49 protein-coding genes and 1 pseudogene (2 of these 50 cut by a window edge) are annotated in these 57,671 nt (G+C 43.1%); 23 read left to right on the top strand and 27 right to left on the bottom strand.

The window, feature by feature from the left end; all coding sequences use genetic code 11:
* The 4 genes in view from GTH32_RS09470 to GTH32_RS09455 are tightly spaced (at most 18 nt apart) and all read left to right on the top strand, a layout consistent with a single transcriptional unit that may run on beyond the window.
* Positions 1–737: the 3' portion of a glycosyltransferase gene (locus GTH32_RS09470; protein WP_163085076.1), read on the top strand. Its footprint begins 598 nt before the window's first position; the window shows 737 of its 1,335 coding nt (coding positions 599–1,335); the start codon falls outside the window, past its left edge; its stop codon occupies positions 735–737.
* On the top strand, positions 734–1,828 hold the full coding sequence (locus GTH32_RS09465; RefSeq protein WP_163085074.1) for a hypothetical protein: 1,095 nt from the start codon (positions 734–736) through the stop codon (positions 1,826–1,828). The genes GTH32_RS09470 and GTH32_RS09465 overlap by 4 nt, the downstream gene beginning before the upstream one ends.
* On the top strand, positions 1,818–2,456 hold the full coding sequence (locus GTH32_RS09460) for an acetyltransferase (protein WP_163085072.1): 639 nt from the start codon (positions 1,818–1,820) through the stop codon (positions 2,454–2,456). Before GTH32_RS09465 ends, GTH32_RS09460 begins: the two co-directional genes overlap by 11 nt.
* 18 nt (positions 2,457–2,474) lie before the next feature.
* Positions 2,475–3,947: an oligosaccharide flippase family protein gene (locus GTH32_RS09455; protein WP_163085070.1), complete on the top strand. Its 1,473-nt coding sequence runs from the start codon at positions 2,475–2,477 to the stop codon at positions 3,945–3,947.
* Positions 3,948–4,096: 149 nt separating this feature from the next.
* On the opposite strand, the gene GTH32_RS09450 is transcribed toward GTH32_RS09455, so the two are convergent.
* Entirely contained in the window at positions 4,097–5,014 is a 918-nt protein-coding gene (locus tag GTH32_RS09450) for a WavQ (RefSeq protein WP_163085068.1), read from the bottom strand.
* Positions 5,015–5,030: 16 nt separating this feature from the next.
* Positions 5,031–6,155 (bottom strand): DegT/DnrJ/EryC1/StrS family aminotransferase, encoded by a 1,125-nt coding sequence (locus GTH32_RS09445; RefSeq protein ID WP_163085066.1) that lies wholly within the window; start codon positions 6,153–6,155, stop codon positions 5,031–5,033.
* Between the two features lie 519 nt (positions 6,156–6,674).
* On the opposite strand from GTH32_RS09445, the gene GTH32_RS09440 reads away from it, so the two are divergent.
* From GTH32_RS09440 to GTH32_RS09425, 4 genes are all read left to right on the top strand, one after another.
* Positions 6,675–7,553, top strand: a complete 879-nt coding sequence (locus tag GTH32_RS09440) for a glycosyltransferase family 2 protein (protein WP_163085064.1) — start codon at positions 6,675–6,677, stop codon at positions 7,551–7,553.
* Positions 7,554–8,477 (top strand): polysaccharide pyruvyl transferase family protein, encoded by a 924-nt coding sequence (locus tag GTH32_RS09435; RefSeq protein ID WP_163085062.1) that lies wholly within the window; start codon positions 7,554–7,556, stop codon positions 8,475–8,477.
* Between the two features lie 58 nt (positions 8,478–8,535).
* Positions 8,536–9,852: an O-antigen ligase family protein gene (locus tag GTH32_RS09430; RefSeq protein WP_163085060.1), complete on the top strand. Its 1,317-nt coding sequence runs from the start codon at positions 8,536–8,538 to the stop codon at positions 9,850–9,852.
* An 81-nt stretch (positions 9,853–9,933) separates the two neighbouring features.
* Positions 9,934–11,001 carry a right-handed parallel beta-helix repeat-containing protein gene (locus tag GTH32_RS09425; protein WP_163085058.1) on the top strand — a complete coding sequence of 356 codons (1,068 nt, stop codon included), beginning with the start codon at positions 9,934–9,936 and terminating at the stop codon, positions 10,999–11,001.
* On the opposite strand, the gene xrtA is transcribed toward GTH32_RS09425, so the two are convergent.
* The 3 genes from xrtA to GTH32_RS09410 are packed head-to-tail and all read right to left on the bottom strand — an operon-like array spanning position 10,988 to position 14,715.
* The gene (gene xrtA, locus GTH32_RS09420; protein ID WP_163085057.1) at positions 10,988–12,427 is read right to left on the bottom strand and encodes an exosortase A; all 1,440 of its coding nucleotides are present in this window, start codon (positions 12,425–12,427) and stop codon (positions 10,988–10,990) included. The genes GTH32_RS09425 and xrtA overlap by 14 nt on opposite strands.
* A gap of 23 nt (positions 12,428–12,450) precedes the next feature.
* A complete protein-coding gene (locus tag GTH32_RS09415; RefSeq protein WP_163085055.1) occupies positions 12,451–13,299 on the bottom strand; it encodes an XrtA system polysaccharide deacetylase in 849 nt (282 codons plus the stop codon).
* Positions 13,300–13,302: 3 nt separating this feature from the next.
* A complete protein-coding gene (locus GTH32_RS09410; protein WP_163085053.1) occupies positions 13,303–14,715 on the bottom strand; it encodes a TIGR03013 family XrtA/PEP-CTERM system glycosyltransferase in 1,413 nt (470 codons plus the stop codon).
* 160 nt (positions 14,716–14,875) lie between these two features.
* On the opposite strand from GTH32_RS09410, the gene GTH32_RS09405 reads away from it, so the two are divergent.
* The 4 genes from GTH32_RS09405 to GTH32_RS09390 are packed head-to-tail and all read left to right on the top strand — an operon-like array spanning position 14,876 to position 19,726.
* Positions 14,876–15,508: an XrtA/PEP-CTERM system exopolysaccharide export protein gene (locus tag GTH32_RS09405; protein WP_163085051.1), complete on the top strand. Its 633-nt coding sequence runs from the start codon at positions 14,876–14,878 to the stop codon at positions 15,506–15,508.
* Between the two features lie 30 nt (positions 15,509–15,538).
* The gene (locus tag GTH32_RS09400; RefSeq protein WP_163085049.1) at positions 15,539–17,107 is read left to right on the top strand and encodes an XrtA system polysaccharide chain length determinant; all 1,569 of its coding nucleotides are present in this window, start codon (positions 15,539–15,541) and stop codon (positions 17,105–17,107) included.
* Positions 17,107–18,048: an XrtA-associated tyrosine autokinase gene (locus tag GTH32_RS09395; RefSeq protein WP_163085047.1), complete on the top strand. Its 942-nt coding sequence runs from the start codon at positions 17,107–17,109 to the stop codon at positions 18,046–18,048. Before GTH32_RS09400 ends, GTH32_RS09395 begins: the two co-directional genes overlap by 1 nt.
* Entirely contained in the window at positions 18,029–19,726 is a 1,698-nt protein-coding gene (locus GTH32_RS09390; RefSeq protein ID WP_203565435.1) for a porin family protein, read from the top strand. Before GTH32_RS09395 ends, GTH32_RS09390 begins: the two co-directional genes overlap by 20 nt.
* 192 nt (positions 19,727–19,918) lie before the next feature.
* Here the strand turns inward: GTH32_RS09390 and GTH32_RS09385 are convergent, their stop codons facing one another.
* Positions 19,919–21,043 (bottom strand): XrtA/PEP-CTERM system-associated ATPase, encoded by a 1,125-nt coding sequence (locus tag GTH32_RS09385; protein ID WP_163085045.1) that lies wholly within the window; start codon positions 21,041–21,043, stop codon positions 19,919–19,921.
* Positions 21,044–21,135: 92 nt separating this feature from the next.
* The gene (gene hldE, locus GTH32_RS09380) at positions 21,136–22,566 is read right to left on the bottom strand and encodes a bifunctional D-glycero-beta-D-manno-heptose-7-phosphate kinase/D-glycero-beta-D-manno-heptose 1-phosphate adenylyltransferase HldE (protein ID WP_163085043.1); all 1,431 of its coding nucleotides are present in this window, start codon (positions 22,564–22,566) and stop codon (positions 21,136–21,138) included.
* 30 nt (positions 22,567–22,596) lie between these two features.
* On the opposite strand from hldE, the gene GTH32_RS09375 reads away from it, so the two are divergent.
* Positions 22,597–22,947: a GIY-YIG nuclease family protein gene (locus GTH32_RS09375; RefSeq protein ID WP_163085041.1), complete on the top strand. Its 351-nt coding sequence runs from the start codon at positions 22,597–22,599 to the stop codon at positions 22,945–22,947.
* A gap of 160 nt (positions 22,948–23,107) precedes the next feature.
* On the opposite strand, the gene GTH32_RS09370 is transcribed toward GTH32_RS09375, so the two are convergent.
* Positions 23,108–24,013, bottom strand: a complete 906-nt coding sequence (locus tag GTH32_RS09370; protein ID WP_163085039.1) for a DUF350 domain-containing protein — start codon at positions 24,011–24,013, stop codon at positions 23,108–23,110.
* 115 nt (positions 24,014–24,128) lie between these two features.
* Here GTH32_RS09370 and glnE point away from each other — a divergent pair, with 115 nt between their 5' ends.
* Complete coding sequence (gene glnE, locus GTH32_RS09365; protein WP_163085156.1) at positions 24,129–27,017, top strand: bifunctional [glutamate--ammonia ligase]-adenylyl-L-tyrosine phosphorylase/[glutamate--ammonia-ligase] adenylyltransferase; 2,889 nt, start codon at positions 24,129–24,131, stop codon at positions 27,015–27,017.
* Positions 27,018–27,068: 51 nt separating this feature from the next.
* On the opposite strand, the gene GTH32_RS09360 is transcribed toward glnE, so the two are convergent.
* From GTH32_RS09360 to GTH32_RS09345, 4 genes are all read right to left on the bottom strand, one after another.
* Positions 27,069–27,686, bottom strand: a complete 618-nt coding sequence (locus GTH32_RS09360; protein WP_163085037.1) for a TcpQ domain-containing protein — start codon at positions 27,684–27,686, stop codon at positions 27,069–27,071.
* Positions 27,687–27,855: 169 nt separating this feature from the next.
* Positions 27,856–28,782, bottom strand: a complete 927-nt coding sequence (gene lpxL, locus GTH32_RS09355; protein WP_163085035.1) for an LpxL/LpxP family Kdo(2)-lipid IV(A) lauroyl/palmitoleoyl acyltransferase — start codon at positions 28,780–28,782, stop codon at positions 27,856–27,858.
* Between the two features lie 140 nt (positions 28,783–28,922).
* The gene (locus GTH32_RS09350; protein ID WP_163085033.1) at positions 28,923–29,180 is read right to left on the bottom strand and encodes a DUF3081 domain-containing protein; all 258 of its coding nucleotides are present in this window, start codon (positions 29,178–29,180) and stop codon (positions 28,923–28,925) included.
* 77 nt (positions 29,181–29,257) lie between these two features.
* Positions 29,258–29,809, bottom strand: a complete 552-nt coding sequence (locus GTH32_RS09345) for an outer membrane beta-barrel protein (protein WP_163085031.1) — start codon at positions 29,807–29,809, stop codon at positions 29,258–29,260.
* A gap of 355 nt (positions 29,810–30,164) precedes the next feature.
* On the opposite strand from GTH32_RS09345, the gene GTH32_RS09340 reads away from it, so the two are divergent.
* The gene (locus GTH32_RS09340; protein ID WP_163085029.1) at positions 30,165–32,414 is read left to right on the top strand and encodes an acyl-CoA dehydrogenase; all 2,250 of its coding nucleotides are present in this window, start codon (positions 30,165–30,167) and stop codon (positions 32,412–32,414) included.
* Positions 32,415–32,482: 68 nt separating this feature from the next.
* Here the strand turns inward: GTH32_RS09340 and GTH32_RS09335 are convergent, their stop codons facing one another.
* On the bottom strand, positions 32,483–35,005 hold the full coding sequence (locus tag GTH32_RS09335) for a TonB-dependent receptor domain-containing protein (RefSeq protein ID WP_163085027.1): 2,523 nt from the start codon (positions 35,003–35,005) through the stop codon (positions 32,483–32,485).
* A gap of 381 nt (positions 35,006–35,386) precedes the next feature.
* Here GTH32_RS09335 and GTH32_RS09330 point away from each other — a divergent pair, with 381 nt between their 5' ends.
* A complete protein-coding gene (locus GTH32_RS09330) occupies positions 35,387–37,411 on the top strand; it encodes a putative bifunctional diguanylate cyclase/phosphodiesterase (RefSeq protein WP_343033419.1) in 2,025 nt (674 codons plus the stop codon).
* Between the two features lie 8 nt (positions 37,412–37,419).
* Positions 37,420–37,998 carry a thymidine kinase gene (locus tag GTH32_RS09325; protein WP_163085025.1) on the top strand — a complete coding sequence of 193 codons (579 nt, stop codon included), beginning with the start codon at positions 37,420–37,422 and terminating at the stop codon, positions 37,996–37,998.
* A gap of 83 nt (positions 37,999–38,081) precedes the next feature.
* On the opposite strand, the gene GTH32_RS09320 is transcribed toward GTH32_RS09325, so the two are convergent.
* From GTH32_RS09320 to GTH32_RS09310, 3 genes are all read right to left on the bottom strand, one after another.
* Positions 38,082–39,107: a LacI family DNA-binding transcriptional regulator gene (locus tag GTH32_RS09320; RefSeq protein WP_163085023.1), complete on the bottom strand. Its 1,026-nt coding sequence runs from the start codon at positions 39,105–39,107 to the stop codon at positions 38,082–38,084.
* 175 nt (positions 39,108–39,282) lie between these two features.
* Positions 39,283–39,912, bottom strand: coding sequence for a uracil phosphoribosyltransferase (gene upp, locus GTH32_RS09315; protein WP_163085021.1), 630 nt, complete (start codon positions 39,910–39,912; stop codon positions 39,283–39,285).
* A 59-nt stretch (positions 39,913–39,971) separates the two neighbouring features.
* Entirely contained in the window at positions 39,972–40,208 is a 237-nt protein-coding gene (locus GTH32_RS09310; protein ID WP_163085020.1) for a helix-turn-helix domain-containing protein, read from the bottom strand.
* Between the two features lie 486 nt (positions 40,209–40,694).
* On the opposite strand from GTH32_RS09310, the gene GTH32_RS09305 reads away from it, so the two are divergent.
* Positions 40,695–41,156: a hypothetical protein gene (locus GTH32_RS09305; protein ID WP_246223204.1), complete on the top strand. Its 462-nt coding sequence runs from the start codon at positions 40,695–40,697 to the stop codon at positions 41,154–41,156.
* Here GTH32_RS09305 and GTH32_RS09300 read toward each other — a convergent pair.
* The 6 genes from GTH32_RS09300 to GTH32_RS09275 all read right to left on the bottom strand — a co-directional run bounded on the left by GTH32_RS09300 (position 41,146) and on the right by GTH32_RS09275 (position 46,499).
* Complete coding sequence (locus tag GTH32_RS09300; RefSeq protein ID WP_163085019.1) at positions 41,146–41,646, bottom strand: WbuC family cupin fold metalloprotein; 501 nt, start codon at positions 41,644–41,646, stop codon at positions 41,146–41,148. The genes GTH32_RS09305 and GTH32_RS09300 overlap by 11 nt on opposite strands.
* A gap of 159 nt (positions 41,647–41,805) precedes the next feature.
* The gene (locus tag GTH32_RS09295) at positions 41,806–42,339 is read right to left on the bottom strand and encodes a DUF2780 domain-containing protein (RefSeq protein WP_163085017.1); all 534 of its coding nucleotides are present in this window, start codon (positions 42,337–42,339) and stop codon (positions 41,806–41,808) included.
* Positions 42,340–42,523: 184 nt separating this feature from the next.
* A complete protein-coding gene (locus tag GTH32_RS09290; RefSeq protein WP_163085015.1) occupies positions 42,524–43,306 on the bottom strand; it encodes a transglutaminase-like domain-containing protein in 783 nt (260 codons plus the stop codon).
* Positions 43,306–44,532 carry a hypothetical protein gene (locus tag GTH32_RS09285; RefSeq protein ID WP_163085014.1) on the bottom strand — a complete coding sequence of 409 codons (1,227 nt, stop codon included), beginning with the start codon at positions 44,530–44,532 and terminating at the stop codon, positions 43,306–43,308. The genes GTH32_RS09290 and GTH32_RS09285 overlap by 1 nt, the downstream gene beginning before the upstream one ends.
* Before the next feature lie 161 nt (positions 44,533–44,693).
* Complete coding sequence (gene ylqF / locus GTH32_RS09280) at positions 44,694–45,692, bottom strand: ribosome biogenesis GTPase YlqF (protein WP_163085012.1); 999 nt, start codon at positions 45,690–45,692, stop codon at positions 44,694–44,696.
* Between the two features lie 72 nt (positions 45,693–45,764).
* Positions 45,765–46,499, bottom strand: a complete 735-nt coding sequence (locus GTH32_RS09275) for a TrmH family RNA methyltransferase (protein WP_163085010.1) — start codon at positions 46,497–46,499, stop codon at positions 45,765–45,767.
* Positions 46,500–46,762: 263 nt separating this feature from the next.
* Between GTH32_RS09275 and GTH32_RS09270 the strand changes: the two genes are divergently transcribed.
* Complete coding sequence (locus tag GTH32_RS09270) at positions 46,763–47,419, top strand: crotonase/enoyl-CoA hydratase family protein (RefSeq protein WP_163085008.1); 657 nt, start codon at positions 46,763–46,765, stop codon at positions 47,417–47,419.
* Positions 47,420–47,624: 205 nt separating this feature from the next.
* Positions 47,625–48,311 (top strand): META domain-containing protein, encoded by a 687-nt coding sequence (locus tag GTH32_RS09265; protein ID WP_163085006.1) that lies wholly within the window; start codon positions 47,625–47,627, stop codon positions 48,309–48,311.
* Between the two features lie 24 nt (positions 48,312–48,335).
* Here GTH32_RS09265 and rlmF read toward each other — a convergent pair whose 3' ends face one another.
* The 3 genes from rlmF to GTH32_RS09250 form a co-directional block, all read right to left on the bottom strand.
* Positions 48,336–49,247, bottom strand: coding sequence for a 23S rRNA (adenine(1618)-N(6))-methyltransferase RlmF (gene rlmF / locus GTH32_RS09260; RefSeq protein ID WP_163085004.1), 912 nt, complete (start codon positions 49,245–49,247; stop codon positions 48,336–48,338).
* 512 nt (positions 49,248–49,759) lie between these two features.
* Positions 49,760–50,227 carry a DUF3718 domain-containing protein gene (locus GTH32_RS09255; RefSeq protein ID WP_163085002.1) on the bottom strand — a complete coding sequence of 156 codons (468 nt, stop codon included), beginning with the start codon at positions 50,225–50,227 and terminating at the stop codon, positions 49,760–49,762.
* Positions 50,228–50,579: 352 nt separating this feature from the next.
* Positions 50,580–51,692: a hypothetical protein gene (locus GTH32_RS09250; protein ID WP_163085000.1), complete on the bottom strand. Its 1,113-nt coding sequence runs from the start codon at positions 51,690–51,692 to the stop codon at positions 50,580–50,582.
* Between the two features lie 171 nt (positions 51,693–51,863).
* Between GTH32_RS09250 and GTH32_RS09245 the strand changes: the two genes are divergently transcribed.
* Complete coding sequence (locus GTH32_RS09245; protein ID WP_425482366.1) at positions 51,864–53,510, top strand: isovaleryl-CoA dehydrogenase; 1,647 nt, start codon at positions 51,864–51,866, stop codon at positions 53,508–53,510.
* Between the two features lie 20 nt (positions 53,511–53,530).
* Here the strand turns inward: GTH32_RS09245 and gloA are convergent, their stop codons facing one another.
* Together gloA and GTH32_RS09235 are read right to left on the bottom strand one after the other, a co-directional pair.
* Complete coding sequence (gloA, locus tag GTH32_RS09240) at positions 53,531–54,079, bottom strand: lactoylglutathione lyase (RefSeq protein WP_163084998.1); 549 nt, start codon at positions 54,077–54,079, stop codon at positions 53,531–53,533.
* Positions 54,080–54,193: 114 nt separating this feature from the next.
* Complete coding sequence (locus GTH32_RS09235) at positions 54,194–54,778, bottom strand: YehS family protein (protein WP_163084996.1); 585 nt, start codon at positions 54,776–54,778, stop codon at positions 54,194–54,196.
* Positions 54,779–55,001: 223 nt separating this feature from the next.
* Between GTH32_RS09235 and GTH32_RS09230 the strand changes: the two genes are divergently transcribed.
* Both GTH32_RS09230 and GTH32_RS09225 read left to right on the top strand, forming a co-directional pair.
* Complete coding sequence (locus GTH32_RS09230; protein WP_163084994.1) at positions 55,002–56,975, top strand: class I adenylate cyclase; 1,974 nt, start codon at positions 55,002–55,004, stop codon at positions 56,973–56,975.
* A 312-nt stretch (positions 56,976–57,287) separates the two neighbouring features.
* Positions 57,288–57,671, top strand: a pseudogene (locus tag GTH32_RS09225) (cupin domain-containing protein); its annotated part runs 117 nt beyond the window's last position; the annotation flags it as partial.

Genomic DNA, 57,671 nt, shown 5'->3' with positions numbered 1-57,671 from the left:
TTAAACCTGTCCCCTTAAGCTCAAACTGGTGGGTCGACCATCGTAATTTTAAGCCGGCCATGGGGTGTAAAAAAGACATTGATATCATAGTTATTTCTAGCTGGACTTACTTCAAACGTCACTATCGTATTTTTGATGCGCTTCGACAATTAAAGCAAAGCCACCCCCATTTAAAAGTTGCGCTCGTTGGTTATAACGTTGAGATGACGCTGGATGATATCAAGGCATTAGCCAGCTATTATAACGTGGATGATTTACTAGAATATCACGAAAAAATTCCCCCAACCGAAGTGGGCGCACTATTAAAGCGGTCAAAAATTAACTTGCTATGGTCTCGTTTTGAAGGTTTAAATAGAAGTATTATCGAAGGGATGTTTAGTGACGTACCTTGTATTATACGTAAAGGCTTTAACTACGGAATGAAGTATCCCTATATAAATGATAAAACTGGGATATGGAGCGAAGAAAAAGCGCTAGCTAGCAATATTAAATCGATGCTCGAAAATTACCAAAAATACGCGCCCCGTGACTATGTCATGCAGCATCACACTTGTTTTATTGCCACGCAAATACTAACAGATACGATAAATGCGTTCTGTACTAATGAAAGTGAGTCGGTAGACAAATTGGCGGTTAAAGTAAACTTGCTTGATTGTATGACATATTTTGATGCTTCGCAGAGTGATAATTTTAAAAGTGATATTGAGAATACACGCTGTATGAGATTACCAACATGAGAACAGTTGCATTTGGCCCAATGGTACATCTTCCTTCCACCGATTGGGTTGGAAGAGATGTGGCCCAATTTTTAAGGTACTCATACGATGATATAGACGTAAAACTTTTCGACAATTTTGAAGCCATCCCCGATGTCGAGGTCATTTTTATTATCAAATTAATGCCCCCGCTAAACTGGCTGCTAAATGCTCAAAAAAGAGGGATTAAAGTACTCTATTTTCCTATTGACTACTTCCATCACCCAGCACTGTTTGCGAAAGAAAGGGTTAAACTAGCGCAGTTCGATTGTATATTACTGCACAATGAACGCTTGAGAATTCATTTACCTAACGATGTGAAAAATGTTGCATGTGTAGATCATTACCTTAAATATCGTTTACCTGAAGCGGTAAGCTTTCAAGACGAAGGTTTTATTTTATGGATAGGTCATATTGAATACCTCCCACCACTTTTCAAAGCGTTATCAAAGCACGAGTTACCCCATCCATTAAAAGTGCTGACGGATTTAGAAAATCTGCCGGCCAAAGTGGACTTTCTAAGAAAAAAACTGCAAGAAGCAGGAATTGGCTATTCACTTCAAGAAAGTGAGCATGAAGTGGTATTAAATGGAGTAGAGCTCGAGCAATGGAGCGCAAATAAACAAGAAGAATATATGCTGTCATGCAAAGCCGCATTTGATACCAAAAATGATGGCTTTGCACATAATCTAAAGCCACCAACTAAAGCCCAAAAGTATGTTTTCAATGGCATACCTTTCGCTATAAGCGAACATTCCTATGGATATGAGTATTTTCTAAATAAAGGCCTCAAGTTGGCAACGTTAGAAAACCACGAGCGATGGTTATCAAAAGAATACTTCGATGAAATTAAAGCCTTTAAGAATGAATATGCGCATACGCAAACGCTGGAATTTGTAAGTAACCAATATCTCTGCGCAGCAGAAAGTACCCTCAATAAGTCATCCCGACAACAATTAAATCACTACTCAAGGCTCTACCTGTTAGTCAAAGAATGTCTCAATAATGCCTTTTATATCGTACATAGAGTATCAGAGAAGATAAAAAACAGGGTAATGGGACGTGAACAATAACAAGAAAAAATTAGCAATTATTGGCGCGGGTGGCCATGGTAGTGTTGCCTACGACTGCGCAAAAATTTCCCTCGAATATGAAAGCGTGTTTTTTTTAGATTCAAATTACCCGCGAAAAAAAAATCACAAAGGTTTACCTATTGTTGATACGTTTGAAAATTTCATAAGTGCCTCTCCACCGGGAATTGATTACTTCGTGGCAATTGGCGACAACCAAGCAAGAAAGAAGTTGTGTGAAACAATTATCGCCCTAAAATACCCGCTAGCTACATTAATCCACCCACAGGCTGTGGTCAGCGATGATGTACAAATTGGAGCGGGCGCGCTAATCATGCCCGGCTCTGTTATAAATACAGGGACAACATTGGGCACAGGTGTAATTGTTAATACCTGCGCTAGCGTTGATCACGATAACGAAATTAGTGATTTCGTGCACCTTGCTCCTGGCACCAGACTCGCTGGAGGTGTGGTAGTTGGCGAGTGCAGCATGGTAGGTATTGGCGCGATTGTTGTACAGAATATTTGTATTGGTAGTAGCGTAATTGTGGGTGCAGGCGCAACTGTTATCCATGACGTGGAAGCATCAGCTAAAGTTGTTGGAACGCCGGCGAAAAAAATAAAAAGTTAGACAATTAAGGAGCGGTAGTTGTCATTAGGTAAGAAAACCATTAACGGGTCATTGCTTCTATTATTTGGAAAAGTAATCCAAAAGTCGCTGGGCATAATAAGTATGTTGGTGTTAGCCCGTTTTCTAACCCCCGAAGATTTCGGTATAGTTGCAATGGCAACAATTACTGCATTTTTTTTCGATGTTATTGGCGAAACAGGAACACCGCAATATATAGCGCAAAAAGAAACGATAACCTCTGAAGACGTCAACACTGCTTGGACGCTAAATCTTATCTTTAAAGCTGCTTGTTTTATTTTATTTATCTTCGCTATCCCCCTTATTTCTGCTTACTCCGAGAATGAATTGATAGAGCCTGTTCTTTATTGTATTTCTCTCGTAATTCCGTTAGGAGCGTTAATTAGTCCCGGTCTTATTGTCCAAAGCCGAAACTTAAATTATAAACCCATAACCAAACTTTCAATAATAGAGAAACTCGTCAGTATCTGTGTCACCATTCCTTTGGCTATATTGTTAGAAAGCTACTGGGCAATGGTCATTGGTATGATTGCCTCATATACCCTTAAACTTCTCATCTCATATCTTGTCGCCCCATGGCCAGTACGCTTATGTTTTCAAAATATTAAAGCTCAATGGAAATTTTCTAAATGGGTATTAGGCCAGGGTATTATCGGTTTTTCGCGCTCAGAAGCAGATTCTTTCCTAACAACGAGACTATTTGGTATTGATATTCTCGGTGGGTTTAATTTGATGAAAAATATATCAACTTTACCCGCAAATGAAATAATAAGGCCAATCGTTAACCCTTTGCTGCCAGCTTTTTCCAGGCTTAAAAACGAGCCCGAAAGGCTCGCTTATCAATTTACAAACTGCCTAGTTATAATCATGCTTATGTCATCGATAATAGTGGGCTATATTTATTTTTTTCATGACACCTTGATCCGTCTAGCATTCGATGAAAAATGGTGGGAGTTTTCGCCTCTATTGGGTACGCTTTCTCTGATCATTGTGACTTTCTCAATATCTGAAGTCATTGTTAGGCTACTTTTATCAAAGGGCCTGACAAAGGTGAGTTTTGTATTCAGTACAATTACGCTGGCTGTACTTTTACTGGCATTATTGGGTGTTGAATATTCCTCTATTGTTGATTTTGCAAAAGCACGGGTTGCTATTGCTTATTTAAGCTGTCTGGTACTGCTTGGATACGCATACTACCTACTTAAAAAATCCGGGTTGTTTTTTGTTATATCCTCTACAATAATTTCTCTGTGTGCATTCTTTGCAGGTAAAATAACACGCGAGCTTATTGACGCGGTTTCATTAAATATTGTCTTAGAATTTTTCGGCTCGGGAATACTGTACGTTGTTATCTATTTAGCGCTGTTACTTCTCGTACTCGTAACATTGTGGAAGATTCCTTCGGTTCAACAAAGAGCCTTGTATTTTATCTCACTTTTCAAACAGTTAGTAAAAAAAGAGCATATGCCTTAGCGAGATAGCATAGCTAGCGCTTGATGGGTTCTCTCGCTTATCTCTAAAAGTGTTATGGAAGGTAATTCGCGGCTGACATCTCTTTTCAATAAAAGCCTATTGCTAACCGACAAGAGCGAATAGCTTTTCATAAAACGACTCTACTCACATTATTTAAAGAATATCTCCATCTCATCTAAAAACATCCTGGTGTTATTAAAGGATTGTTGATCCTCTTGCCTCAATTTCTCTTTCAAATTGGATACTGTACGCTTAGCCCATGCTAGTTCTTCTTCATTAAAACCAAAAGCGATACCATAATGTTGCTCTTCACGAGGGTACCACGCCAACTTTGATACACTTTCAGCGGGAACCACGATAGACTCACAACCGCAAAGTGCAGCAAACGTTGAATATGCCGTGTAATCATCATAAGAAATAAAGCGTTCGCTTCGCCTAAAAATTTTTGATATTTCATCGTGGGATAATCCATCGACTTGTATTGAATCAGCTGGATGTATTTTCTTTTTAAACCCGCCCTTTCTTATCAAATGGCAAGTGCCCCTTTTTTTCGGTAAATTTTCGTCGTTATATTTATCCAGTGGGTAATATACAATACGCAATTCATGTTTAGACATCGTTGAATAGCAGTATTCAAATGGCTTTATATTTGATGCATAGCGAAAGTATAATTCGCCTCTGCCGAAGTGAAATGCATTTAGGATGTGGCCCGGTTGATGCAAAAACCACCGAACCACATTCTTTGCTCTTAGTGGATTTCCAAAAGCCATTTCTGAGTAAACCACGATTGAATCGTCATCGATAGAAGAACGGTAATCAACAGGGGTGTCCCAACCGCTGTTACATTTAAGCTTAACCAGCCTTCGTTTTACCATGTTACTTAGAAGACTTTTACAACTAACCATAAACGCTTTTAAACTATAGAACTCGAACCGCTCGAATTTTCTTGGCGTTAAAAAAGCCTGATGCGTATCTGTTTGGTTAATAAGATGGCATAGCCGGTGAAGGACCACAGCTCCCCCACTATTTTCGTCAAAATCTGGGGCATAAATGTATATTTTTTTCAATTATTGAGCCTCTAAATCAATTGACAATTTTCACAACTTCACCAGCGATAGACGAAACAGCATCAACACCCAACGAACCGTAAAAAGGTAAACAGAGCACTTCTTTAGCCGCTTGCTCTGCCACTGGTAAGTTAGATGACTCAGCGCTTTTTAAATTCTTATAACAAGGGTAGCTACTGATCAGCGGGTAGAAATATTTCCTACTAAAAATGTTAAGTGTTTTTAGTTGTTCGTATACATAGTCGCGATTTATTTCGTTGTCTTTTGCTTTAATTCTAATGCAAAAATACTGTTCGCTATTTACTACATCTTCGCCAGGGTCGATGACGACAATATTTTCATTAAGTTTAAATATTTCTTTGTAGACGGCTCTTAACTGTGCTCTTTTCGCTCTTTCTTCTTCCACAAGAGGTAAAACTGTTCGTCCCAAGGACGCCTGCACTTCACTCATTTTCCCATTGATACCAGGTAAAATAACTTCTTCTTCATTCTTGATACCGAAGTTTTTTAAATACTCTATCCGTTGCTTTAAGTTGTCGTCATTATAAACTAGCGCGCCCCCCTCACCGGTATGAAATAGCTTGGTAGGATGAAAGCTAAACATTGATATATCACCGAATGAGGCGATAGGATGGCCCCCTATCTGGGTGCCAAAAGCATGGGCTGCATCATAGATGACTCTAAGGCCATGACGATCAGCAATTTGCTGAATTTCTCTAACATGGCAAGGGACCCCATAGACATGAACCCCTAATATTGCAGACGTCTTTGACGTAATTAACGACTCAATTTTCAACGGATCTATTGTTAACCTATGCTCGTCTAAATCACAAAATACTGGAGTAATATTATTCCACTGGAGAGCGTGGGTTGTGGCTGGGAAAGAGAATGGTGTAGTTATCACTTCACCCTGCAATCGCAAGCTTTGTATAGCGGTAAGTAGCGCGATAGTTCCATTATTAAATAGTGAAATATTCGGGGCCCCCATATGTGCTTGTAACTCTTTTTCAAGAAGCTGGTGCTGCTTGCCTCCATTTGATAACCATTGACTCTCCCACACATCTTCAAGGTTTCCAACGTAATCCTTTAACCTTGGAAATAGCGGCCTAGTTACTTGTATGGGTTCATTGAATTTCTTCATAATGTCGGCTCTTTGTAGTTCCTAAACAGTCAAATAGATTGATAGTGGTAACTTCACCAATAAAATTGGATATATAGCACCTCACCTTTATTTTCTTAAACAATAACATTCGATTTACGTTTAATATAGTGCCGGCCTATTAAACGTATCCAATGAGATATAAAAAGGTGTTATAAGTGCACGCCATACTTCGACTTTGAGTAACGCAGTCATCGGAAATACCTATACGCACGTTAAGATAGGCTATAATTTAAAAATTGAACAATAATTTTGATGTAGTGTCTTAATTTTTTAAGTTAAGAAAAGCGCCGCTATTGGACGGTCCAATAAAATATTCCGCTGACTCCAGGCAATACACTGCTTACGTTTCGTGCCAACCTGAGTAAAACATCGATTTAATCGTTTCTAGAAATTATTTGCCTAAACAGCAACGCCAATTTTGCTTGACCGCTATATCTCAGACTAAGTAGACTGATTCATTGCGATACCGCATCACAGTGAAGAAGTGAATTTTAAATTATGGAGTCAGTAAGCGTAATTATACCTTGCTTTAATAGTCAAGCTACCATTGGCGATGCTATCCAGTCGGTGATTAATCAGACTTTTCCAGTTCATGAAATTATAGTCGTTGATGACGGCTCAACCGACAATTCCGCTAATTTTGTCTCAGAACGCTTCCCTATGGTTACGCTTATTAAACAGGCCAATATGGGCGTTTCAAAAGCACGAAACGTAGGAATACAAAGAGCTACAGGAATGTGGGTTGCTTTTCTTGATGCTGATGACGTTTGGTTACCCGAAAAACTGAGCCATCAATTCGAAAAGCTTGAAGGCTGTAAGTGGTCTCATACCAACTCCTTTTATTTTGGATACAACCAGTCGGGTGATACGAAAAGAAGTGATTTGTCTTCGTTAAAAGGGGGCAATGTCTTTGACGCCTTATTGACAGAGAATTTTTTAGGAACCTCAACAATATTAGTCCAGCGTGATGTACTTTTAAAAAGCGGCGGATTTGATGAGAGTATGCGGGCGCTAGAAGATTGGAAGTTATGGTTGGATATTGCAGCTGACTTCCCCATCTCGTATATATCCGCCCCCCTCGTAAAGTACCGAGTAACACCAGGGTCAGCATCAAGAAATGCGCGAGAAGTTTATCCTTACCATCGTCAACTAATTAGTTATGCGATCACAAAGATCAAGGGAGGGTATTTACGCCAATCTACGCTAAAAAGGAAAGCGTTAAGTAAATCTAATCTAATTTGTTCTTATATTGCCGAAGATGGAGAAGATTATAACTACGCCATAACCTGCGCTTTGAGAAGCCTTTACTTACAACCACTAAAAATAAGTTTATATAAGCGTCTAATATCGCTTTTATTATTCAAGGTAACAAAATAAATGACTGTTTATTATTTTAAGGATAGCAGAGGTAATGTGGGTGACGATTTAAATGCACTTATTCTACGCCACTTCTTTGATTTCGATAAGTGTAGCAACGCCTCTTATACCCTTGTGGGAATAGGAACCTTAATAAATAACCATCTCCCCTTGAGCAAAGAGTTTATTTTTTTTACTACTGGATATGGGTACCAAAAACCCCCAAAATTCAGCGATACATCTGTTAGCGCTATTGGCCTAAGAGGCCCTATGACTCTGGCTAAACTACGCCCCTTTTTAAAAGAAAACGAGAAAAATATTCCGCTGCTTGATGGGGCATATTTAACGCCGGATTTAATACCTAAAAATACTACGCCTGAGCCTAACAGAGTAGGCTTAATTCCTCACGTGGATAGTATGCAAATCGGTAGGTGGGAAGAAATAGCAAAGCGAGGTCAGTTTTACTTAATTGATCCTCGATGGGAGCCGTCAAAGTTTATCGACGCATTAACATCCTGTACCGCTGTTATAACAGAAGCCATGCACGGTGCTATTTTAGCCGATGCATATCGCGTTCCTTGGACAGGTTTCGCGGCGCACAGCCATATCAATACTGATAAGTGGCATGATTGGTCGGAGAGTTTATCAATACCCCTGCAGATAAATAGCGTCTCCCCTGTATTTAAAGGTGATGAAGGACAGCCATTTACGACAAGGATTAAGAATATCATCAAACGTACCGCTCAGAAAACAAGACTATATAATAACAATTGGACGTTACCACCGGTTGCACGTTCAACTAATAAAGATATGGAAAGAACACTTGCTGAACTTAAACAAATTGCTGCGAGAGAGAAATATCAACTATCAGACTATGCTATAGTTCAGGAAAAATTGGCGCACCTTAGGGCTCGCATCGACGAGTTTAATGCGAACAAGGGCTAACTAACACCGGTCGGTAGCGTTTTGATTAAGGTTATCTAGGTAGTAGGTACAAACAGCAATGTTAACCATAGCAACATTTTTTCTTACGCAATTGTATTGTTTATTTCGGGGAATTTTTCACACCCCTGCGCTTCTCTTTGTTGGCTATATTGTAATCTATTTTATGTACCACGAACAGCGATGGTGGTCGAGTTCAATACCATCTATCGGTTATTCATTTTTTTTCTCGTTGGTGATATTAATTTGCGCACTAATTCCTAAGAATCGAACACCTACATCTATTTTTCAGCTAACGCCATTAAAGTGGTTTCTCGCTGTCCTTGCTTACTTTGCAGTAGTGCAATTTTGGGCGGTTTTACCAGGCGCTCATAGCTATGCTTTAGAAAATTTTATAAAAGTTAGTGTAGTCTTTTTAGCGGCATTTAAGCTATGTAAATCCCCCAGTGATCTCGATAAATACCTACTCGCATTTACGGCTGGCTGTGCCTACATCGGCTTCTATGTAATGGAAACAGGTCGAAATGGTATGGGTAGGGTGGAAGGCGTAGGAACAGTTGACTCGCCAGATGTAAATGATATGGCAGCCGTACTCGCAGTTGGCGCTATCTTTTGCCTGCATTACTTTTGGCACGCAAAAAACAATAAACAAAGGCTACTAATATTAGTGGCTGGCGGGCTAATCGTAAATGCGCTTGTGTTGATGAATAGCCGCGGTTCATTCCTTGGAGTATTAACAGGGAGCAGCGCCTATCTCTTAGGGGTCATGGCACCTAAAGTTTCGATGAAATATAAAAAAGCCAAGGTGTTTGGCTTGATTCTATTTGGCTTAATAGGGCTAGTTAGCGTATTAGATGAACAAGCCATTAACCGCTTTTTATCGATAAAGTCAACCACAACCCTCACTGAAGAGCAAGAATCAGGCTCTACTCGTGTCTTTTTTTGGTTGGCTGCGGCTGATATGGCCCAAGACTACCCCCTAGGAGCAGGCACCTACTCATTTAACTTACTTTCGCCTCAATATATTCCAGAGTCAGTCGCCACGGGTAGAACGCGGAACAGGGCCGTACACTCTATTTGGTTTCAGACACTTGCCGAAGTTGGTTACATCGGATTTTTCTTTTTTATCATGATGCTTTTTTCTGGGTATCTACTAACTCGAGAGATAAAAAAACAGGCACTAGACGAACAAAATATCGATATGTATTTTATTGGTAATGCAGTTCAAGCAGCATGCATAGGTTACCTTACCGCAGCTACGTTCCTAGATAGATTTAGGGCAGTAGCGTTATATATGCTACTCATTTTTATATGTTGTGCCTACAATGTATATGTAATTCAAAAAGGTAATGAAGAGGTTACCAAAGAACCTGCTTAATTTCGTTATAGTACTGTCAGTAGTCGTGCACGTGACATTAACCCGACATCACAATTGGGATGTCCCATTTTGGCTTGGTTTATGGATAACTTAACGCATACTATTAGAGTGTTGATGATACTGCTTTGTGGGGGCATTAGTTTTTTCTGTGAAGGCTCAGTCACCACTTACCGAGTTAACTCTGTCCCCGAGCTTAAACAGGCTGTTAATCAAGTTAACCGCCTTTCAAGCGCGCTACCGGTGGAGATTATCTTGGCCGACGGCGTCTATGAAAATGCTACTAATATTCGTATCATGCACCCTAATACAAGCTTACGCTCGCACTCAAACGACCCGCTAAAAGTGATTCTGGTGGGCACTGGCATGCGTAAGCGAGCCAGCGTGGAGGTTATTTTTGATATAAGTGCGAGTAATGTCACTGTATCAGGTATGACGTTAAAAAGTGTGGCGAACCATTTAATTCAAGTAAGAGCTGAACGCGACGCCGACTTTTTCACTCTAACCAATTGTATTTTGCAAGATAGCTATCAACAGCTGCTAAAAGTATCCGGTGGAAACCAACATTTTGCCGACTTTGGGATCGTTAAGAACAATCGATTCGAGTATACCGCAGGGGTTGGTCCTAATTACTATATTGGCGGTATTGACGCCCACCACTCTAGAGGCTGGACGGTAACAGACAATACCTTTTCCAACATCGCCAGTCCCGCTGAGCGCGTTGCAGAACACGCTATTCACTTTTGGCACAATTCAGGTAACGTGAGTATCAGGGACAATACCATTATCAACTCTGACCGAGGCATTGGGCTTGGTATGGGTAAAAATGGTGATGTGGTTAGTGAAAACGAGGTCATTAACAACCGTATCGTGCACACTAATAAGAAGCACCTTTTTGCTGATGTGGGTATCTCACTTGAAAACGTTTCAGATACGCTTGTGGTAGATAATGTTATTTACATGACCACCTCTTACCCTAACGCCATAGAATATCGGTTCCCAAGGACGCAAAGGAACATTATCATGAATAACGTTAGTAACCGCGCAATAGTGTCTCGCGATAACGGAGAAGCGCTGTTAAATAATAATAAACAAGCTGCTACCGGTGACCGACTCTGGTTGCAGTTTGAGCACTTCCTCAATCAGTTTTGATTACGCCAGCGTCAAATAACTTTGTTAAAGATGGCTTTAAGTCAGGCTCACGGGTTGCTACAATCCAAATTCTTCCCGTGCTCGTTTCGCCTGCCATTTTAAGGCCTATTTGATAGAGCTTTGCTTTCGCCTTGCTAGTAAATAGCTTTCCATTTATAACGTACCAATGCGTGACTAACACTTTTTCATCATGGGGCGTTGTCAGGTATAAAGTAGGCAAACTGATCTCGTTCACTGTCACGCTACCAAACGTTTCAACTGAGAATTGCCCTTTATTGAAGAGGCGATTTGAATCACTTATCAACTCGTTGCCGTTTTCACTAAACCAAGCGGTGTATATGCTTGTCTCACAATTACTACCTAGTAGCGAAAACTGCGTCTCTTGATCAGGGTTAAGCATGTTAGGCGACCAAATAAAAGAAGGGCAGCTCGCGTCTTTTATCGAATCTACATGTAAACTCGGTGGCGCCATCAATTGAGATGACTGCGTAAGTAAACTGCTCCATAAAAAACCTAATAGGAGCCCTACCGACATGATTATGCTAGGGGAATACTTCTTCACCACAGGTAAATGAACCTGGCTGGGGTCTACAGGACTTGTGTTTTTCTCTCTAAACAACTCTCCTGTGCCCAACAGCAAAATAAGTACAAAGGCAAAGAAAAACCAACCATATATAAGATGGTCTGCACCCGCCGCGTATTCCATGTCGGTGAAATAGGCGATAGTAATAATACCGTACACACGAACAATATTTGCAGCTATAGGCAGCACCATAGAGAACAAGAAAAACACGCTACGCTTATAGCCATTTTGAAAATTTAGATAAGCATACGCACTTCCCACCACTATACTGGCAATAAAAAAGCTCACTCCTGAACAAGCTTCTGCTACTAAAAAGCGGCCTTGGGGAATTTCAATATAAAGGCCGGTTCTGTAGTTAGGGATATTGGTTAGCTTTAATAAAAACACCGAGCCGTCTGCAGTGATTTGCTGCAGATAGGGAATGAGTTGCTCACCCACTGGGATGCAAAATAGTATAAAACATAGGGGAAACAGCAAGCGCTTGGCGATGCGATGCCCAACCAGCCCCCATATTATTACCGGTAACATCGCGAAGGTAGCAACATGTAAAAATAACCTAATATCGCCTGCTAGCCCTATTATGTATAAAAGTATTAGACCAAAAAGCACAACGGCAGGGGCGAGAGAGGGTGTAATAGTTAAATTACGTAGCGTTGCTCGGTTTACCCAGATGAAATAAAAGGATACCGGGATAATTAAAAAACCGTGGTTGAATATTTCGTTATTCCACCAAATATCTACCGCTGTACTTAATCCTTTAAAGGTAAAAATAATCCATAAGATGACCAGCGCTGCAAACTGCGCCAAGATTGTCCGATAACCTAATAATAGCGGCGTGTTCATTTACTTCGTCCTTTTCCTCTGACTTAGTCAGAGGTTTGAATATCGTATGTTTGAGCCATTGTGGTCCAACGATAATCTTTAAGTAGCTGTACTACTTTACCTTCCATGCGAGAGAGATTTATATAATGTCTAAACTTCGACCGCCAGGGTGCTGCTTTAATAGCAGGTTGTGCGGGGTCTATTTCCCATGGGTGAAAATAAAAATTGTATGGATGGGGCTCTTCATTCATAAAACGCTGAATACGCTTTTTCGACAACCTATATGGATAAAGCCTAAAGTACCCTCCCCCGCCAATACCTGTATTGGCGTTATTCTTTCTTATGGTAGGAATAGGTATTTCAATAATGCCTTCGGGCCGCTCGTATTTAAATCGGGGCCACTGTGGAACGCCATAGAGGTCATGTTCAATGGGATAGGTACTAGAGGAATAAATAAACCCTTGCTCTTTCAGAACCTCATATACCCAGGTGTTGGTATCGTTAACTGAAAAACTGGGCGCGCGATACCCAATCACTTTTACGCCACCAACGTCTTCTAAAATTGCTTTACTCTCAGCTATATCGTCGTATAACTGCGAGCGTGACATGGTGGTAACTCGCTGATGAGCTAAACCATGGCTCGCTAATTCATGCCCTTCGCTAACCAACCGCTTAATTACATCTGGACACCGTTTCGCCACCCACCCTAACGTGAAGAATGTAGACTTAACGCCGTTTTCGGCAAATAAGTCGAGCAGCCGATGGGTATTATCGCCCACCCGAAGACTGATGCTATCCCAGTCTTTTTTGTCAATTACACTCTCAAACGCTGATACTTGGAAATAGTCTTCAACATCAACGGTCATCGCGTTAAGGCGATTGTCTAATTTCATTGGTTATCGACCTTTTCCAAAAAGTACAATTTCAACGGTACGAATTAAAATAACAATATCCAGCAATAAGCTTTGATGTTTAACGTAATACAGGTCGAATTTAAGTTTTTCCATCGAATCTTCTACGCTAGCGCCATACGGGTAATTCAATTGCGCCCAGCCCGCTAACCCTGGCTTAACATTGTGGCGCTGATTGTAGTATGGCACTTCTCTGACAAGCTGCTCAACAAATTGCGGACGCTCCGGGCGCGGCCCGATAAACGCCATCTCGCCTTTAAATATATTTAACAGTTGGGGAAGTTCATCGATACGATACTTTCGTATGAAATGCCCAATACGTGTAACTCTATCATCATTTTTACTGGCCCACTTGGCGCCATCTTTTTCTGCATCAGGCCGCATACTTCGAAATTTAATGATGTTAAATAACTGGCCGTTTAACCCTACTCGCTCTTGTTTATAGAAAACCGATGTACCAGTGCGAAATCCGTCATCGATAAAAATAATAAGCGCAGTAATTAACATGACTGGCCAAACAATAAGAAAAATAGCCGAGGCTAGTATAATATTAAGCGAATAATCTAACGCATCTCTTAAATAATTTTGGCTTTGAAAGCCGTTAGAATAAATTACCCAACTTGGATACATTAGGTTCACTACAATTTGCCCTGTTTCTCTCTCCATAAAATCGAGAAGTTCGGTTACTTCTATGCCGCGTAATCGACAATCAAATAAAACCTCAACAGGTAACGTACCCCTACGTTGATCACACGCAATAACTATTTCTTCAATGTCGTTTTCAATAATAAAATTCAAAAATGAATCATCCACTTTTACGTGGATGACTTTTTCTCGCCTTATGCCATCTTCTCTATTATCACCCGGAATGGGGATAAAACCCATTAACTCAAAGCCAATTCTATCTACATCACGGCGCATGCGCTTTTCAATAATTGCCGCCCTTTCTCCAGCCCCTAGCACTACAATTCTAACTTTTCCTAGCCCGAGTAAGCCCAGACGGTTGGTAAAATAGCGAAATACCACGAGGGTGACGATAATAGCCCCTACTGCGGCGGGCAAAAAATAGGAGTCCATCAATAAGTTATCGAAAAATGCTCGGCTCACTAATTCGACGAGAAAATAGCTTAAACCGGCACTTACAAAAATTCGACGTATAATGCCCCTAAAGGTTTCTCTTAACTTAGCTTCATAGAGGCCTACAGACAATGAACAAATTAGAATACTCACAGTTAGCATGGCAACGTTGACAACGAGTTTCTCCATCGAAACCTGCGCTGAAAGCCCCACTTGCGTTAAAATAAAATGGGAAATGTAACCCATGTAAGCTATTAGCAATGTCTCCGTAATTACTAATATATTGGAGCGTTTGCTTTGGTTACGCTTATTAATTGCCACCCGTTATCCCCTAATACTGCAATGTGAATTCCGTTATATTTCTTATCATAATAGGAATTATTCTAATAGACTAGAATTGTTGTTGGTATTATAGTGCTATTTGCCGTAGGGTAAATCAATAAAGCATTAACTAACTACATACGAATAGGTTCAATTCTTTATGATCCGATTGAAAAGGCCGGTTCATCTCCTTATTAGTATGGCTGCCATACTTTTAGCAGGATGCAACACTACATCTTCATTGCCACAGGCAACCACCCGTCCATCTTTAACAACAGATGTCGACCGTTACCAGTACCTCATAGGCCCTGGTGATTCACTGACGATATTTGTATGGCGAAATCCTGAAATTTCAGGGCAGTTTATCGTCCGTCCAGATGGTAAAGTAACCACTTCACTCGTTGAAGACATTGACGTAGCAGGTAAAACGCCGACAGATTTAGCACGAGAAATAGAAGAAAAGTTATCCACCTATATTAACAGCCCTAGAGTGACAGTAAGCGTTAATAATTTCTCAGGTCCGTTAAGTGAGCAAGTGCGTGTTATAGGCGAAGCAACAAACCCTAGCGCGGTGAATTACACCGAACATATGACATTGCTTGACTTGATGATTGCGGTGGGTGGTCTTACTGAATTTGCGGATGGAAATAACGCCAAGCTAGTTCGCGTAATAGATGGCAAACAAACAACCTTTGAGATTAATATTGATGATTTAATCCGTGACGGTGACATATCAGAGAATGTAGATATGCTACCTGGTGATATTGTTATCATCCCAGAAGCCTGGTTCTAGTCTTACGCGGTTTATGGAAAGAAAATAATAATGCAGGATTTACAACAGACGCTGACCCAGATACTCGACTATGTGAAGGGTATCTGGATAAAAAAGCGTTACGTCATGATTTTCTCTTGGCTTATTTGCCCTCTTGGCTTTTTATATGTAACAACCTTGCCAGATCAATATGCATCTAAAGCACAGGTGTTTGTTGATACGCGCTCAGTGTTGCAACCACTGCTTCGCGGCCTAGCTATTCAAACAAATCCCGATCAAGAAATTCAGATGATGGCAAAAACGTTACTAAGTCGTAGTAACGTTGAAATTATTGCAAGGGAAAGTGACTTAGATTTAAGTGCCCAAACGGAAGCCGAGTTTGATGCTATCGTTAGTGGTTTAGTTAGTGATATCCAAATGCAATCCACTGGCAGGGATAATATTTACAATATTTCCTATCAAAATTCAGATGCCGTTGTTGCACAAAAGGTAGTGAAAGAAACCCTCGACTTATTTGTTGAGGGGGCGCTTGGCAATAACCGCAGAGATACCGATACCGCTGGGAAATTCCTAAACGAACAAATAGCAGAGTATGAGGCCCGTCTTGAAGAAGCTGAACAGCGCGTAGCCAACTTTAAACGACAATACAATGACATTCTCCCTCTTTCCGGTACCTATTATGGCCAACTTCAAGGCTTACAAGGTGAGCTTGAGGATACCCAGCTTCAAATTAAGCAAACGCAGCAACAAATAGACTCACTTAGAGCGCAGATGGCCGGCAGTAAGTCTGCTGACAGCTTTGGCGTTACAAATGCTGACGAGCCTGTTCTTCGCACTCGTTACGACGACCGAATTCGAGGGCTGGAAGAACAATTAGATACCCTAAAACTTCGTTTTACAGATAAGCACCCTGATGTTATTGAAACGCAAGCTCTACTTGAAAAATTAGAAACCGCGAGACAACAAGAAATTGATGCTTTTTTGAATGCAAGTGATGGCGATGACAGTCAACCGCTCGGTGAGTTAAACAGAGCTATTAGGCTTGAAATGAGCCGCTATCAAAGCAATTTGGCAGCATTACATGTGAAAGAAGCCGACGTTAAAAGAAAGATTGCCCGGCTTGAGTCAAAGGTAGATTTAATTCCGCAAATTGAGGCAGAGAGCACTGCGTTAAATCGGGATTATGCAATTACTAAAAGTAAATATGAAGAACTACTGGCGCGAAAAGAGTCTGCGGACTTGTCGCGACGGGCTGAAGTTTCATCCGAAGAGCTACAATTTAGAATTATTGAGCCGCCACTCGTGCCCAAACGCCCTTCTGGGCCAAATCGATTGATACTATACACAGCGGTGCTTATTATTGGGTTTGGTGCAGGAATTGGCGTAGCATTTTTAGTTAGCCAACTGGCACCTATTTTGACCCGGCCGAAACAGTTATTGCAGCTGTCTGATTATCCTATTTGGGGTACTGTAACTCACTTAGAACTTGATGTTATAAAACGTAAAAACCGTATACGTCTATTGATATTTTTACTGTCTTCAGGGGCAATTATTGCTATGTATGCGGTACTTGTGGCAGCCGAAGTTATGAATATTGACCTCTTAGGAGGCTTGCTGTAATGAAAAACACGATAGAAAAAGCCCTCGAAAAACAAAGAGAGCAAAAACAAGCAAAGAAACTAAAACAAGACAAGGTTGAAGCCGCGAGCAAGGGGGACAATGAGGTCGATAGTACTATTGCCACCGGTACAGAAAATAACGCTGAACAAGCGGTAGAAACAGCCCCCACGGTTGATACAACCAATAATGGTAGGCATGAGGCTAAACCGTTTCATATAGACCTCGAACGATTAGCCGCTAATGGCCATATATCTCTTGCTGGCGATCGTAAGCAGATTAACGAAGAGTACAGAGAGATAAAACGTAAGTTGCTCGCTAATGCACTAGGTCCTTTGTCGAAAACGTTAAAAAACCCTAATATTATTATGGTGACAAGCAGTCGCCCGTCAGAAGGCAAAACTTTTACTGCAACCAATTTGGCGTTAAGTATTGCCTCTGAACAAGACAAAACAGTACTTTTAGTGGATGCTGATGTGCTCAAGCCAAATGTGCTTAGAACCTTTGGTTTAAAGCCTCGTAAAGGTTTAATGGAATACTTAACCGGAGACGTCGAAGACATCTCCGACGTTCTTTATCACACAAACGTTGATAAACTAAAAATTATTCCTGCTGGGCGCTCACACCATCTCTCCACAGAGATGTTAGCAAGTCACAAAATGCACGAAACCGTGGATGAGTTTGCGAACCGTTATCCCGATCGTATTGTTATATTCGATACGCCGCCATTAATTGGCATAAACGAAAGTGCAATACTCGCTAATTTTGCGGGCCAAGCCGTGGTGGTGGTTGAAGAGGGAAAAGCCAAAATGTCCGATATTAAGTTGGCTGTTGAGCGCTTAAACCCAGAAATGGCCATCGGCTTTGTCGTTAACAAATCGGTGCATACAGACACCGATCATAGTGGTTATTATGGATATTACTATGCCGAGCGTTCCGATTAAGGCCTGTTCAGCAACATTACGCAGCAAAGAGACTGTTCCGAATAGCTCGGCGACGCCCCCTGTCGCCTACCTCGCGCTTGCAGTTGGGTTAACGATAGCACCGAGTATTTACGCCCAATCTGATTTAGACATAACCGCCAATGCTGACGCCAGCGCTATTTTTCAAGATATTAAAATAGCCACAGAAGGGACTCGTTCTCTCACTACGTTTAGTGTAACTCCCACCGTTAACGCGGCCTACTCGTCTAATACTTTTAATGGCTTGTGGTCTAGTTCACTTACTCATTTAGAGCGGGAAAATGAAATTAATGCCGAAGAAGATACTTTTGCAGAGTATCGGTATGCTGCGAATTGGCAACCGCTAGATCAGTACCTCATTATTCAGGCTAATGGGGCACTTAACTATCAAAACTATTCTGCCGCAAACTTTTTAGTTTCAGACTTTGTAAGTAACTCAGACGGACTTACAAAAACCCGCTCCAATACCTTGTCGGGCACACTGACCTTCGCTAATGGGGATTGGCTAGTAGCACAAGGCACTGCATCATATTCTGATACCGAGTCGGAACGTTCTGCGCTAAGCGTGAATAACGGTTTAGATAACGATACCCTTAGCTTTAGTGGCACTTTGGCTAGTGGCGATAGAGCTAAACGTTTCATTTGGTCACTTTCTGGTGGTTACCAGAACACCTCAAGAAGCACGAGCGATACAGGCGATTTTATTTCGCGCTCAGGAAACTTTGTGTCAGATGCCATGCTGCTAAAAGATTGGGGGCTACGGTTAACTGCTACTCACGAGGCTAACCAAATATCAGATAGAACAGACTCCTTTGCCAGTGTTCGAAAATTTAACTCCTATGGCGCAGGCATTAGCTATCGACAGTCGGGCGATCGCTATATAGCGATAACGGCCAATCGAAGTGAGTCTGATTTAGATGAGGAAGACGAGACCTATATCGGCGTAGATGTAGAGTGGGCACTAAGCTCCAGAACATCAATAAATGGCGCATATGGCCGTCGCTTTTACGGTGACTCGGCCTCGGCCGGTATTCGTTACAATGCGAAGTATTTTCGTTCATCGTTTTCTTATACCGAAGATGTTACCAACACCTCGCGTTTACTCGCTGATACAGAAAACCTTGGGGTGTTCGTCTGCCCTGCCAACACTATTAGTATTTCAGACTGTTTCCAACCAAGCAGCCTATCATACGATTTAGGCACTGGCGAAGAGCTGGTGCAGCTATCTTCACAAAACCTCGAGTACGACGACAACATCATTTTACGCAAAAGCGCTAACACCCAAATAGGCTATCAATTTTCTCGCATAACCGTAGGTTTAACATGGCGTTATGCGGAAAATGACTACCTTGATGCAGATAGACTACAGCGTACATATTCGACAGGCGTTAATTTAGCCTACGAGCTAGGTAGCTACACTACATTTGTGGCGGGGCTTACATACGCCAACATTGAAAACCGAGGCGACACAACGACCAATGGCGCAAGTGATAACCTAAGCGGCAACTTAGGCATATCACGGGTATTCGGTAAATACTTAACCACAGATTTGACCTTTAGCTACTATGACAAAGAGGGTGACTTAGCTATAGACAGTGTGTATGGCGCGGAATATACCGACCGCCGCATCGCTTTTTCAATAAATTACAAATATGAATAACGCCTGTTACGTTTCATATTTGAAGTCTGTCCGTGCGTGGAACAAACAATTGTATGCTTGGTTTGTACGTTACTCCCATGGGCAGTTAACGTTAACAGCACAATATACCTCGCCTCTCTACCCCCCCGCCATATTCCATAACTATACAAATTTAAGTTATCGAAAAGTGAGTAAAGCACCGTGCCCTTTAGGCTAGTCCCGGGAAAGAGAGTCCTCTTCAGCGTTATCCGAAGACGCTAAATCATCTTCTGGACTAGAGGCCATGTCAGCCGTACCATTTGACTTCATCCGCACATAGGTTTTGTACTTTTTCTTCAGTAACTTATCCATGTATTGGGTTAGTTTTACTTTATGACGAATTGCATCATCTAGAGCATCTACCAATTCTGTAAGCATGCTTTTGTAGTATTCGGCATCTTTTACCACTTGCCCATTCGGCGTAACCAGTGGCGTTGGCGACCCTTTCTCGTGCTCATCAAGCTTAAATTCGGTTTCCATTTCTGGCTCGAACATTTCTTCACGAACTTCATCTATCACCGCCTTAATTATTTCGGCGGTAAGCTCTTTTTCATCTTCTAAAAATCCGAAAAGAAATGCTCTGTCCATAAAGGTATTGATCTTACGAGGAATACCTAAGGTAAAATCGTGAATGATACTGAAAGCATCATCGCTGATAGGCGGCTTATCATGCCAACCGGCTTGCGCTAAACGAAACCCAATGTACTCGGTGGTTTCTTCCAGGCTTAGGGGTTTTAAGTGGCATGATGCCACAATACGCTGCCTAAACTGGTCCATATTCGGCGCCCGCAATATAGGTTGTAGTTCCTTTTGCCCCAGCAAAAAGCTTTGTAATAATGGCTTTCCGCTTTGTTGGAAATTAGACAACATCCTTAATTCTTCAATGGTTTCAAGGGGAAGGTTCTGCGCTTCATCAACGATCAACAACGCGCGGCTATTTCGCCCATGCAACTCTCGTAAATATTGCTCCAGCGCTTGCAGAACTTCTGATTTACTGCGATTTTCAGTAGCTATATGAAATTTCGCAGCCACCATTTTTACCAGCTCATCTGGGTTTAGCCTAGGCGTCACAATTTGCACCGCAACAATATCATCTTCGATATCGGCCAAAAGGCTATTGGCTATAGTGGTTTTACCCGTACCTATGTCGCCCGTGATAACGATAAAGCCTTCCGCTTGTGATAACCCGTACTGTAAGTATGCCAATGCCCGTTGATGCCATTTACTGGCAAAGAAAAAGCTGGGGTCAGGGGTAAGTTGAAAAGGCTTAGCGCTAAGGCCGTAGTAACTTTCGTACATGCTGAAATCCGTTGAAAAAGCTTTATAGGTATTTAACGTTTGCGAGTTTAATACAGTGCATACACTTTTAAGGTACTTTACATCACTTTACGTTAAGACAGTTTGTTTTTCGTAATACGCTCTATTATTCCCGTTGTTGAAACGCCCTCTTCAAAATTAAGAACTTTAACTTCTCCGCCGTTTTCAATAACCTCTGCACCCCCGGCAATTTCTTCAACAGTATAGTCCCCGCCTTTAACTAACACATCGGGTAATAAGCGGGCAATGAGTCGCTGTGGGGTATCTTCCTCAAAAGGCACGACCCAATCCACCGCACTCAACCCCGCTAATACTGCCATGCGACGCGCGACATTATTTACAGGTCTGCCCGGCCCCTTAAGCTCAGTTACCGACTTATCCGTATTCACGGCCACAATTAGTCTGTCACCTAACAATGCAGCTTGTTCTAGGTAGGCCACGTGGCCTGAATGAAGTATATCGAAACAGCCATTGGTCATCACAATACGCTCGCCTCGGGCTTTTGAAGCCCGCATGGCCATCGCAAGCTGATCTTCTGACATCACACCACCATCTAAGTGAACGGATTGCTCTCCCACCGCTAGCGCTAATTCCGTGTTTGATACGGTAGAGGTACCAAGCTTACCTACCACGACACTGGCAGCTAAATTGGCGAGCACGCACGCTGCCTGCATCGGCAGTTTACTGGCCAGAGCAACGGCAAGGGTAGATACCACTGTGTCACCAGCGCCGGTTACGTCGTACACTTCTTTCGCTTTCGCGGGTAAGTGAAATTCATCAGCATCATCGTGAAATAATGTCATACCGTCTTCAGAACGCGTTAACAATAAAGCAGATAAATTTAGCTTCTGTTTAACGCTTTTGGCATGCTCTACCAGAGATTTTTCAGAATCTTGTTCACCGACCACTGCAAATAGCTCTGCTACATTTGGGGTAATTACGCTGGCGTTAGCGTATTTATCAAAATCACTGCCTTTGGGATCTACAATAACAATTTTGCCTTTTGCATTTGCCGCTTCAATAAGCCGCTGCGGCTCGCTAAGGCAGCCTTTAGCATAGTCAGAAAGAATAACTACATCTACATTATCAAGGGCTTTATCAAACGCTGTAGTAAGCGCGCTTTTATCAACCTCAGCAAAACTTTTCTCAAAATCTAAGCGCAATAATTGTTGATTGCGACTCATCACCCGTAACTTCGTAATAGTGTCATAGCCAGCGGCAGGAAAGAATTGACAGTCTATATCAAAAGTATCAAGTTTCTGACGCAATAATGTTGCGTTTTCGTCATCCCCACACATACCAAGCAGCGTAACTTTAGCGCCAAGTGTAGCCACGTTTACTGCCACATTTGCGGCGCCGCCGGGACGGTCTTCAGACCCTGTTACGTTCACTACAGGAACCGGGGCTTCAGGAGAAATTCGCCCAGTACCGCCACTCCAGTATCGATCTAACATGAGATCGCCAACGATAAGCACTTTTGCTTGACTAAAATCTGGTAAAATCATAGGTCAGTCAACCTCATAGATATAATTAAATTGAGTGAGAGTATAACAGCCAACAAAGGGAATACCCACCAAGACACGCACTCTTGGTACCTTTATATTGTGGAAAATAAGCTAGGTCATTTATATACCGGCATCACAACCGACCCCGTGCGTCGGTTGCGCCAACATAGAGGAGAATTAGCCGGTGGAGCGAAAGCGCTGAAAGGGAAATCGCCTATACACTTTAAAGCGGTTTTTATCATAGGTACTCGGGCACAAGCCTGCCAATTAGAAAGCCAGGTTAAACGTATGACTACGGCTAACAAGCGTCTTATTATCGCCAATAAAAAACTGCATAATTTATCTTGTATACTCGAGCAGCTACAGGCGTCTACCTTGTGAACACCTCAGATACTCGGGTAGCCTTTCGCCTTTGCGTGAAACGGCACTTATTAGGTGTCGCCCTTACTACTTGAGACATTTTTCAAACATAGCTAAATGAGGCATCTCATTTTGCGTTCATTACACTTTGGCACAAGCCGGAAACTCCCCGCCTACCAGGTTAGCCACCCAAAATACCGTTTATTATCATTGCAGTACCAATGCTTAAGGTGAACCCTAGTGAAGCGACACCCACATTATGCTGCTGATCTACTTCTTGCCTGAAATTCATACCAAAAAGTATAACTTTCTTACTCACCAATACTAAAATATGCAACGCGATGGCAAGCGTAACACTTACTACCAACCAGCCAGTCACATTACTTACATAGCCTTCGGGGTGATACGTTAAAATATCTTTAGCCGCCGACACAATCATGGCCATCCCGAGTAAATTTCCGGAATGCTCTATCGCTAACGCCAACTGTCCTTTGCGCAATGCCCCTTGGAATGAGCCATTTTGATTATCTTTTGCATATCGTACTTCTAAAATACGCGTCATCACTAACAGCATAGTCAGTACAATAAAAAAGCCAGAGACTATGGCTATAATGGCGTTCATGTCTGTGCCATCCACCCACACCATCATATTGTGTAATACAATGGCACTAGCAACCAAACTGGCGGCATCAACAAGCGCGATACTAACACTTCTATCTGCAATCATGGCGTGGGTATCCACCCGGTTTAACACGAGCTTATCGTGGGCAAAGCGCCCTACTTTTACCAAAATAATACCCACCACACCAAACAGTACCATACCAATGGCAGCGTCCTGATAGCCTTGTCCTACATGCCGACCAACAACGGCACTAAGCACAATACATAATGACAACCAGCCGCCGGCGATACTGATCCCGAAGGCAAAGTTATCTTTTACGCCCAGTTCTTCAGTCACCGAGTTGTTGCGTGATGCACTGGTGAGCCACTTCATCACTAATAACAGAAACAAGGCAATACCTAAATCGATGGCAAGGTAAACCCATAAGTCTCTTTCTAGTGGTACTAACTTAACGAGCGCGTCCACAAATTCTCTCCTTTTTCGTTCTAGCAAACTTCTGTGGCTGGTGGACAACCGTGAAATATGCCAGACTCGTTGGTATCAACGTTTTGAAATAGTTATTATTTTCGATGCCAATATTATGCCAATAGACAACGCAATTAATACGATCCTAGCGCAAAAAGCGCAAAAAAGCTGGCAACAATTGCTTACCACCAATGCACTATCGGATAAGGTGGTAGATTACGCTGATAGTATACAAAAGGCGTTTGCTCGTTCGGTGTTCTTAACTGAAACTTGTATCGCTCATGCTGACTGGGTTGAGGATATAGTTTTTCTGCAACTGCCTGACGCACTCCCTGCGTACTACCATGCTGAGGTTTCCCGCTTTATCGCCAAGTGTCGGAATGAAGACCAATTAGCCAAAGCGCTACGCCTTTGCCGACAGTATCACATGGCAGCAATTACCTATCTCGACGTACTTAACAAACAAACCATCAAAACGTCCTTACAACGTGTATCTTATCTCGCCGACGCCCTTATTTTTGGTGCTTACACCTGGCTCTATAAACTACTAGCTGAAAAGCATGGAACCCCCAGCGGCACTTATGGGCCTATGCCAATGTATATTCTTGGAATGGGAAAACTTGGCGGCCACGAACTGAACTTTTCCTCGGATATAGACCTTATTTTTACCTATCCAGAAAAAGGCGAAACTACGGGAGGAAAAAAGAGCATTGAACACCAACAGTTCTTTACTCGCTTATCACAAAAACTCATTCAAGCATTAAATAAGCACACAGTAGACGGCCAAGTCTATCGCGTTGATATGCGCTTGCGACCGTTTGGCGACTCTGGCCCATTGGTAATGCACTTTGATGCCTTAGAAGATTATTACCAAGAGCAAGGTCGCCATTGGGAACGTTTCGCGATGATAAAAGCGAGGGTTATCAACAATGATAACAGTGCCTATGCAGATGATTTAAGCGCGATATTAACGCCTTTCACCTTCCGCCGTTACTTAGACTTTACAACCCTTGATGCTCTGCGCAACATGAAGACCCTGATCGCCACTGAAATCAGACGTCGGCGGTTAAATAACAATATTAAGCTTGGCGCGGGGGGAATAAGAGAAATCGAGTTTTTCGCCCAAAGCTTTCAACTTATTCACGGCGGCCGTGAACCAGAACTTCAGAGTAAGTCTTTACTTACTACGCTTAACACGCTTTTCGAGCATGATATAGTTGAACAAAGTACGGTAAACGAGCTTATTACCGATTATTTATTCCTTCGTAAAGTGGAACACACTCTTCAGCAATACCAAGACCGTCAAACACAAACCCTGCCTGAAGATGAAGCGCAACAAAACGCACTTATCTCAGTAATGGGCTTTGAGAGTTACGCCAGCTTTTTGCAGTGTCTTGATGAAGTAATGCGGCGGGTTCATAGCCACTTCAACGGTTTAGTAGAAGAGCCTCACGATACCCATAGCTCGGAAGATAGTCTGTTTTCAGCCTGTCAGGATGCGTGGCAATTAGCGATGGATGAGGAAGAGTTCACTACCACGTTTTCCCCTTACATCGACCCCGTCGCCGCAAGTAAAATTCAACAATTGCTGTTTGATTTCAATGCTAACCAGCGCCGTTATCTATTAGGTCAAAAGGGTGAAGATACTCTAAACAAACTTATCCCCGAAATCCTGTATGTATTATTGGAACAAAGCCCTGGTAACGCTAATGCAGTTTTAAAGCGACTTTTGGGCGTGATCAGTGCAATTACTGGGCGCACAACTTATCTAGATTTACTGTTAGAAAATCCAGAGGTTTTAAAACAACTGGTTAAATTGTGCGAGCGAAGCGAATGGGTCGCGAATGAAATTAAGCGATTTCCATTGTTGCTCGATGAATTACTCACCCCTGTTTACCTAGAGCAGCAAAATACCGATATCGCCACCAGTAAAAACGATTACGAGCAAGAGCTTCGTCAAGTCATGTTAAGGATAGAGCCAGATGACGTAGAACAAGCCATGGACGCATGGCGCCAATTTAAGCTTTGCCAACAGCTACGTATCGCCGCCAGTGATATTAGCGGCTCGCTTCCCATAGCAAACGTTAGCGACAAACTTACCGTTCTCGCTGAAGTATTGCTCGACAGTGTTATGCACGCTGCGTGGAATCAAGTAGCGACGCGGTTTGGCGTACCTTCTCATCTCGACGGTGATGATACGGGGTTTGCGGTAATAGGGTATGGAAAATTAGGTGGGTATGAATTGGGATACGGCTCAGATTTAGATTTAGTCTTTCTTCACAATGCGCCACAAGGCAGCACCACCAATGGTAAAAAGTCTATAGAAGCACAACAATTTTACATTAAACTAGCCCAGCGCATGATGCACTTATTGAACACCAAAACATTATTTGGCCAGCTTTACGAAACCGATCTTCGATTGCGTCCTTCAGGTAATGCCGGTTTGCTTTGTTGTCATATCGATGGGTATAAAAAATATCAACTTAGCGAAGCGTGGACGTGGGAACATCAGGCATTGGTGCGCGCTCGTAGTATTTGCGGAGACGGTGCACTTTTACATTGCTTTAGTGAAGTAAGGAAAAACATTCTCACACTTCCACGCCAACGGGATCTTCTCGCTACAGACGTGGCCAAAATGCGTATAAAAATGCGTAACCATTTATTAAGTGAAGCCGAGCAGAAGGTGGATTTGAAGCAGTGCGCGGGCGGCATTACCGATATTGAGTTTATGACCCAATTTTGGGTATTAGCCTCTGCCCACGCAAATGAATCGATAACTGCGTTTACCGATAACCTGCGTATTCTTGATGTTGCCGCGAGCCAAGGCATTATCGATAGCAAGCAAGCGCAAACATTGCAAAGTGCCTACTTGGCCTTACGGGAACAGTACCATCACCTAACCCTTGCCGATACTAAGTATGCCGATCAAACAGAACAATTATCAGCGCTTCGAGAACAAGTAAGCGAGGTATGGCAGCAACTATTTGCTGAATATAGTGAATAACAAATTGAGCATAGCTAACGTGCGGCTGACACTATACATAGCGGCCGCCTTTTAGCCTCGCACCAATCTGCAATGTTGGTTCAAAAACTCCGTTTCTTCGGCAGTAACCACTAACGCCCGCTGCCCCGTACAAATATACGCCTTTACGGTGCCCGCGAAGCTACTATCAATGGCACTGGCAATTTTCGCCAACGAACCTGCTACCGTGTTATCCATTTGAAACTGGTGTTTTATCACGAAATCTTGTTCTAAATTCCATATCAACTGCATCCCTTCTGCCTGCGCATATGCCGATATAGCTTCCCTAAGAGTACTGCCCTCTTGAAATGTACGGAATTTGTGTTCGCCGGTCCAACGCTCATCCACGGGTCGAGTTTGGCTCGACATTTTTTCCAATTTTTCGTCTAGTTGCGGGTCTACCCCCGCTATATCAAGCACGAATGCACCTTGCTCGTCGTTAAGCTCTTCTGTAGATGTCATGCGGTATTCCCGATAGAACTCGCTTAGCCCTCTGGAAACCGATTTTTCTTCCACTTCACCCACGGCTACCGATTCATCTTGATTTCGTTCTTGAAGGTAGATCATAACGCCTGCGATAATTATAAGCACTGCTGCGAGCGCCACTTGCCGTGCCCAAAACAGGGTATTAGAGGAATTTTTTTTAGCCATAAAACGTTTGATTACCCAAGATATTCGAGAATGAAGCTACGATAAATCTATACCACAATAGATACCGACACAACGCCAGCGAAGCAAATTGTTTATAAAACCGATGGTTACCGTTTTTCGTAGTGTGCAACCACTCGGTTGCACACACTATTTATCTACAACCTGGTGCTTAATATAAAGAAGGGGAGTCGGGGGTTGGACGCGTTTTGAACCGCTTATGCATCCAAAGATAACTTTCGGGCTGTTCTTTGATGGCGCTATCAATGTGTTGATTTAGTTCAGTAAGGGCGGCATGGTCGTCCATTTCACCTAAGTGTGAAAGCGGAGGGTATATTTTTATTTTATAACCCGATGCTGTGTACTGAGACGTGATGATCATAGGTACACTCGTACTACGACGAATAAACATAAGTGTCGCTGTAGTGGTAGCCGTTTCTTTCACTCCCCCAAAGGGTACAAAAATGCTCTGCTTTCGCCCGTAATCTTGATCAGGCAGATACAAACACAGCTCTTTGTTCTCTAGTGCTTCTAATAACGCTCTCGCGTTCCGCTTGTGTATCATGTACTTATTCGATCGATTGCGACCATGATACTGCAAATAATCGATTAACGGGTTATTGTGCTTTCGGTAAAAAGCAATACTAGGATGAAAATAGCCAATACCACGACAGGCGAACTCTAAGTTCATATTGTGTAGCGCCATTCCGAACACGCCTTTGCCTTCAGCAAGAGCCTTTTCTACATGTTCATAGCCTTCAATTTCAACGCTACGTTTTACCCTCCAACTCGGCCACCACCAGCCCATTGCTGTCTCAAAAAGAGCCATCCCGGTGCGCTTAATATTCTCATTAACTATTTTATCCACTTGAGCATCGTTTAAAGATGGGTTCCAAAGTGCAATATTCTGGCGTGCAACCTTAGCTCTTTTAGGGACGATGATTGCAATAAGCTTTCCAGCCCTAGCACCGAGAAAACGAATAACCGGTAACGGAAGCCAGGTGATTAAGTAAAGGATGATTACGCCTATCCACACACCCCAATACTTAGGACTAAAATAGGAGAGTTTGAAACGAGGTGCCTTGATTGCCGCCGACAAGATGAATTTCCTAGTGACTTATTTGCGCGCTATTGTACCAGAGGTATTAGCGGGGGAAAGGTCTGATCTCCAAAAGGATGCCTTCCCGCTTTGCGCTATCGTAAACCTTCTTTCACTTGCTAACGTTAACTACGCCCACTTTAATATTCTTTGTCGATTTGCTTGATGCGTTTTTCAAACGTGTCAAATTGAGACTCAGAGTCATAGTCGAAATGGTATTGATTATGAAAGCCAAACTGTAATTTAACGTTACTGTCTTCTACAAATAAGGTATACCCGTCTAAATCAGTGTACGCAGTAATACCGTTTAAATGATATTGGTCCTCTTTTTTCGTTCCATGCTGACGGATTTTATCAAATACACGTAATAGTAATTTACTGTCTAGTTCATTCTTCATCGCGAATCCATTGATTTGAAGTATATGATCGTTTGTACCTTTTAATAGGTGTTTTGGATTACTCTTTATCACCCCTATTAAAAGTTATAACGCCACCCGAGGTTAACTACATGCGCTTTTACATCGTCTTGCCCACCGATATAAGTATATTCAACGCGAAGCATAGACGCTGTACCTAAGTAATAGTCAAAACCTAAGCCCGCCATACCTGCCACTATACTCTTAGCACTGTTGCACGCGTTTGCTGAGATACATTCTTCATCAGTAGTGTCTAATATCGAGCGAGTATCCATCGACATAACACCCACGCGATAAAAAAGCTCTCCGGTTTGATTTCCTGCTTTACCTAGAATGGCCACATAAGGGCCGCGTGCTTCATAGGTAGCATTACTCTCTTGCTTATCGGCTAACTGTAAATAACCAGTTTCCACATACCATTGACGGTGAAACTGGTACCCATAAGCAACGCTCACTGCGACATCTTGGCTATCATAGCGCTCACCCGAGGCTGTCACTAAAGGTAAATCTACTTCCGCGTAACCTAGCGCGCCTACGATATAGTGATTAGCTTCAACCAAGGGGGTAAATAGCAATGAAGTTATAGCTAACCTACGCATCATGGTAATCATAGTCTATCGCCTTCTCTTCGTTCTTAGCCTCACTATATAGCGTTAGCTTTCGATGTAAATTTAAATTAACAAATCCTTATTTGCTACAATAAAACAATAGTGCCACGTCGGTCTTTATACACACAGCTTCCCCCCTTTTTTCGTGTTTTAACCATTTTTTGCGCCCTCGGATTTCTCAAAAAAGTGAATGAATAGGTTCACCTTACTTTAGGGTTGGTTAATCAAAAGTAAAAAAACCTATTGATGGTAGGTTTTAACCACATGAAAAATAGTTAATTTTTACAAAATTTGATCTTTTTCAAATCTGATGTACTATAAACACATTGCAACTGGTCAGATGAGCGGATGAGTTATTATGAGTATCAGAACAAGTTTAAAGAAAGTGTTACCTCCTATTTCAGTTACCGAGCAAGAAGCGTTAGATGCGGGTGACGTGTGGATTGAGTCGTCTATCTATCAGGGTAAACCTGATATGCAGGCACTGCGTGACATCCCTCAGGCAAAATTGAGTGCGGAAGAACAGGCGTTCATGGACGGGCCAGTAACTGAGTTACTAGGTATGGTTGACGATTTCGAATTAGGAAATAGTGACCATATTCCTCAAGAAGTTTTAGATTTCTTGGGTAAAAATCGTTTCTTCTCTATGATCATTCCAAAGAAATTTGGTGGTCTTGAATTTAGCCCGTATGCAAACTCAACCATTGTTGCCACTATTGCAGCAAAAAGTGGTGCTATCGCCGTTACGGTAATGGTACCTAACTCGTTAGGTCCTGGTGAGCTGCTTATGCACTACGGAACTAGTGAGCAACAAGATTACTGGCTACCCCGCCTAGCCGACGGTCGCGACATACCGTGTTTTGCCCTTACAAGTCCTGAAGCTGGTTCTGACGCGGGCGCGATCCCTGATGCAGCAATCGTGACTAAAGGCGAATTCAATGGTGAAGAAGTTCTTGGTTTACGCGTAAGCTGGGACAAGCGTTACATCACCCTTGCACCTATTGCTACCGTCCTTGGTCTAGCGTTTAAAGTATTCGATCCAGACCAACTGTTAGGTGACAAACTAGAGCTAGGTATTACCTGTGCCCTACTTCCTAAGTCACACCCGGGTGTTGAGCTTGGTAATCGTCACGACCCCATGGGCGTACGGTTCTACAACGGTACCACGCGTGGTCAAGACGTGTTCATCCCAATGGACTTTATCATTGGCGGTCAAAAGAACATCGGTCGTGGTTGGCAGATGCTTGTAAGTTGTCTTGGTGCAGGTCGTGGTATTTCACTGCCAGCCATGGGTGTAGCTACAGCGCAGTCAGCATTTAAAGGCACGGTAGAGTACTCCTTCGTACGTGAGCAGTTTGGTCTTCCTATTGGTCGATTTGAAGGTATCCAAGAGAAAATAGCGGATATTGCCGGAAAAACATTCTTACTAGAAGCAATGCGTGTACTTACCACTGAAGGTCTTGGCCTAGGCGTTAAGCCATCGGTGGTAACGGCAATTGCTAAATACCATATGACGGAACTTGGTCGCGATGTAATGAACTCTGCAATGGATATTCAAGCAGGTAAAGCCATTCAGCGCGGTCCTCAAAACACCCTTGCAGGCGGTTATGCTGCACTACCTATCGCAATTACGGTAGAAGGTGCAAACATTCTTACTCGTAACCTTATGATCTTCGGTCAAGGTGCAATGCGTTGTCACCCTTACCTAAAAGACATGGTAGATCTTATTCACAGCAATGACAGTTCAGCTGACGCACAGTTTAATAAAGTGCTTCGCAAGACGGTTGGTTTTAGCGTTAAAAATGCATTTCGTAGTTTAGGCAAAGGTTACTTACCTTTCCTACGCGGTTCAGAATCGGCATTGCCAGAAGTACGTAAATATGAAAAACGCCTTAACAGCATCTCAGCAAAATTAGCACCTCTAGCGGACTTGTCTCTAGCGGTACTAGGCGGAGATCTTAAGAAAGCCGAGCTACTATCTGCACGCTTAGGTGACGTAATGAGTTACCTTTATGGCGCAATGGCTGCTATCCGTTTTTACGAGCAGCGTATTGAAGACAGAAAACTCGCTCTACCGTATTTTGAATATGCGGTACAGTGGTCGCTTCAACAAGCGGATCAGGCAATTGTTAACTTCATCAACAATTTCCCGAATACAGCCACCCGCGGTTTAATGCGTTTGCTAACAAACACTTACTCAAACAGTGTTGCGGGTATTAGCGATGATCTTGTGCGCGAACTATCCATGGCATCAATGCAGGATAATAGTGTTAAAGCGCAATTGACTCACCTAGTACGTGTTAGCCCAGGTGACGGTAACGATATTAACGAGCAAGCGTTTAAAGCGAAGCACGCGGTAGCACATCTACTTGGTAAAGTGCAAAAAGCACTTCGCAAAGAACCAGTGGTACCCTTTATATCGTTTGAAAATGCGCTTGGTAAGCTTCAGGAAAAAGGCGTAATTAACGCACAAGAAGCCGCCCAACTTCATGATTATAATGAAAAGCGTAAATTAGCCGTTCGTGTTGATGAGTACACCTTTGATATGGAGTTACTACCAGCGACCCAAACGCTAAAAGCCGTTGACGGTGGACAAAGCGCAGCATAAATTTTATATCGATAAAAAAGCCCCATCATAAGTGTGGGGCTTTTTTTTGCGCTGAATTTTACTATGTATTAATCAAACATGTATTTCATTGACAATACGGTGGTACGGCCGTTAAGTGGACGTGCTCTTATATAGCTCCCCACTTCAGCAGAACCTTCCTCAGACTCAGTGATGATAAACTCATCGGTTGCATTGTTTACATTAAGCGACACTGAAAATTGGTCGTTTACCCAATAAGTGGCAAAAAGATTCACTAGGTTATAACCTTCCTGCTTAAGGTCATTGTTATCCTGAACATAGTATTCGGTAGAGCCCTGCAACGATGCGCCAACAGACCAGTAGTCGGTTACATACTCGGGGGTAATAGTCCAAATCCAATCGGCTTGACGGCGTGGCGTATTCCCTTCAAGTGCAGCATCGTTTACATCTTTGCTAATCTCAGCATCGGTCCAGGTTAAGTTACCTGACAGAACAAAGTTGTCCATTGCGTTCCAGCGCCCTTCAAACTCTAGCCCTGTCGCTTCGTACTCACGCATAAATGTAAGGCCACTGGTTACTTCCGCCTGCGTGTCTTCGGTAACTGTATCGAACAAAGTCGCGTTAACCATTAAATCTCGCGTACCGTATTTAAACCCCACTTCTAATTGTTTAGTGGTGTCGTAGCCTGACGTGGTGCTGGTTAAACTGCCATCAGTGTTTAACGTACCGCCGATTTGCAGTAAGCGATCTGCAATGGCACGCCCGCCTTTAGAGTAGCGGGCGAAGAACGTTTGGCTATTACTCAGAAGATAGGAACCACCAATTGAGTAAGATGTATTATTGACTGAATAATCAACTATTTGTGATGCCGCACCAGCGCGGTTCAAGTTAATAACACCACCACCGATGAACCCGCTATTTATTGCAGAGGCATCTTCAATTTGCTCAATAGTACCATTACCGTTTAAGTCAAAGTCTGAATTTCCGCCGCAGCAGGAACTGATCAACTCACCAGATGCTTCGGTTGTATCGTGACGTACTGACGCATCAATTAAAATATTGTCTGACAACTCGAAACCTATGTTCATATAGGGCGCTTTTGTTACATAGTTTAAATCCCACTCCCAAGATAAAAAGCTTGGCGATAATAGGCCATTAGAAACTAATTCTACGCCATCGCCGTTAGTGATGTTAAGGAGCTGAGAGTTGTCGCCATCAAGGGTTTGAATAAATGTCTGCCAGCTAGACCAACTTGTTGCGATATCTTGATTTGAGTAGTAATACCCAACGGTTAAATCGACACCGTTATCAAACTCTTTGCGCAGACTGAAGTCGTTGATCATGTTGCCTAAATCGTTAATACGGGTATCGAACTGTAAATTTGTAAACGCCTGACCGGTATACACATCTCCAGCTCCCGGTCCGTTCGCCAGTGTTACCCTAGTACTGTCACAGTTAAGGGCATTGCCATCACCGTCTGTAGCGCCTGCGCATAGCGCAGAGGCAACATTAGAAACATCACCTGGACCCACTGGGAAGCTATCGGTAAAAGGGGCAATGAAACCACCAGAGATATCTGAAATACGGAATTTGTTCAAAAGGAACAGATTTTCAGCGACTTCTAAGTCAACCTCTACGCCGAACGAGTTTACCTTTGACTCAATACCGTCGCGAACGTCACGGTTCTCGGGGTTACCATAGCTATCGAAGGTGGAAATGTTGGTATTATACGCAGAATTCAACGCTTGCGAACTTGCGTCATAACCAGGTACTGGGCCATATTCTCCGTCGCCTTTAACCAACACGGGTGAAGGTAGGTACGTTGATACTTTATCATCTAAGTTTTTGTAGTAAAAACGGATATGTCCATTGTCTAACATCTTAGTGATGTTAAATTTGATTTGTCCACCTTGGTCGCCATTGTAACCTGTTTCTCGCGGGCCTTCCCCGCCGCGGGCGAAGCCTGCTATGTGGTAATAGAGATCATCAGAAATCTCACCGCCATAGCGGAAATCCAAACGAAATTCTTCATAATCAATACCGAAGGACGTTCCTATAGCGCCGCCACCAACTTCACCTGTGTTACTAATCATATTAATTACGCCGCCTGGTGAGTTACTGGCGAAAGTAGATGCAGACCCACCGCGCACCGCCTCAACGTTAGCAACCGACCAATCATAGCGTAAAAAATTATCGGCGTTACCAAAGTTAATATCGCCATATTCTAAAACGGGGAGGCCATCTTCATGTAGTTGAAGAAACTTAGAGCCCCCGGTAGCAAGAGGAATCCCCCGGATAGTGATATTCGCGTTACCACCACCGCCGGAAGATTCAGCGCGAATACCAGGTAAAGCTCTGAAAACCTCAGCGGTCGATCTCGGCGCTAATTTGATAATATCGTTTTCATCAAACGAACTCACGGACACGCTCGCCTCTTGCATTGTTGCCCCACCCGGGGCTGCAGTGACGACGATTTGCTCAAACTTTTCTTTGTCTTTTGCGCCCGCAGCTTCACTAGCAGCGTCTTGTGCAATTGCGATACTTGGAAGGGCGGTAGTAAAAGCAGTAAATACCGCTAATGTAATTCTGTTCAATGTGTGATGTGTTTTCATGCGTTCTCCGGCGATAAGATGGGCCGTATATTTAGTAAGCCAATGTATTTAACAAAACAACTTAATCGATTAAGAATATATACCACTCCCGTTTTCATGTAAACAGACTGTGAATAAAAAAATTAGCTTTCCCAGCGTTAGAACTTATTTTTAACATCAAGATTACCAATCGATGTTTATTATCGCATTGTTTGTCTACTTCTTAACTTTTCATAAAACATAGCAATGAACTGTGCTCTTCACACTATTAGGGAGCCGCATTAAGTTACCTGTATGGAAAACAAAGTGGGTTCGCAAATAGCATGCTATTGTTTAGGTAGCCCACGGCAAAAAACTAGAATATTTAGCAAAAGGCGATAAAACCATGGTGTATCTTCAGCTGTGAACAGTCCTGATAAAACGCCGATAAACGACGGCGTCAAGTCTGCTTGGGTACGGCGAGCTTCGACCGACTTACTTCTTAACAACGCATTTTCCAGCCTGTTTATGACATTCGCTTGCTACACCGCCTTGGTATTTGGCTTTGAAACCGATGCTGGAGACAATACAAAACGGGTGCTTTGGATAGTGATGACTATCGTTGTCTTACTTCGCTTTACAGATGTTTTGTATTGGCGGGTAAAATTAAAGAACACTGAGTACAACTTCAACGCGGCGATAACACGCTTTTCCATGGGGCTTTACGTAACCGGCGTTATTTGGGCCCTCTACCCGCTATTACTTTACGCCAAAATGACAACAGCTGAACTTGCAGCAACTATGGTTATTCTTGCGGCCATGTCCGGCGGTGCAGCATCGGTACTTGCCCCGCGAAAGTCACTGGTAATCTTTTATGTTAGCTCGCTACTGCTACCTATCTCTAGCTGCGCATTGCTGGATAATGAAACTACGTTTGTGGTGCTCGGACTGTTGGGGGTTTTCTTTTGGGTCAATATTCTTATTGTGGCGTTTGGCAATCATCGCTTCTATTCTGACACTTTATTGCTTCGCGAGCATAGCAATTACCTTGTCGCTCAAATGCGTAAAGAACGTCAGGAACTTGCCGACGTAAATGAAATACTTCGACAAACTAATGCACGCTTAGATGATGCGAATGCAAACTTAGAGCACCAAGTTGAGACACGTACGGCAGATATTGTCCATTTATCTAATCGCGACTCTTTGACCAGCTTGCTAAATAGAAATGGTTTTTTAAAGCACTTAAACGATTTACTCAACGCCGCACAATCGAGTAGTACTAACCTTGCTCTATTGTTTATCGATTTGGATGGCTTCAAACAGGTTAACGACAGCTTAGGCCATAAAATTGGCGATCTGGTACTGTCTGAAATAGCGTCTCGTTTAACCCATTACTGTGAAACAGACCATTTGGCACGTTGGGGCGGCGATGAATTTGTTGCCGTTTTGCCTTACGCTACCGTAGATACCGCCAAAGCGGTAGCAAACGCAATTCGTGGGGGTGTAAAAGTGCCCATCGTTGCTGCAGAAAACCAAGTGACCCTAGATGCCACAATTGGTATTGCGGTGTATCCCCACCACGGAAACGATGCGCTTTCACTTATTCAGCAAGCTGACTTAACCATGTATGACCAAAAGCGAAAGGTACGTGGCTCTGTAGGGGTATTTGATGAAGAACTGCATGAGAAAATCAAAATAGAACAACAGATGCACGAAGATTTACGGCATGCTATTGGCAACGGGGAGCTATGTGTGTATTACCAACCAATCTTATGCGCGGTAGATAAAAAAGTAACGTCTGTGGAGGCACTATTGCGTTGGGATCGCAATGGCACCAGGGTGTCGCCAGTGATATTTATCCCGCTAGCGGAACGTATTGGTTTGATGCCAGAAATTGGCACTTGGGTATTAAATAGAGCCTGTATAGATGCTTCCCAATGGTCGTTTCCTCAGCCAGTCTCGCTATCTGTCAATGTGTCTATTAATCAACTGCTCGGCGGAGACTTTATCCATTCTCTTAAGCAGGTATTAGACTCAACCAAGCTTACCCCATCTTCACTATCCTTAGAAATTACCGAAAGCGTATTTGCAAAAAATGAAACTGTGGTAGCCAACCAACTTCAGGCAATAAAACAGTTAGGGGTGAAAATCTCTATAGACGACTTTGGAACGGGCTACTCTTCGTTACACCGATTACAGTCCATGCCCTGTGATTTTATAAAGATTGATCGCTCTTTTGTGCAGAATACCGATGAAGGGAGTGGTACTATTGTGCGTGCGACAATGCTCATTGCCCAAGAGTTTGGTTGTAAAACCATTGCAGAAGGCATAGAAACCCACGAACAAGTGGAACGTTTAACTGGGCTTGGGGTAGATTATCTACAAGGGTTTCTTTATTCCAAACCTATGTGCGCAAACGATTTCATTACTTGGTATAACGAAAATTAATAAGCACCATGGCTCAACTATATTTTTACTATTCTGCGATGAATGCAGGAAAATCAACCTCTTTACTTCAATCCGCTTACAATTACCGCGAACGCGGCATGCACTCCCTAATCTATACGGCGTCCCTTGATGACCGCTATGGTATCGGCAAGGTCACGTCTCGAATTGGACTACAGGCCGATGCCAAGTTATACAACGCGAACATCAACCTATTTGACGCGATTAAGCAAGATAATGACACTAAAAAGCTTGATTGTGTATTTATCGACGAAGCTCAGTTTCTCACTAAAGCACAGGTAAGACAGCTGGTAGACGTAGTGGATGAGTTACGCATTCCCGTATTAGCCTATGGACTACGTACCGACTTTTTAGGTGAGACCTTTGAAGGTAGCCACTATTTACTGGCGTGGGCTGACAAGCTTACCGAGCTTAAAACGGTGTGTCACTGCGGCAGAAAAGCGAATTTCGTGGTTAGGTTAGATGGCGAAGGTAACCCTGTGATCGACGGTGATCAGGTACAAATTGGGGGAAATGACCGCTATGAATCTATGTGCAGGCGTCATTTCAGGGCGCTGGTCTGGAATTAATTGCACTCGTTAATTCTAAGGCACAGTAACCGCATCAGTGTTGCTAGCGCTAACACTCCAAGTTCACTGTACCCTAATATAGTTTAAAGAGTTTCTCCTAATTTTAGTTCGAAAGATAACAGGGTATCGTCTTGCGTGGCGTCTAAAAGTGCTGTGGCAGCTATCTCGCCTTTTTGTACGCTTGATTGACAAACGGTAGAAAGGTTTGGGCGTGTCCGCTCGGCTTCTTCAATTCCATCAAAGCCAGTAATTTTAAGGTCTTGCGGCACCTCAAGGCCTTCTGTTAGCGCACATTGAAGCAGCTCTAGGGCGATAATGTCACTCATACACAAAACAGTATTAGGGCGCGGATGGCTATGTAGAACCTCTTTCGCTGCCTGTTTAGCGAAGTTTCTATCGCTTTCTGGAATGTGCCATATCCAATCGCTATCTATATTTACGCCCTTTTCAGAACATGCGCGAAGGTAACCATCTAGACGACGGTGTGAAATAGAAGAATCTGAGCCGATAAGCGGGCTGTCATAAACTCGGCACGTAGTAGGTGAATCTATCAGCCTAAGCCCGAGTATCGCGACATGATCGCCGCCTTTTACCGCTTGGTTGGCTATTTCATAAGCGGCCTGCTCATTGTCAATGTTAACCGACGGTAGCCCTTCGATATTAAAATCTACTGTGATAGCAGGTTTACTTTGTTGGACAATTTCTTGCGCTAGCTTGTGATTTTTCGGCGCGCCGTAGCAAATAAACCCATCAACAAAGTCCACCACATCTAATATAGAAGCCGAGTCTCCGGCATACAAAAGTAAGTGCTTACCTTGTTGCTGAAGTACCTTAGATACACCTTTAATAAAGGTGCTTGCCACTGGGTCGCTCACTGTATAGGCAATACTATCGGCCAACACTAATGCCACAATATTAGAGCGCCCCTTACGTAATATTTGTGCCGCTTTATTAGGGCCGGTATAGCCAATTTTTTCGCATTGGGCAAGAATATCCTCTCGCCGTGCAGCCGATAGCTGGTCTGGCCGATTAAATGCATTTGAAATTGTAGCCGTTGATACACCTAACCGTAACGCAACATCTTTAAGAGTAAGCTTGTCTTTTTTCATTCTTTTCGTTCTTAAGCTAATGAGAAAATGCACGTATGTATGCACTGAAGCGCAATAGCTTATTGTATGGGTAAACAATACAATAAGCTAACTCACTGCGGTCTATCGCAATAATGGCGTAGATTTTTCGCTAAGGCATGTCATGCTGCCTATGTTTTGGGGTGTTTTCGGTAGCTTAGCGAGTACCAAATATCTTATCGCCTGCATCGCCTAAACCAGGCAAAATATAGCCTTTATCATTAAGCTGGTCGTCAATTGCTGCGGTAAAAATATCTACATCTGGATGAGCATCAACCACAGCTTTAATTCCTTCTGGCGCCGCGACTAAAAATAACCCCATGATATTGTGGCAACCTTTCTTTTTTAGCAAGTCAATAGTGGCTATAAGTGTGCCACCGGTGGCTAACATGGGATCAACAATTAACGCAGTACGTTCATCAATATTGTTGACCACTTTATCAAAGTAGGCCACGGGTTGTAGCGTCTCTTCATCGCGATACAAGCCCACCACACTGATCTTAGCGTTAGGAATTAAATTCATTACCCCATCAAGCATACCTAAGCCTGCGCGAAGGATAGGTACAATAGTGATCTTCTTACCTTTAATCTGCTTTACTTCTATCTCGTCACCTGACCAACTTTCAATCTTTGCTTTTTCCGTTGGTAAGGTACGGGTGGCTTCGTAAGTTAAGAGGTTGCCCACTTCAGAGGCCAACTCACGAAAGTCTTTACTACTTATGCTTTCATGGCGCATCAAACCAATTTTATGAGCGATGAGGGGGTGAGTTATTTCGTGAACAGCCATTTCGTGTATCCTTCTATACAATTTCGGCTATTCTACCCTTAACCACCACAATGGCAAAACTAGGCTGAGATATTTTCTCCTACCTTAACAACCCCGCCATCGGGCAGCGTTACTTCTATTTTCAAACTGCCCCCTAGTGCAGCTAAATAGGCAGCTGCCCGTTGTAGAGATACATCTTGAATTCGCTTTGACTCAAGTTTACTCACGCCTGACGCTGTTACGCACAATGCCATTGCGACAACTTCTTGTTTAACTCTATGTTGCTTTCTAATATCGCCTAACGTTAACTCTCTCATTCTTGTATTCCCATTTTTGGGCATAAAAAAAAGCCCAGATGTTTGTAAACTTCTGGGCTTTTGCAAAACGTTCTTACCTTTAATGCCCAGAAGCGGATAACAGCCCCTGAACACTTAGCTTCAGGTGCTATGCGTGGGTAAAATTATAAAAGTAATTAAATACTACGTTTTGCATGTCAATTTCTCTGTAATGAGGTTAAAAAGTAGACGTCTAAATAAAAGGCGCTCTCAGCGCTGATGTCTTATCCTTAACCATACCATCATCTATGGCAATCACAATAACTTTCCATTCTGGAAACCGCCCCAAGGTACATGTAGATAGCAAAAGTATACATTGCCCCGCCCAGCGCGCTTTAGAGGGTCAATTAAACAACGCAATAATAATATTATAATCTCGTCTACTTTACGCAATACTTACACTGAACAGCGCAACTTTAGCCAGACACTTCGTTCTTATCAATATTGTTAATTACAGTAGTGAATTTTATGAGACCTGCACTAAATCGCTTTCTATTCCCTGCCCTAGCGGCCTCAGCATTATTAGCCGGATGCGCGAGTACCCCCCCTATGCCAGAAATGGGAGAAACCTTTTTTGAAACCAAAATAAACAGCGACGGTACCAAGCTTTTTGCGTTTAGCATAGATGTGGGCAGGCCTGAAGGTGGTAAAGGTAAAGGCGGACGAGGGGGTAAGGGGGGCCGTGGGCCAGAACAACGAGGCATGTCTGGACAACAAGGTCCCGATGGCAGTTCTATGGGTGCTGATAGACAAGCAAGAAAAACAGAAACGTTATATGCAGCGCTTGACGAAACACTGGCAACAAATCACTATTGCCGAGAAGGCTACATTGAGATAGATACGCATGAAACTGAAGGGCGGATGCACCTACTCGGTGAGTGCAAAGACACAGCTAATGAATTAGACCGTTTTGATTTTCCTAACCCATAGCCGTTGAAAAACACGTACCCCGTGATGCGTTTTTAAGGCGCGCTAGAAAGTTTTTAACCTCTGGCGTACCTTCTTCGGGGGCCCATGTGGCAAAACCTTTGTCTTCGTTAATCTCATATGGGCCTTGCTTTACTTCCATAAATACCACCGGCGTATGGCATACGGTGGCGTGCCATGTGTTAGGGGGAATTTCAATCGCCTTACAGTCTCCATCGGCGTCCAGAGTAATACGCTCAGTAAGCACAGCGCTTTCATCGAAAAACAGTAATTCGATACTCCCTTCCACTACCATAAAAAACTCCCACTTATGCATTTGTATATGCCGATGTGGCCGCACATAAGAGTCGGGATACATGGCTATAAATAAACGCTGTACAAGGTCGGTGTAAGAATTATGAACGTTTAGGTTCGCACGCTGGCGTGGGCTATTTTGGGCTTCATGCTTTAATTGATTGAGGGTGGTGCTATCGAACACTTGAAGGTTTTGCATTTAACTTAACCCGCTTACAGTTAACGTATTGTCATACCATTTAATAGTAGCTGACATAGCGGGTCAATACGTTAACTGTTTAACGGATGAAAAATCTAGTGTTACGACGAAATAGCGTTTAATTACGCTGCGTCGTAACGGATTAAGAAATAATAAAGCCTATACAGAGAGCTTAGTTAATCCTTCAGAGAGTAGAGATTTAATTTGCTGACCTTCTTCGGTGTCTAAATACGCTTTCGCACCGTCTACAATTTGCATAATTTGTTGCGTATCTAAACCCAAAGCATCAAATTGCTTTTTCAAGTCATTCACCGATTGCAAGGTTTCACTGTAACTTGCTGCTTTATCAAGTAAGCCTGCGAACGCACCCGATGTTGTCATTTCGCTTACATCAGGCACCTGTTGTAAAAGCGAACCTAAACCTGGCAATGCGTCGCCTAGCTGAGATACCTGTTCACTCGATAAGTTTTTTTGTGCGTAATTAAAAATAGACGCTAAACCGCCTGTAGCCTGCTGCTCAGTAATACCTGCCGCTTCGCTAACCGAATCCACCATATCGTCAACATTTGGCGTATTGACCGCTGTTTCAGAGAAACCCAACATATCCTTAAGGGAGTCTAGCCAACCTTCTGCGTGACTTTGTGGAGCAATAAATAGCGCCGAGATTAAAATAAAAGGGGACAGTTTTTTCATGAGGTAAATACTCCGTTTTCTATTGTTTTAATGAACACTGACGTTATTTTCAATAAACAATGAAAACGCAGTTGCTCCTGTTGGAGAACATATTAGCGCGTTTTACTTACAACACAATTAGGCAAAGGGCTATATTGGAAGCTATACACTTTCTTTACAATATAGCCAAAATAGTCGCGAGGGATTACAAGGTTGCGGTTTTTACGTTGGCCAGTTTAGACGGCATCAACATGATACCTGCCGCAAGAGACATTCCATAGCCAGGCCCTTCATTTTCAATCACTGAGCCTGGCAAATAAAAGCGTATGTCTTCTGCTAAACCATATAGCGCTGCATCAATTATTTGCCAGTTTCCGTTATCAAAAACCTCGGTCCATGCGTGTCCATATGCAGTTACGCCAGTAGGATCATCAATTAACACTGTTCCAAACACTACACGCCCTGGTTTGCCCAACGCTCTTACTAATGCCGTGGTAAGCACTGCAAATTCAGTGCAGTCGCCGCTTTTTTGTTTTGCCACCGTAGAGGCAAAATTAAAGCCATGGATATAGGTAGCATCACTAATATACTCACTTACGTAAGCCTGCACTTCATCCACGGAAAAGATCGCTTCGTCAGAGGGCACAAACCCGGAAGTAAACCCCTTCGTGCTTGGCTCGTCCAAATCAATTACAAAAGTGGCAGCGCTATACTGGGGTTTTACTTCTCCCATGTAGCGAGGTCGTAATTCAGTTGTAATGGTAAGTGAGCTATCCGTTACCGCATCAACTTGAATACCTTGCCATTGTTGCATTGCAGCGGCGATCGCCTTTGCATTGCTGGATAACAAGGAAAGGCTAATTCGCTGTCCTAACGGCCCGTTCTGCTCGTTGTCTAACGTAACGTCTACCGTGGCAAAAGAGGGGTCGCTCTGGCTATGTACAAAAGTGACAAACGTAAGCAGCGTAAAAAAAATGATTGCTTTCATTACAAACTCGGTATCCCTTGAGAGTAAATAGACGTCATGTACACGTTAACAGGGCCTTGTGCCATTACACCGTGCTTGAATATACCATGTTCTTCAGCGTAAAAATCTAGCTTCATTGGGCCCATATCAATGGCCATATTCGTGTCTTTTTTGTCGCTAACCTGTCTTAGAGTAATATTCATTGCAGTAACAGGATCGGCGTCCGGGGCCCACATATAAAACTGCGCACTTTGTGCTTCGCCTTCTTGTAAATTAGCGGTTTCCAAGTAGCTACCATAATCGGATAGTAACCAGCCTTCATAAGCGAGTTGTGCCTCAACAGTTTTACCCTGAATATTTCCCTCTACATGCCATTTTGCATCACTACTTTTGATGGCAAATTTTGATGCCATTACACCGTTTTCAATGGTGTAAGTGGAACCATTTATTAAAGAGCCATCTGGGCGACTCCAGGATATATCAGCAGAGTCGGTGCGAGATACGGCGCTGGCGTCTACCGGCACAAGCAGTGAAGTAGTGCTTTGGATCATAATGTCGCCATCAGCATCCTTGGTGTAGCGTTCACTTGCATACCCCATAGGGATGTCATTAATACGCATTTCATATACAGATTGGAAAAATGCGTTATTTTCTGTGCTATTTTCAAACGCACTGACAAAAGAAGCGAAAGTATCGAAAAATGCTTTGCGATACCCTACATCGCTGTGTACACAAACTTGCAGACTATTTTCAGTTTCTGCAGAAAGTGCTTTTATCACCCCTGACGCTTTATTTTCTCCTTCGCCTACGTGATAGAGGGTGTCTAATGACAGATAGGGGGTGCTACCCACCACCCCGGTGTCTACCGCATAGTTATACCGCCCAGTCAGCGGCCTACCGTTTAATTCTGCGGCGCCATCAAGACTTAACCCCACTACGGCATGCATAGAGTTAGCAGGGCCATCATACTCATTGAACACATAACACTCTACCGGCGCGTTGGTGCCAATATCAATAGTGTAATACCAAGTACCTTCAGCATTATCAGCAAGCGCTATATCACCAATAACCTCCGCCTTTACGTTAAAGGGCGCTAAGCTAAACTCACTGGTTGATGTAATAGCCGTTTCCCTAACCATGCTGGTCTGAAACCATTCTGGAAATGACTCAAGCGGAAGTAAATCTTTTGCCGTAGCATTAAATGTAACGGCTATCGCGGCAGCGGGAATAATAGTAGACAGCTTCATTGGCGTCATCCTTGATTGTTATTGTCGTGTTTTAGCACTTTGATGAGGACATGGTTAATAACCAGATTACGCAATTAACATAATTTTTTCCATAATATTACGTAACCGGATATTTCAAGCGCCCGCCGGATGACTGAGTAGGCGCATTTTTTTAAGAAGGGTTAACGCTTTTTCATTCTTCTACTCTGCTCTTGCCTTTTTTCATTCCGTTTTTCCTTTCGAGCATGTTTATCTGGGGTCAGTGAACCTTCTTTGAAGCGCTGCTTTCGCTTTGCTTTTTCCGCTTCTTTTTTTGCCGCTGCTTCCGCTATTTCTATTTTTTCTTGCGCTACCATTTGGGGCGTTTCTAGCGTAATCCGACCTAACTTCCCAGACTGGAGTTCGTTGAGCAAGACTTCGCAAATTTTGTGTAGGTTGACTCTACCACCTGCCATAATGGCGCCACGTTTACGCGCTGCCGCCTCTAAAAATTCCAGTTCTGTAGAGGGCAATTCATCCAGTTTATATGTTGACTTCATTACCTCTGGATAGGCCTTAATTAAATAATCTGCCGCAAAGAAACCCACATCGTCATACTCCATAGCGGTATTTTTTACCGCCCCCGAAGACGCTAGGCGATAAATAGAATGGGGATTTTCTAATTTCGGCCATAGCACCCCTGGGGTATCGAAAAGAATGATGCCATCGCCTAAGTTTATTCGTTGCTGGCTTTTAGTCACAGCTGGCTCATTACCCGTTTTAGCAATAATTCTATCAGCTAGTATATTAATTAGCGTTGATTTGCCTACGTTGGGTATGCCGGTGATCATGGCTTTTATCGCTTTATGCTGCACATCTTTGTGCGCAAACATCGTTTTGATCATAGCCATAATTTGCTTACTCGTGCCCGGTTTATCGCTGGACGTCGTAATCGTTTTCACCCCCCTTTCAGACTCTAAGTAAGTTTGCCATTGCGCGGTAATATCAGGGTCGGCTAAATCATATTTATTGAGAATTTTTATACATGGCTTATCACCACGAATTTTTGCAATTTCAGGGTTTTCACTTGAATAGGGAATGCGCGCATCGAGTACTTCAATTAACACATCTACCTGACTAAGAGACTCTTTAATCTCTTTTAGGGCTTTATGCATATGCCCTGGAAACCATTGTAACGCCACGTTATTTTCCTTTATCGGTCGACAGGAACTGTGATTATCCGCGCCCCTGACCAAACTGTTTTAAGTTAAACATTACTGTGATAGCTGATACACGCAAATATTAACCGCACTCGCCAAATTTAATGAGTCAATTTTACCACTGCCTGCAATAGTAAAGCCGTGTGCCCCTACACGCAGAAGCGCATCTCGTGGAACACCTCGGGCCTCATTGCCAAATAGATAACATTGATAAGCATTAAACTGACTATCTGAAATAGCTGTTCCTTGCATATCTAAATAGGCGAATTCACTAAATCGGCTTTCTAGCGTGGCTAAACTTACCTCTAATTCAATAGGCACGTGAAAAATAGCCCCCATGCTGGCCCTTACCACTTTAGAGTTAAAAGGGTCTACACTGTTAGGGCTTAGCATTAAGCTGAAATTGCCAAACCACGCTAACGATCGCAATATCGTACCCAAGTTTCCTGGGTCTTGTACTTCATGTAAATAGATATACTTCGACGCCGCGCTGCGGTTGGTAATGGTTTTATTATCGGGCAAGGGCACACAGGCTATTATCCCCTGAGGCGTTTTTGTATCGCTTATTTGTGCCATTTGTTTTTCTGTTACCACTAGGATAGTAAAATCACTGGCTACATTTTTCGCCCACCCAAGGTAGTCTTCGGTTACATAAAGTGTGATGGATGCGTCTTTATCACCCAAGGCCTTTACGAGTTCTAAAACCAAGTGTTCGCCTTCTACCAGATAATGTTTGAATTGGTTTCGGTATTTTTTCTGATGCAGTTTTTTTACGTCTTCTAATTTCATGTTAATCACTTACGTGTTTATTCGTGCCTGTTAAATTAGGCCCTGCAATCGCCTGTGCTAAAAGCGCGACACTTTACACTATCATCGGTTAACTGTAATTGCCTTTTATGGAAAAGTCCCGCCTACTGCCACAATAGGTAAAGAATACCCTCTTCTATTGAGTAGCCAACTATAACTCCAGCCAAATTCTGGCAATCACTAATTAAAAGTTGAGCTTAGCGTAATACCCTTTCACACTGGTAAAAAATAATGAGGAACTTTACATGTCTTTTAATGTAACCATAGAGAACGAGATTGCGCTTATTACCTTCGATGATGGCAAAGTGAACGCAGTAGGCTTTGACCTAATCGCACAATTCAATGACGCGCTTGATAAAGCAGAGCGTGAAGCTAAGGTTGTTGTAATGTACGGCGGCGAAAGTAAATTTTGCGGTGGCTTCGACCTTAGCGTAATGAAAGGCGACGACAAAGAAAATCAAATAAAGCTTGTAGCACAGGGGGCTAAGTTAATAAAACGCCTTTACGGTTTTGCTAAACCTGTAGTAATGGCGGCCGAAGGCCACAGCATTGCACTTGGCGCAGTATTTTTATTGGCCGGCGACTTGCGTATTGGTAAACAGGGAGAAGTTAAATACGGACTGAATGAAACTGCCATTGGTATGGTGTTGCCTAACTTCTGGATGGATTTGGCTAAAGACCGGTTAGCCCCCACGTCAGTAACGGAAGCTTTACTGTTTTCTCGCCTCTATAAAGGGGAAGAAGCTGTAACGGCAGGTTACTTAGATATGGCCCTTCCTCAGGATAAGATATTACCTACCGCCATGGCCTATGCCAAGCAACTCAAACAGCTTCCTGCTTCTTCTTTTGCTGAATCTAAGCGCCAACTCCGCCAACACACATTGGCAAAAATGGACGTCTAGTATATCTATTACTTGTCCCTATCTATGTTGCCTTTGTGTGCCGCAACAGGTTGCTAGATTGATCTCTAGCTGCCCTTTGCGGCTATAATTAAATAGCGCTTCGCTCATCGTAGTCGGTTTGAATAACGGGTTCATACTCTATTCAGGCTGGAGACGTAGACTTGTGTTTGTGATGCCGTTACGGTTTATTTAATAAGGAGTATTCATGCAATTAAAAATATGGACAGTTATCTCTGCCCTAGCCTTGGTTTCTGGCTGTGTTAGCGACCCTAAACCAGCCTCACCGGCACCCGTATTAGAGGGACAATGGCAAGTAGAAGATATTAATAATTCAGGCGTAATAGACAGTAGCTTTATAACCTTGAATGTTACGGGCAATACTGTCTCAGGTAGTGCGGGTTGTAATAACTTCACCGGTAGCATTACCCAATCGGTAGATACGATTTCTATTAGTAAATTAACCCTAACCCGTAAGATGTGCCCGCCCGCATTGATGCAGCAAGAGCAAAAATACATGCAAGCATTAAGTAGTATAAAACAGGTAGATCAACGCACGGACAAACCCTGGGTATTTCTGACAAATGAAAGTGCCGAGGTAAGCATTAAGCTGGTAGCAACGGCTACTAATACCGAGACTGCCGCCAGGGCAAAACAGGATAACAGCGCCCCTGTTCGCCACCAATATAACTGTAATAACGTAGGCGATATAACCATGTCATTCGTGGGCCCTGAAGCGATAACACTTACGTTGCCGGAAGAATCTTTGGTGTTGAAACGTGAAAGAAGCGCCTCAGGTGCACGTTACGTAGCTGAACAAGCATACTTTTGGAATAAGGGAAATACAGCGACCTTGTCATACGAGGGTACTGAGTATTCATGCACAAAGTTATAGACAACCGCGAGTAAGTCAGTTTTTTTAACGAAACGTCCACGCCACAAAACGGCTCTGCTTTTGCCCCTGCCCCATATCAACGTGTTTAAGACAGGTGGCACCATAATAGTTGACGCTTGTGGCGATGGGCTTTAAATGCGCGCTTTTAGACACCAAGCAAGTAAACCAAGCGATATTGTTTTTTACCTGCACACTTTCCTTTATCATCTGTTGAATAAACGCTAACTCCCCGCCTTCACACCATAGTTCGTTAGCCTGCCCAGCAAAATTTACGTTTGCCTGCCCTGCGTATTTTATTCCACGCGCACCACGCTTTTTCTGGTTACGAGCAAGGTTCGAAGTTTTAACCTTCGTTCCCCGCTTAGCTTCTTCGGCAGATTTATGAAAAGGCGGGTTACACATGCTAAACGCAAAGTCATCATCGTCTTTCACTATGCCTTTAAAGATAAACTGCTTATTTGTTTGATGACGGGTTGTAAAAAGCCCGTTTAATTTAGGGTTTTGCTCAATTAGCTTTTCACAGTTATTGATTGCGCTTTTATCAATGTCGCTACCCACAAAAGCCCACCCGTAGGATTGACTGCCTATTATAGGGTAAACCCCATTTGCCCCCACACCAATATCAAGCCCCTTTACCTCCTTTCCTGTGAGCATATGCCCGTTATTGTCAGAGGCTAATAAATCTGCAATACCATGAATGTAATCAGCTCTGCCGGGAATTGGCGGGCATAAATAGCCCAGCGGAATGTCCCATTTCGGGACATTATAATAATGCGCTAACAACGCTGCATTGAGCGTTTTAACCGCCTTAGGGTTAGCAAAATCAATACTCAGACGCCCTCCCTTCGCTTTGACTATATACTCACTAAGGGCGGGATAAACGTGTTGCAGCCTACCCATAGGATAACCGTTTTTATGAAGGTTTCTTGAATGCATTTACCACTACTTCTCGCTAATTAGATACGAAGGCGCGCACAAAGCCCCCAATATTATGGCTGTTATCAAATACAGTTAGTCTACCCACGTCATACGCCAAAAGACAGAGTTCCTTAGTTATAAGCGCTATCTTTCGCCAACTACATATAGGCGCAGTTTTTAACGCTGCTTTCCACTGCTGTTTTAAATTAAGAAGAGGACGGTAACCCCAAAGAAAGACCGGTAAGGGTTCAAAACGCTTAGCTATAGGGGCTTAGCTATAAGGGCTTAGTGATTAAGCCAAATACTAATGGGCATATATGAGGTATCGGTGCAAAGGCCAAAACTAACGCATACCAATACAGAGGTATTTACGTTTAACACAAACGTATTAAAAACAACTATGAAAAGAGGGATTGCTTAGGTGTGGGGGGTATTTGTAGTAGGTAGTAGGTTGAGTATCAGGCCTACTCGCCGAGTAGGCCATGAAACTGTAAACATAAAAGCAATATTATTGCTAAATCTTCTCTTTATTATTCAGAGAAACTACGAACTACCACATTGTCTGTGCGGTATTCACGGGCGAAGTCAGAAATTTGTTTGTTGTTACAAATAATGTTTTCACCTTCTAGCTGGTATTGCGCTAGCGCTTGATCAGCACCTACTGAGATTGCTGCTAGGCATGCTTTAGATGCAGTGTCTTCATTTTTCGCTACTAGCGCCACGGTTTTCACGCTCGCTTTCGCTGTTGTGTTGCTATACATGTGAGCAAAGCTTCTTAAGCTTTCGCCATTACAACGTACTGATGCACTGAATTCGTCAGCATCAAACCCGCTTTTTCTAATAAAGCGAAGCGCCGGTCCATAACCTTCGTTTGCCGCTGTTAAACATGCTTTAGTTTCGATATTTGCGTTTGCAGGCTTAAGTACCACGTCTTTCGCGAAAGACTGAGTAGCAGCTACGGTAAAAGTAAGTGCAAGAGCTAATGTAGACAGTTTCATTTCGGTATTTCCTATTTCGTAATTAAATTAGATTTTCATCAAACCACGAGACTATTATGCCCCGTTCAGTGGAGAAATAAAGTACTTTATGTAATTTTATTACGAAATAAGTGAAATAAAACGAAAGTATCACCACAAAACTGAAAGTTATTTACATAATTTAACATTGTTTTCGATTTAGATAACAAAAACAGCATTTTTGTTACCTCACGCACTGTCAATGGTGATGTATTTTTATCCACAGGCAATACTCTGCACTTCTTATTGAAAGAGGCAGAGCCTAAAGGGCGATGAGAAAATAAGGGAAGCAGCAGTCCAAAGTGAGCCTCGCACTGCTGCTTGAGCTGGGTTATTAAAGGATTAAATCATGCATCCAGTTTAGCGAGGGTAACTGGAGTTCAGGCTGATAGAATAAGCGGTTAAGCCTTCCAAGTAAGTTTACCGGCCTACTAGGATCATGAGATTTTACTCGGTGCTGACTTTCTGTTTGCAAAAACTCCCAAGGCTGAAGATTTAACTCGTCAACTTCGGCTTGTTTAACGCCCAGTGAGGCCAAGGTAGATAAAATACGCTCGGTTTTACTCTCAGTAATGGGTAAAATGCTGCTACTGTATAAATCGTTTAATGGCGCTCCGATAGCCGCTAACGTATGGTAAATGGCCTCCCACACCATATCGTGGTCGAATTCCCATCCGGCAGGGGCGTAATACCCTTCTATTTCCCATTCGAGTTCCGCGTTGCTCGCTGCAATAGAACTTTCTACTTGTGGTGAATAGGATAAATCAGGTTGAGCGCCTATATTGTAAGCGTCCACACTCATAGCAATGCAGATGATCAAATCACCACATTTCACTTTGTTTTGATAAAGGGCTTCAAAGGCAGCTCGTTTAACCCCCATCCAACCGTGCACGCGTGAAGGCTCAGCAACAAATTGGCGTACCTCATGGGGTAAATCTTCACCATACTTATTGATTAACAAAGGTAATGGGCTTTTATCAGGTGCTTCGTCAGGCATCCATACTTCATACTCTTGCCTGTCGTCGGCCTTACCTCTGCTTTTTATGCCATATGACAAATTAACCGGGCGACAAATGCTTCTATCTTCATCCACTTTATGGAAATACTCTGAGCGCATACGCTTGATAAAGGGCGCATCTAAACCCGCCAATGCAGCGGTAGGATAGCGATAACCAATCTCACTATGCTCTACCATAGTCAAACCCGGTATAATCTCTGCCAACTTCGTTTTAACGCCTTCTAAAACATTAACCTTTGGCACAACAATACTGCGCTCAGGCTCTATAGTTAAACGGCTTCCATCTTCAGTAACAAACTTTGGGGTTTTATAAAACTCATAACCAGATACACCAAGTGCCTCCACTGCTGCATTACGATAAGCAGACAGGTCACTAAAAAGCGCAGTATGGTTTTTAATATGTTTAAACAACGGGCGGTGTATTTTCATACTTCTTAATCCATCGGAAAGCCAATCATCATAGTGGTAACACGCTCTTATAAAAGAACTCAAGTATTTCCCACCTAAACCATGCACTATGCTGGTTAATTGAGCTAAATTGACAATTAATTTCACACTGCGTAACGTGTGGATATCATTTTTCGTTAATAAGTTGTTATCGTGAATATAGAGCGCCACTTTGAAACTCACACAGTAGAAAATCAACCCGTCCCCCTCGCCCCATATAACTATTGGGCCAACGATCCTTTACTGAAACAGGCTGTGCGTGAAAGCGGTGTATCGGCGCCGCCCGATATTCTTGATAAATTTGGCGCCATAGCAGGCGCTAAGCTGGCAGAAGCTGGCGAGCACGCAAACAAGAATAAACCAGTATTCAACCCGTTTGATCGATATGGAAGGCGTATCAATAGTGTAACGTTTCACCCGAGTTATCATGAACTAATGGCCGAATCGATGAAGGCTAATGTGCACAATTATTCGTGGCAAAATTACCAGCAGCCCGGCGCCCATGTTATCCGTGCAGCACTGTTATTTATGCAATGCCAGGCAGATGCTGGTACTACCTGCCCCCTTACCATGACGCATGCTGCATACCCTGCGCTTAAACAGGGTAGCGCGCTCCCCGCCTATTGGGTAGATAAATTAGTTCACGGTAGTTATGACCCACGAGAGCTCCCTGCCAAAGATAAACATGGCATAACATTGGGTATGGGAATGACAGAAAAACAAGGGGGCTCAGACGTACGTACCAATACCACCACCGCCACAAAACAAGCTGATGGTAGCTACAGTATTGTGGGCCACAAATTCTTCTTTTCGGCGCCAATGAGCGATGCACACCTGATTCTCGCTCAAGCCGAAGGCGGGCTTAGCTGCTTTTTGCTTCCCCGGATACGCGAAGACGGTAGTTTAAATAAGGTACAAATACAGCGGTTAAAGGACAAGCTTGGCGACTGGAGTAATGCATCTTCGGAGGTAGAGTTTACCGGAGCAAACGCGTTTTTAGTGGGAAATGAAGGGCGCGGTATAGCGGTTATACTCGATATGGTTTCACTAACGAGGTTAGACTGCATGATTGGTTCTACTGCGATAATGCGCCAAGCGCTAGTACAAGCAACCTATCATGTAACCCATCGCGCCGCATTTGGTAAGCCTCTTATTGAGCAGCCGCTTATGCAGAATGTATTAGCCGATATGACGCTTGAATGGAGTGCGCACCTTGCCTTAACGATGCGAGTAGCGCAAGCCATTGATACAGCACCTAACAATGCGCAAGAAGCTGCATTTGCTCGTATTGCCACAGCCATTGGTAAGTATTGGGTGTGCAAGCGCGCACCAGTATTAATTAATGAAGCGCAAGAATGTTTAGGCGGCATAGGCTATGTAGAAGAAAATATCTTACCTAGGCTTTATCGCCAAGCCCCGTTGAATTCTATTTGGGAAGGCAGTGGTAATGTTCAGTGTTTGGATGTTTTACGAGCCTTAGTAAAAGAGCCCTCTACAAAAACGGCACTTTTTAGCGTCTTGGCGCAAGCAAAAGGGAAAAATACCCATTACGATCAGTTCTTAACTTCCCTGTCTAGCCAATTCGAAGATATGAATAACCTCGAAATACGCAGTCGTTTAATTACCGAACATACTGCACTAGCGCTTCAGGCAGCGTTACTTCTCACCCATTATGACCCAAAGCTGGCAGCGTCATTTTGCGAGACGCGACTAGGCCACCAGCATGGACATACGTTCGGTACACTGCCCGCGCATACCCCTTTTGAGCATATTATAACGCTTGGGCAGCTAACTAAATAAGGTCCCAAGCACACTGGGATTTATTTTTTAAGGTGGGGGGCGCAGGTGTCCGCCACCTTATCCGCATCAAAGATTTCAATCCAATAGCCATCGGGGTCTTTAATAAAGGCTATACCCTTCATAGAGCCATCGTTAAGGCCTTTTTGAAAAGGAACACCTAAGGATTCAAATCGTTTACAAGCAGCGTCTGCGTTAGGTACGTGAAAACCAATATGACCAAAGCCTTTCGGCTCACTATTACCATTGTGATAGTCTACGCTTTCGGCAGTATCTCCCCAATTATGGGTTAATTCCAACATCGCAGGACGACCAAACGTTTGCGCAGTCCGCTCGTTCTCGTCTTCGCTTATATCACTGAAATCATCACCTGCGGCAAGGAAATATAAACTAAACGCCATAGACTCGAAATCTAAACGCTTAATTAGCGTCATGCCCATAACCCGAGTATAAAAGTCTAAAGATCGCGCAGGATCGGCAATGCGTAGCATCGTTTGATTAAATACAAACCCTTCGGTAGCACTGTCTTTGTTTTCGCACAGTCCTTCTGCTTTTTCAAAATGTCGGCTCATTCATTCACTCCTTCAATTATCTGCTTTGTGATGAAATGGGGGTAAAAGGATAGCATCGCAACCTTTGATACACATCCAATAAAAAGACGTAAAAGCACCCCCTATAAAATACATCTACACCTTGCCCCATACTGATTTATTTGACTGTGTTTTCGCTTTATTTTTTCGTGCATGGGTAGCGGCTTTGGTTTTTTCTCTTAGTTGCTCTTTACTAAAAGCCGTGTTTTTCGCATCTGGACGGTATTTTTTAACCATACCTTGCAAAAGGTTTCGTACTACTTGGTCACCGGCCGCTTTATAGTTTCTGTGCTCAGGCTTTCGAAATAGAGCCGATAGTTCACTTTTACCTATTTGGAAGTTGGCAAGGTCGAGTATTTCAATCATATCTTCATCTTTGTAACTCATTGCAATACGAATTTTGCGCAACACTTCATTGTTGCTTAAACGTTCGCCAGCGCTCAGTACACGAGGTTCCTGCCCCTCTTGTTTACCACGGTTTTTTATAATTAAGCCATCGAGAAACAGTGCTATTATTTTATCTCTGCATGGCAGATAACCGTCTTCGTCCTCTTTTTTCATGATCGCGTGTAGATAAGGCAGCTCCATATCATAGTTTACTAGCTTAAAAATGCTGATAGCAGCGGTATCGTTGATAGCAAGCGCATAGCGAATGCGGCGAAGAACATCATTGTGAATCATAATAAATAGCCTTAATTAAGACGCAGACTGCGAACAAAGCATGACGAGTATTGCTTTAGTTTACCGCAGTTGTGAACATAGGGCTATTAACCCCTCATTCATGGCGAAACGCAGTCCCCCTTGCACTCTCTTTATTTCTCTACAATCTAGGGTTAAAAATAATGGGCATAGCGGGCAAAATCACGCTATCCTGTTAACCACGAACAGAGAAAAAAGAGCAGCGATGACAGCGGCACAGACGCTATCGATTCAACAAAATCTGACGATTCGCCTTTTACGTGTTTTAAGGTATAACAAAGCACGTATTGAGCGTGCATTAACCCTGTTGCCTAAAGCGCACCAACCGCTGTTTCATGCAATTCCGTTTTTGTTGCACGTAAATCATCCCGAACTACCTGGGTTCGTTGAGGATGAACACGTGCCATTTGGAATTAATAACTATTCTTTTCGCCAAAATATCGCTGAAGCATTAAACGCATGCTTTCCCGATAAAACTTCGCTATTTTCCGATATAAAATCAATTTGGCCCCGCCAACGTGCCATCGACGCTTTGGTATTAATGGGCAGCATTGGGTCAATTGCACAAACCGACCATTCAGACTTCGATTATTGGGTTTGCTTAGACGGCTCAAAGTTTAGCGCTGGCGCGTTAGAGAGTTTGCAGCAAAAGCTAAACGCAATTGAGCACTGGGCCGAGGCGCAATGGGGTATTGAAGTCCATTTCTTCCTATCTGAAATAGAAAACGTTCGAAATAATAAATTTGGTGAAGCAGATGGCGAAAGTTCAGGTTCCGCCCAAGCGCAATTTTTGAAAGCGGAGTTTTATCACACCAATATTGTGGTGGCTGGAAAAGCGCCATTTTGGTGGTTAACACCAGAAAAAACCAATGACAAACAGTATACTGCGCTCCGTGATACCTTAGAGGAAGGTGGCCAGCCCGACCTTAGCTGGTTTATGGATTTGGGAAACGTTGAGCGTGTCGATGAAAGTGAGCTTTTTGGTGCTGCCATTTGGCAGTTAAGTAAAGCGATGGATTCGCCTTTTAAATCACTGCTAAAAATAGCCAAGTTAGAAGTTTATTTGGCCAACATAGTAGAGGGGCAACCCTTATGCAACGTGTTAAAAAAACATGTCCACCGAGGGGCACAAGCGCCTGGTCAGGTAGCGATTATTGACCCTTATTCTTTGTTGTTTGATGAGTTAATAACCCACTACAAAAGAGAAGGCCAAGCAGAAGATGTTTTGTTATTACAACAATGTTTGTACCTCAAATGCGTAGGCAACCTAAGCCGACCGCTTAAACAAGGTGAGCCTGCCAACTTTAAACGAAAAATACTCTTTGCGTATGCTAAAAGCTGGGGTTGGTCTCGCAAACAGCTTTACCACCTAGATCATCCTAGCGAATGGAGCTTTCACGAGCGCGTTCAACTGAGTAGAAGAATTCACCGCTTCTTATTAAGATGCTACCGACGCATTTCCAGCCAACTTCGCCCTGATCAGCAAGTTATGGATGCCAAAGATATGACAGTACTCGGCCGGCGATTGAGTACCTTTTATGGCAAAAAAGAACACAAAATTGAGTTCCTACGAAGAGCCTTTGATGAAAACCTCTATTGTGAAAGCGTCACCGTTTCCCTGAAACAATTAAAAAATGGGGATGAAGTATGGACTGTGTATGCCGGTGATCAACTTAGCAAAAGTGGCATTACCAATTCAGCACAAAAGATTACGCAAGCGTCCAACGCTGTTGAGCTAATGCTATGGTGTGTATGTAGCCGTATTATCGATGCTAAAACCCGCGTATTACTTGACTACAATTCAGGTGAGATTAGTGAATTAGACTTAAATGATCTCGTTCGTCATTTGAGTAAGTATTTTCCCCCTGTCAAAGTCACGGCATTGCCGCGAAACGACCTTCTCGCCCCGTCAACGATTACCGCGTGTATGGCATTAGTTAATTTTCCTACCAACCGCCAAAAGTCTTCGGTAGAGCATATCTGTGTTATCTATACCACCTCGTGGGGTGAAACCTTTTTGCTTCATGGCCGCGATGTGTTAGACAACTTATGGCTCGACTTACAGCAACCGAGCCCCCCGCCCCCGTGCTATGTTTTTGTTCCTAGAGGCAGCCAACAAGCACGTATTCATGGTGAGTTTATCGATACCACCCCCATGTCGTTTTTGCTGCTTCATTAATGGCTAGGCGCAATATCGTAGCGGGGGTGAATAGCCCTTGTATAAATAACAAAACACATAAAAAGCTAAATATGCGTGAAAAAGAGAACAATACGCCACAGTACCCCATTAACCATGTGACTTATTTTTTCACCTTAGTATGCTAATAATCGTTTAAAACTTAATACTGGACTCTTTATGTTTTCACTTCCTCGCTTTGTTGCCGTCGTTCTCTGTGTAGCACTTGGTTTAACCCTATTGAGTTGCCAAAGCCCTCAGCCCTACTTCAAAACTCAAGGTGGGTACACCCTTAAAGGAGAGACTCGTAGCGATAGATTAACAGCCGAACAAATTATTACATCGCTTGATTTAACCGGACATGTAGAAGGCGGCTACTTTCGACAAACCTTTAAAGCAGACCATCGTCCAACTATACCTACTCAGCATGGAGATAGAGTCACGATGACCTCTATCTACTATCTATTAACCGCTAAGTCGCCCATTGGACATTTTCACATGAATCGGTCGGATATCATGCACTACTTTCACCTAGGAGACCCGATCACCTACTACTTAATAAACCAAGACGGTAGCGTAGAAACCCATATCCTGGGACCCGACCCTACAAAGGGCCATAAAATGCAAATGATCGTTAAAGGCGGCACGTGGAAAGCATCGAAAATTCCTACCACTGGCGCCTACGGCTACGGCTTAATA

The organism is Alteromonas profundi (assembly GCF_010500865.1).
Lineage (GTDB): Bacteria > Pseudomonadota > Gammaproteobacteria > Enterobacterales > Alteromonadaceae > Alteromonas > Alteromonas profundi.
Note: the sequence above shows the minus strand (reverse complement) of the source record. Positions and strands in the feature narration are given on the sequence as shown.

Bases quoted from the DNA above. Each gene is read 5' to 3' on its own strand.
- GTH32_RS09335 (WP_163085027.1), bottom strand. From the start codon at position 35,005: ATGAAAACACATCACACATTGAACAGAATTACATTAGCGGTATTTACT.
- GTH32_RS09350 (WP_163085033.1), bottom strand. From the start codon at position 29,180: ATGAAGAATGAACTAGACAGTAAATTACTATTACGTGTATTTGATAAA.
- GTH32_RS09345 (WP_163085031.1), bottom strand. From the start codon at position 29,809: ATGATTACCATGATGCGTAGGTTAGCTATAACTTCATTGCTATTTACC.
- GTH32_RS09270 (WP_163085008.1), top strand. From the start codon at position 46,763: ATGTCTTTTAATGTAACCATAGAGAACGAGATTGCGCTTATTACCTTC.
- GTH32_RS09275 (WP_163085010.1), bottom strand. From the start codon at position 46,499: ATGAAATTAGAAGACGTAAAAAAACTGCATCAGAAAAAATACCGAAAC.
- GTH32_RS09320 (WP_163085023.1), bottom strand. From the start codon at position 39,107: ATGAAAAAAGACAAGCTTACTCTTAAAGATGTTGCGTTACGGTTAGGT.
- GTH32_RS09310 (WP_163085020.1), bottom strand. From the start codon at position 40,208: ATGAGAGAGTTAACGTTAGGCGATATTAGAAAGCAACATAGAGTTAAA.
- GTH32_RS09395 (WP_163085047.1), top strand. From the start codon at position 17,107: ATGAAAAACACGATAGAAAAAGCCCTCGAAAAACAAAGAGAGCAAAAA.
- GTH32_RS09325 (WP_163085025.1), top strand. From the start codon at position 37,420: ATGGCTCAACTATATTTTTACTATTCTGCGATGAATGCAGGAAAATCA.
- GTH32_RS09285 (WP_163085014.1), bottom strand. From the start codon at position 44,532: ATGAAGCTGTCTACTATTATTCCCGCTGCCGCGATAGCCGTTACATTT.
- GTH32_RS09305 (WP_246223204.1), top strand. From the start codon at position 40,695: ATGAGACCTGCACTAAATCGCTTTCTATTCCCTGCCCTAGCGGCCTCA.
- GTH32_RS09265 (WP_163085006.1), top strand. From the start codon at position 47,625: ATGCAATTAAAAATATGGACAGTTATCTCTGCCCTAGCCTTGGTTTCT.
- glnE (WP_163085156.1), top strand. From the start codon at position 24,129: ATGCCAATAGACAACGCAATTAATACGATCCTAGCGCAAAAAGCGCAA.
- upp (WP_163085021.1), bottom strand. From the start codon at position 39,912: ATGGCTGTTCACGAAATAACTCACCCCCTCATCGCTCATAAAATTGGT.
- GTH32_RS09440 (WP_163085064.1), top strand. From the start codon at position 6,675: ATGGAGTCAGTAAGCGTAATTATACCTTGCTTTAATAGTCAAGCTACC.
- GTH32_RS09340 (WP_163085029.1), top strand. From the start codon at position 30,165: ATGAGTATCAGAACAAGTTTAAAGAAAGTGTTACCTCCTATTTCAGTT.
- GTH32_RS09250 (WP_163085000.1), bottom strand. From the start codon at position 51,692: ATGAAAATACACCGCCCGTTGTTTAAACATATTAAAAACCATACTGCG.
- GTH32_RS09445 (WP_163085066.1), bottom strand. From the start codon at position 6,155: ATGAAGAAATTCAATGAACCCATACAAGTAACTAGGCCGCTATTTCCA.
- GTH32_RS09235 (WP_163084996.1), bottom strand. From the start codon at position 54,778: ATGATTCACAATGATGTTCTTCGCCGCATTCGCTATGCGCTTGCTATC.
- gloA (WP_163084998.1), bottom strand. From the start codon at position 54,079: ATGAGCCGACATTTTGAAAAAGCAGAAGGACTGTGCGAAAACAAAGAC.
- rlmF (WP_163085004.1), bottom strand. From the start codon at position 49,247: ATGCATTCAAGAAACCTTCATAAAAACGGTTATCCTATGGGTAGGCTG.
- GTH32_RS09300 (WP_163085019.1), bottom strand. From the start codon at position 41,646: ATGCAAAACCTTCAAGTGTTCGATAGCACCACCCTCAATCAATTAAAG.
- hldE (WP_163085043.1), bottom strand. From the start codon at position 22,566: ATGATTTTACCAGATTTTAGTCAAGCAAAAGTGCTTATCGTTGGCGAT.
- GTH32_RS09400 (WP_163085049.1), top strand. From the start codon at position 15,539: ATGCAGGATTTACAACAGACGCTGACCCAGATACTCGACTATGTGAAG.
- GTH32_RS09295 (WP_163085017.1), bottom strand. From the start codon at position 42,339: ATGAAAAAACTGTCCCCTTTTATTTTAATCTCGGCGCTATTTATTGCT.
- GTH32_RS09465 (WP_163085074.1), top strand. From the start codon at position 734: ATGAGAACAGTTGCATTTGGCCCAATGGTACATCTTCCTTCCACCGAT.
- GTH32_RS09415 (WP_163085055.1), bottom strand. From the start codon at position 13,299: ATGAAATTAGACAATCGCCTTAACGCGATGACCGTTGATGTTGAAGAC.
- GTH32_RS09290 (WP_163085015.1), bottom strand. From the start codon at position 43,306: ATGAAAGCAATCATTTTTTTTACGCTGCTTACGTTTGTCACTTTTGTA.
- GTH32_RS09435 (WP_163085062.1), top strand. From the start codon at position 7,554: ATGACTGTTTATTATTTTAAGGATAGCAGAGGTAATGTGGGTGACGAT.
- GTH32_RS09390 (WP_203565435.1), top strand. From the start codon at position 18,029: ATGCCGAGCGTTCCGATTAAGGCCTGTTCAGCAACATTACGCAGCAAA.
- GTH32_RS09385 (WP_163085045.1), bottom strand. From the start codon at position 21,043: ATGTACGAAAGTTACTACGGCCTTAGCGCTAAGCCTTTTCAACTTACC.
- GTH32_RS09230 (WP_163084994.1), top strand. From the start codon at position 55,002: ATGACAGCGGCACAGACGCTATCGATTCAACAAAATCTGACGATTCGC.
- GTH32_RS09405 (WP_163085051.1), top strand. From the start codon at position 14,876: ATGATCCGATTGAAAAGGCCGGTTCATCTCCTTATTAGTATGGCTGCC.
- xrtA (WP_163085057.1), bottom strand. From the start codon at position 12,427: ATGAACACGCCGCTATTATTAGGTTATCGGACAATCTTGGCGCAGTTT.
- GTH32_RS09255 (WP_163085002.1), bottom strand. From the start codon at position 50,227: ATGAAACTGTCTACATTAGCTCTTGCACTTACTTTTACCGTAGCTGCT.
- GTH32_RS09425 (WP_163085058.1), top strand. From the start codon at position 9,934: ATGGATAACTTAACGCATACTATTAGAGTGTTGATGATACTGCTTTGT.
- GTH32_RS09360 (WP_163085037.1), bottom strand. From the start codon at position 27,686: ATGGCTAAAAAAAATTCCTCTAATACCCTGTTTTGGGCACGGCAAGTG.
- GTH32_RS09430 (WP_163085060.1), top strand. From the start codon at position 8,536: ATGTTAACCATAGCAACATTTTTTCTTACGCAATTGTATTGTTTATTT.